Source organism: Daejeonella sp., assembly GCF_044348475.1.
Taxonomy (GTDB): domain Bacteria; phylum Bacteroidota; class Bacteroidia; order Sphingobacteriales; family Sphingobacteriaceae; genus Daejeonella.
Genome location: NZ_JBIKSU010000018.1, coordinates 1 through 41,772, shown reverse-complemented (window position 1 = coordinate 41,772; position 41,772 = coordinate 1). Strand labels below are relative to the sequence as shown.

Annotated in this window: 38 protein-coding genes and 1 tRNA gene; 7 read left to right on the top strand and 32 right to left on the bottom strand. The window is 37.6% G+C overall.

Annotation, left to right across the window (positions count from 1 at the left end; all coding sequences use genetic code 11):
* Window positions 1–157 precede the first annotated feature (157 nt).
* Window positions 158–1,213, bottom strand: a complete 1,056-nt coding sequence (aroB, locus tag ACIQZ6_RS06375) for a 3-dehydroquinate synthase (protein ID WP_395809305.1) — start codon at window positions 1,211–1,213, stop codon at window positions 158–160.
* Window positions 1,210–1,416, bottom strand: a complete 207-nt coding sequence (locus tag ACIQZ6_RS06370) for an RNA-binding S4 domain-containing protein (RefSeq protein WP_395809303.1) — start codon at window positions 1,414–1,416, stop codon at window positions 1,210–1,212. The genes aroB and ACIQZ6_RS06370 overlap by 4 nt, the downstream gene beginning before the upstream one ends.
* A gap of 61 nt (window positions 1,417–1,477) precedes the next feature.
* On the opposite strand from ACIQZ6_RS06370, the gene ACIQZ6_RS06365 reads away from it, so the two are divergent.
* Window positions 1,478–2,665, top strand: a complete 1,188-nt coding sequence (locus ACIQZ6_RS06365) for a proline dehydrogenase family protein (protein ID WP_395809301.1) — start codon at window positions 1,478–1,480, stop codon at window positions 2,663–2,665.
* Window positions 2,666–2,674: 9 nt separating this feature from the next.
* Here ACIQZ6_RS06365 and ACIQZ6_RS06360 read toward each other — a convergent pair whose 3' ends face one another.
* Together ACIQZ6_RS06360 and ACIQZ6_RS06355 are read right to left on the bottom strand one after the other, a co-directional pair.
* The gene (locus tag ACIQZ6_RS06360; protein ID WP_395809299.1) at window positions 2,675–2,857 is read right to left on the bottom strand and encodes an Mpo1-like protein; all 183 of its coding nucleotides are present in this window, start codon (window positions 2,855–2,857) and stop codon (window positions 2,675–2,677) included.
* A 162-nt stretch (window positions 2,858–3,019) separates the two neighbouring features.
* Entirely contained in the window at window positions 3,020–3,652 is a 633-nt protein-coding gene (locus ACIQZ6_RS06355; RefSeq protein ID WP_395809297.1) for an HAD family hydrolase, read from the bottom strand.
* Window positions 3,653–3,720: 68 nt separating this feature from the next.
* On the opposite strand from ACIQZ6_RS06355, the gene ACIQZ6_RS06350 reads away from it, so the two are divergent.
* Window positions 3,721–5,499, top strand: coding sequence for a histidine kinase N-terminal 7TM domain-containing protein (locus tag ACIQZ6_RS06350; protein ID WP_395809295.1), 1,779 nt, complete (start codon window positions 3,721–3,723; stop codon window positions 5,497–5,499).
* Between the two features lie 127 nt (window positions 5,500–5,626).
* A tRNA-Ile gene (locus tag ACIQZ6_RS06345) sits at window positions 5,627–5,700 on the top strand.
* 299 nt (window positions 5,701–5,999) lie between these two features.
* Here ACIQZ6_RS06345 and ACIQZ6_RS06340 read toward each other — a convergent pair.
* Both ACIQZ6_RS06340 and ACIQZ6_RS06335 read right to left on the bottom strand, forming a co-directional pair.
* Window positions 6,000–6,359, bottom strand: a complete 360-nt coding sequence (locus tag ACIQZ6_RS06340) for a JAB domain-containing protein (protein ID WP_395809307.1) — start codon at window positions 6,357–6,359, stop codon at window positions 6,000–6,002.
* Window positions 6,360–6,439: 80 nt separating this feature from the next.
* Window positions 6,440–7,243, bottom strand: a complete 804-nt coding sequence (locus ACIQZ6_RS06335; RefSeq protein ID WP_395809293.1) for a hypothetical protein — start codon at window positions 7,241–7,243, stop codon at window positions 6,440–6,442.
* 514 nt (window positions 7,244–7,757) lie between these two features.
* On the opposite strand from ACIQZ6_RS06335, the gene ACIQZ6_RS06330 reads away from it, so the two are divergent.
* Window positions 7,758–8,099 carry a DUF2493 domain-containing protein gene (locus tag ACIQZ6_RS06330; protein ID WP_395809291.1) on the top strand — a complete coding sequence of 114 codons (342 nt, stop codon included), beginning with the start codon at window positions 7,758–7,760 and terminating at the stop codon, window positions 8,097–8,099.
* A gap of 134 nt (window positions 8,100–8,233) precedes the next feature.
* Here ACIQZ6_RS06330 and ACIQZ6_RS06325 read toward each other — a convergent pair whose 3' ends face one another.
* The 9 genes from ACIQZ6_RS06325 to ACIQZ6_RS06285 all read right to left on the bottom strand — a co-directional run bounded on the left by ACIQZ6_RS06325 (window position 8,234) and on the right by ACIQZ6_RS06285 (window position 16,947).
* Window positions 8,234–8,584 carry a hypothetical protein gene (locus ACIQZ6_RS06325; RefSeq protein WP_395809289.1) on the bottom strand — a complete coding sequence of 117 codons (351 nt, stop codon included), beginning with the start codon at window positions 8,582–8,584 and terminating at the stop codon, window positions 8,234–8,236.
* A 95-nt stretch (window positions 8,585–8,679) separates the two neighbouring features.
* Complete coding sequence (locus ACIQZ6_RS06320; protein ID WP_395809287.1) at window positions 8,680–8,958, bottom strand: hypothetical protein; 279 nt, start codon at window positions 8,956–8,958, stop codon at window positions 8,680–8,682.
* Window positions 8,959–9,240: 282 nt separating this feature from the next.
* Window positions 9,241–10,527: an FG-GAP repeat domain-containing protein gene (locus ACIQZ6_RS06315; protein WP_395809285.1), complete on the bottom strand. Its 1,287-nt coding sequence runs from the start codon at window positions 10,525–10,527 to the stop codon at window positions 9,241–9,243.
* A 304-nt stretch (window positions 10,528–10,831) separates the two neighbouring features.
* Window positions 10,832–12,550 carry an FG-GAP repeat domain-containing protein gene (locus tag ACIQZ6_RS06310; protein ID WP_395809284.1) on the bottom strand — a complete coding sequence of 573 codons (1,719 nt, stop codon included), beginning with the start codon at window positions 12,548–12,550 and terminating at the stop codon, window positions 10,832–10,834.
* Window positions 12,551–12,770: 220 nt separating this feature from the next.
* Entirely contained in the window at window positions 12,771–12,932 is a 162-nt protein-coding gene (locus ACIQZ6_RS06305; protein WP_395809282.1) for a hypothetical protein, read from the bottom strand.
* A 281-nt stretch (window positions 12,933–13,213) separates the two neighbouring features.
* A complete protein-coding gene (locus ACIQZ6_RS06300) occupies window positions 13,214–14,347 on the bottom strand; it encodes a tyrosine-type recombinase/integrase (protein WP_395809281.1) in 1,134 nt (377 codons plus the stop codon).
* A 551-nt stretch (window positions 14,348–14,898) separates the two neighbouring features.
* Window positions 14,899–15,402, bottom strand: coding sequence for a hypothetical protein (locus ACIQZ6_RS06295; RefSeq protein WP_395809279.1), 504 nt, complete (start codon window positions 15,400–15,402; stop codon window positions 14,899–14,901).
* A gap of 153 nt (window positions 15,403–15,555) precedes the next feature.
* Entirely contained in the window at window positions 15,556–16,071 is a 516-nt protein-coding gene (locus ACIQZ6_RS06290) for a hypothetical protein (protein ID WP_395809277.1), read from the bottom strand.
* Window positions 16,072–16,467: 396 nt separating this feature from the next.
* Window positions 16,468–16,947, bottom strand: a complete 480-nt coding sequence (locus tag ACIQZ6_RS06285) for a transcriptional regulator (RefSeq protein WP_395809275.1) — start codon at window positions 16,945–16,947, stop codon at window positions 16,468–16,470.
* 516 nt (window positions 16,948–17,463) lie between these two features.
* Between ACIQZ6_RS06285 and ACIQZ6_RS06280 the strand changes: the two genes are divergently transcribed.
* Entirely contained in the window at window positions 17,464–18,372 is a 909-nt protein-coding gene (locus ACIQZ6_RS06280; RefSeq protein ID WP_395809273.1) for an EamA family transporter, read from the top strand.
* 152 nt (window positions 18,373–18,524) lie between these two features.
* Here ACIQZ6_RS06280 and ACIQZ6_RS06275 read toward each other — a convergent pair whose 3' ends face one another.
* The 4 genes from ACIQZ6_RS06275 to ACIQZ6_RS06260 form a co-directional block, all read right to left on the bottom strand.
* The gene (locus ACIQZ6_RS06275; protein WP_395809271.1) at window positions 18,525–19,772 is read right to left on the bottom strand and encodes a dipeptidase; all 1,248 of its coding nucleotides are present in this window, start codon (window positions 19,770–19,772) and stop codon (window positions 18,525–18,527) included.
* Between the two features lie 361 nt (window positions 19,773–20,133).
* Window positions 20,134–21,450: a hypothetical protein gene (locus ACIQZ6_RS06270; protein WP_395809269.1), complete on the bottom strand. Its 1,317-nt coding sequence runs from the start codon at window positions 21,448–21,450 to the stop codon at window positions 20,134–20,136.
* Between the two features lie 263 nt (window positions 21,451–21,713).
* A complete protein-coding gene (locus ACIQZ6_RS06265; protein WP_395809267.1) occupies window positions 21,714–23,081 on the bottom strand; it encodes a hypothetical protein in 1,368 nt (455 codons plus the stop codon).
* A gap of 216 nt (window positions 23,082–23,297) precedes the next feature.
* The gene (locus ACIQZ6_RS06260) at window positions 23,298–24,590 is read right to left on the bottom strand and encodes an MFS transporter (RefSeq protein ID WP_395809265.1); all 1,293 of its coding nucleotides are present in this window, start codon (window positions 24,588–24,590) and stop codon (window positions 23,298–23,300) included.
* A 1,608-nt stretch (window positions 24,591–26,198) separates the two neighbouring features.
* Here ACIQZ6_RS06260 and ACIQZ6_RS06255 point away from each other — a divergent pair.
* Window positions 26,199–28,040 (top strand): DNA topoisomerase, encoded by a 1,842-nt coding sequence (locus ACIQZ6_RS06255; protein WP_395809264.1) that lies wholly within the window; start codon window positions 26,199–26,201, stop codon window positions 28,038–28,040.
* Here the strand turns inward: ACIQZ6_RS06255 and ACIQZ6_RS06250 are convergent.
* From ACIQZ6_RS06250 to ACIQZ6_RS06200, 11 genes are all read right to left on the bottom strand, one after another.
* Window positions 28,015–28,281, bottom strand: a complete 267-nt coding sequence (locus tag ACIQZ6_RS06250) for a hypothetical protein (RefSeq protein WP_395809262.1) — start codon at window positions 28,279–28,281, stop codon at window positions 28,015–28,017. The two genes, ACIQZ6_RS06255 and ACIQZ6_RS06250, sit on opposite strands and share 26 nt — an antisense overlap.
* 222 nt (window positions 28,282–28,503) lie before the next feature.
* A complete protein-coding gene (locus ACIQZ6_RS06245) occupies window positions 28,504–28,836 on the bottom strand; it encodes a hypothetical protein (protein ID WP_395809261.1) in 333 nt (110 codons plus the stop codon).
* Between the two features lie 81 nt (window positions 28,837–28,917).
* Window positions 28,918–29,124, bottom strand: coding sequence for a hypothetical protein (locus ACIQZ6_RS06240; protein ID WP_395809259.1), 207 nt, complete (start codon window positions 29,122–29,124; stop codon window positions 28,918–28,920).
* 144 nt (window positions 29,125–29,268) lie between these two features.
* Complete coding sequence (locus ACIQZ6_RS06235; RefSeq protein ID WP_395809257.1) at window positions 29,269–31,620, bottom strand: DUF4838 domain-containing protein; 2,352 nt, start codon at window positions 31,618–31,620, stop codon at window positions 29,269–29,271.
* Between the two features lie 99 nt (window positions 31,621–31,719).
* On the bottom strand, window positions 31,720–31,977 hold the full coding sequence (locus ACIQZ6_RS06230; protein WP_395809255.1) for a hypothetical protein: 258 nt from the start codon (window positions 31,975–31,977) through the stop codon (window positions 31,720–31,722).
* A 133-nt stretch (window positions 31,978–32,110) separates the two neighbouring features.
* A complete protein-coding gene (locus ACIQZ6_RS06225; RefSeq protein ID WP_395809253.1) occupies window positions 32,111–32,647 on the bottom strand; it encodes a hypothetical protein in 537 nt (178 codons plus the stop codon).
* Between the two features lie 367 nt (window positions 32,648–33,014).
* Complete coding sequence (locus ACIQZ6_RS06220) at window positions 33,015–33,932, bottom strand: hydroxypyruvate isomerase family protein (protein WP_395809251.1); 918 nt, start codon at window positions 33,930–33,932, stop codon at window positions 33,015–33,017.
* Between the two features lie 34 nt (window positions 33,933–33,966).
* Window positions 33,967–35,292, bottom strand: coding sequence for a Gfo/Idh/MocA family oxidoreductase (locus ACIQZ6_RS06215; protein ID WP_395809249.1), 1,326 nt, complete (start codon window positions 35,290–35,292; stop codon window positions 33,967–33,969).
* Between the two features lie 17 nt (window positions 35,293–35,309).
* Complete coding sequence (locus tag ACIQZ6_RS06210) at window positions 35,310–36,296, bottom strand: formylglycine-generating enzyme family protein (protein ID WP_395809247.1); 987 nt, start codon at window positions 36,294–36,296, stop codon at window positions 35,310–35,312.
* A 201-nt stretch (window positions 36,297–36,497) separates the two neighbouring features.
* On the bottom strand, window positions 36,498–37,709 hold the full coding sequence (locus tag ACIQZ6_RS06205) for a PQQ-dependent sugar dehydrogenase (protein WP_395809246.1): 1,212 nt from the start codon (window positions 37,707–37,709) through the stop codon (window positions 36,498–36,500).
* A 66-nt stretch (window positions 37,710–37,775) separates the two neighbouring features.
* Entirely contained in the window at window positions 37,776–38,822 is a 1,047-nt protein-coding gene (locus ACIQZ6_RS06200) for an NAD(P)-dependent alcohol dehydrogenase (protein WP_395809244.1), read from the bottom strand.
* Between the two features lie 244 nt (window positions 38,823–39,066).
* Between ACIQZ6_RS06200 and ACIQZ6_RS06195 the strand changes: the two genes are divergently transcribed.
* Window positions 39,067–40,020, top strand: a complete 954-nt coding sequence (locus ACIQZ6_RS06195) for an amidohydrolase family protein (RefSeq protein ID WP_395809242.1) — start codon at window positions 39,067–39,069, stop codon at window positions 40,018–40,020.
* Window positions 40,021–40,023: 3 nt separating this feature from the next.
* Here ACIQZ6_RS06195 and ACIQZ6_RS06190 read toward each other — a convergent pair whose 3' ends face one another.
* On the bottom strand, window positions 40,024–40,737 hold the full coding sequence (locus ACIQZ6_RS06190) for an SGNH/GDSL hydrolase family protein (RefSeq protein ID WP_395809240.1): 714 nt from the start codon (window positions 40,735–40,737) through the stop codon (window positions 40,024–40,026).
* A 114-nt stretch (window positions 40,738–40,851) separates the two neighbouring features.
* Window positions 40,852–41,772 (bottom strand): hypothetical protein (locus tag ACIQZ6_RS06185; RefSeq protein ID WP_395809238.1); only part of this gene is annotated, 921 nt, incomplete at its 5' end.

Here is a 41,772-nt window from a genome sequence, read left to right as displayed (position 1 = left end):
ATTTCGTAAGTCGGTTTTTGACTTACGAATTTGCCTATCCGATAGGTTGGATAAATTCGTCAGTCGCTTTTCTGTTTAGCGACTGACGAAATCTTTTTTTCCGCTTGGTGAGGTGATTTCGTAAGTCGGCTTTGTTGATGCCACACTGTGAGGTGAATTAGTAAGTTGTATAAAAATCAAGACTTTCAATGATTTCCTCTTCGGTGCAGTAAATATCGAAGTTGCATTTGCCAATGGCACTCAGAAGTGAAAAACTAATCTTTCCGGCATTGTTCTTTTTATCATTCTTCATAATCTCGATAAGATCATTATAACTGTTTTTCTTTACTTTATAGGCAGGATAAACAGTTCTGATTGTTTCTAAGATTTCACGAAGTTCTGATTTTTGAAGACCGTTTTTCTTTGCTGAAAGGTATGCTTCACAAACAAATCCGATTGCAATGGCTTCTCCATGCAGCAGTGGTTTTTTATCATGGTGTAAAGAGTAACTTTCTACAGCATGTCCAATAGTATGCCCAAAGTTGAGGATCTTTCTGATTCCTTTTTCAAATGGATCAGAAATTACTACTTCATTTTTGATTTCAACAGAACGATAAATAATCTCAGGGCTTAGCTCGGCAGGTTTAATATTTTTCAGTTTTTCAAACAACGAAAAGTCATAGATCAGCCCGTGTTTTACCACTTCGGCATATCCCGAACGGAGCTCTCTTTGGTCAAGAGTACTTAAGAATCCGTTATTGATAAAAACAGCCTTTGGTTGGGTGAATGTGCCGATGATATTTTTTACATTCTCCATATCGATTCCGGTTTTACCTCCAATTGAAGCGTCAACCTGGGATAGTAAGGTAGTAGGAACCTGAACAAAATCAATTCCGCGCTTAAAGGTTGAGGCGGCAAACCCACCCATATCTGTTATAACACCGCCACCAAGATTGATTAAGATGCTATTTCTGTCGGCTCCAAAATCAAGTAACATTCTCCAGATACCAATACAGAAATCAATATTTTTATTCTCCTCGCCAGGGGTTACTTCGATCATGTCGAATTCAAGATCACCTAAGGCGTCTTGTAAAAGCGGCAGGCAATGAATTTCGGTATTACTGTCAACCAGTACAAAAATTTTGCTGTACTTGCTTTCAATTAGAAATTGACTTAACTCCTGCAGGCTGTTTTCAAAATAAACAGAATAACTGATGCTTTCTATGGGTTTCATTTAACTTTTATTACTTTACCTCTGCACTCTACAATATCACCTCGCCTTACTTTTAAACGTTTGCGGTAATCTACTTCACCGTTGTATTTTACTTCACCTTCTGAAACAATCATTTGAGCCTCGCCGCCACTTTGAACGATGTTGGCGGCCTTCAGTAATTGAATCAGGTGGATGAATTCTCCTTCTAATGTAAAATCAAGCATGTAGCAAACTTACAAATTTTCGCATTCGTATGTAAATGTCTCAATATTTCTACCTTTGCACATGCAACAAACCAAGTTGAAGCGCACTAGTCTTTCTTTTGATAATACAGAGATCGCTTTCCGTGGAAAAACGGATGCCGACCTTAAACGAGCCTATTGGCTGTTTAAGTTGATCAGTATAAATTTTCTGACAAAGATCGGCCCGCCGATCACCAATTTTGCACTTAACATAGGCTTGCCAATTACATCTTTAATTAAGAATACCATTTTTCAACATTTTTGCGGCGGAGAGAGTATTGATGAATGTGAACAAACCGTTAGTCAGCTTCATGCAGGAAAAGTGGGTTCTATTCTCGATTATTCTGTGGAGGGTGAAGACGATGAAATGGTGTTCGATGCTACCTGTGAAGAAATTAAGAACACCATTAGACATGCCAATGGGGATGAACGAATTCCTTTAACAGTATTTAAAGTTACCGGTCTTGGCAGATTTGGATTGCTTGAAAAACTAGATAAAAAGCAGCTCTTGAATGAAGATGAAACAGCAGAATTTGTCCGTTTTAAAAACCGATTAGATCAGATAGCTAGCTTATCACATGATCTGGATGTTAGGGTAATGGTAGATGCTGAAGAAACCTGGATACAAAATACGATTGATTCATTGGTATTGGACATGATGCGCAAGTATAATCAGACAAAGGCAATTGTTTTTAATACGTATCAACTTTATCGAAACGATAAGCTTGAGTCACTGAAAGCAGATGCAAAAACTGCTAGCATTGAACATTTTTTTCTGGGAGCCAAGTTAGTTCGTGGAGCCTATATGGAAAAGGAACGTAAACGTGCGGTAGAGTTTAATTACCCATCACCAATTCATAAGGATAAAGAATCTACAGATCAAGATTATGATCTAGCCCTTCAATATTGCATCAGTAAAATTGAAATCATCTCTTTTATTGCAGGAACACATAATGAACAAAGTTGCCGGATTTTGGCCGAGCTTCTAGATGAAAAAGACATCCCACATAATCATGAGCATGTTTATTTTTCTCAACTTTTAGGAATGAGCGATAATTTAAGCTTCAATCTTTCATCTGTTGGCTATAATGTAACTAAATATGTTCCTTATGGGCCTGTTAAAGCTGTCATGCCTTATCTTTTTCGAAGGGCAGAAGAGAATACCTCTGTTGCTGGCCAAATGGGCAGGGAACTTCGTTTAATTGAACTTGAAAAGAAGCGCAGGAGTTAAAATTGGTGGTTATTTATTAAAATTTTTTTCTTTTCTACGAAGCAGATCCCAGAATAAGATAAAATCTGAAGCAAGGCTATAGCCCGGATATTGAAAGGTAGCCGGTTTATTCTTTTCGAAAAAGAAATGACCAACCCATGCAAAACCATACCCAACAACTGGGATGAGTAATAATACCTTTGCTTGATTCATGATCAAAGCAGTTGGGATTAATAAAAGAACAAGCGAGGTGCCAATAATTGAAGAATTCTGCTAGTTGAATGACTATGTTCTTCTAGATAAAAGGGATAAAATTCTTTAAGCGTGCTAAATCGTTGCTTTTGTATGATCTAATTTAAACAATTTTCAATTAACTTATAACAAGCCTGATGAGTATAAATAGCTCTGCAGACTTTCGTCTGCTGTAAGAAGGTGAGTTTGCATTCCAAGCGATGCTGCGGTTTTCAGGTGCTGCGGACTATCATCTATAAAAAGAGTTTCGGCAGGATCTAGCTGATGTTCCTTTAATACATATTCGAAAATTTCAGGATTAGGTTTACGCATTTTCATCAAATGTGAATAATAATCTTTTTCAAAAAAGATAGCATTTGATTCTAATTGATGTTCTCTCTTCAAATAATTCATGATCCAGTTATAGTGGATCTCATTGTTATTACTCAACAGGAATGTCCTGTATTTTTTTTTCGCTAGCAGTAAAAGGTCATGATTAGGTTCTGGTACTCCAATCAATAAGGAGTTCCAGGCATGATCTATTTCGGTATCGGTTAGGCTTGAAATTCCTGAGAATTCTCTAATTCCCGCTCTAAATTCTGCCGCAGAAATAAATCCCTGCTCAAACCGATCAAAGATTGGATTATGGGCTTTATGTGAAAAAAACTGGGCCACATTTTTTATTCCTAATTCAGAAAAACTATGCTGTGCCCGGTTAAAGTCTATCGTAAAAATTACATTACCATAATCAAAAATTATATTTTTTAATTTATTCATAAAATTATTTCTTATTTTTAAAGACTAAATACAGCCTCGCCGTATTACTAGTATTTCAAATCTCATTCATGATTTTTATCCCGAATTCTTTTTCCATAATCCTCATTTTATGCGGGCTCATAACACTGTATTTATGCATTCGCATTTTTCGTAGGTATGAACTGGTTGTCCGCTGGTTTGGTTACTTGTTATTTAGTATTGGAACTTGGTCACTAAGTTATGGATTTGAACTTTCAAGTACCACTTTGGAGCAAATGTTATTTTGGCAAAATATTGAATACCTAGTTATAGTACTTATTCCTGCATTCTGGTTGCTGTTCATTATGAAATTTACTGGGCGAGATAGGTATATAAATACCAAGAACTTTATTTGGATCATTATTATTCCAATAATCACTCTCTTGTTAGTTTGGACCAATAATTTTCACCATCTGTATTTTAAAACCGTTTCTATAGATAGTTCAGGATCTTTTCCTTTATTAAAACTTGAATTTGGCGTATGGTATTTTGTGTATACAACTTATTTTTATATTCTGTTGGCATTGGGTGTAGTTATGCTAATCAATAAATACAGGAATTCAGAACCTGTATTTAAGCGTCATAATCTGATTATTTTATTAGCAGCATTTATTCCTTGGTTTGCTAACCTTGTCTATTTTCTTGGTTTCAGGCCTATGGGCCATATCGATATTACTCCATTTGCATTTGTTATAACAATGTTTATGCTTAGTGTTGGATTTATCAGGTTCAGGTTACTTGATATTATACCAATTGCCAGGGAGAAAGTTCTAGAAGCGATGAAAGAGGGTCTGATCGTTATGGATTACCTAGACAGGATCGTTGATCTTAATCGTGAAATAAAGTTGATACTTTCTATTTCAGGCGAAAGTCTGATTGGAAAGAATATTGATTCTATTTTTCCTAATCAGCCCGAATTATTGGAGTATATCATTGGTAGAAAAGATGGGAGGTTAAAAATTGAGCTTCAGCGAAATGGATATCCTATTTTCCTGGATGTGAGTATTACAGCATTCTTTGAAAAAAAGAATACGTATAATGGACTAATTATCCTGACCAGGGATATTACTGAACAGGTTGGGATCGAAAATCAATTTCGGATTCAATCTGAACAGCTTATTGCGACGAATAAATTAAAAGATCGCCTATTCTCGATTATTGCGCATGACCTCAGAGGCCCGCTTATCAATTTGAATGAAGTAATTAAAATGATGAATTCAGGAATAATTTCGAATGCTGAATTCAAATTATTTATCCCCAAATTATCTAATAATATTAGTTATACCACCGGATTATTAGAAAATTTATTATTCTGGTCAAGGAGTCAGCTTCAGGGTGAAATTATTAAGCCCCTTTATTTTAATTTTAAGGGTATTACTGACAATATTATCAGATTATTTGAAAATGTAATCAAAGAAAAGGAAATCACCACTGAAAATAATTTAGATCCATTTAGCATGGTTTATGCCGATATGGATATGATTCAGCTTATTGTGAGAAACCTGTTATCGAATGCGATTAAATTCTCTAAACGCGGAGGAAGTATTGAGATCACTTCCATAATCAAGGGGAAAGATTTTATTATGTGTATCTCTGATTCAGGTGTTGGAATCTCTTTACAAAATCAAAGCATGTTATTTGAACAGGAAACTTTTACTACAAGGGGTACGAACAACGAGGAAGGAACCGGGCTTGGTTTATTGCTTTGCAAAGATTTTATTGAGAAGAATAGTGGAAAAATCTGGGTAGAGAGTGAAATAGGTGTAGGGACTAAGTTTTTTGTACAGATTCCTAATTCGCCTGTAAATCAAGAACTTTTGGATCGTTAAATTGTTCAACCGCTAAGGTATTTAACTAAAATCAGGCCTGTTAAAGATTTACTAAATTCAATTTTAGAATTCCAATGGATTTGTGTAAAATTGCATCCTCAAATCATGCTGCCTATTGGTAGAATGAGCGCCCATAGCTCAGTTGGTTAGAGTAGAAGACTCATAATCTTTTGGTCCCTGGTTCGAGCCCAGGTGGGCGCACAAAAAAGCAACTCAACGAGTTGCTTTTTTTTTGCCTATTTGGGTGAGAAGTTTATCCCGACGATAGGAGGGAAGCCCAGGTGGGCGCACAAAATTTAAACCTCAGAGCAATCTGGGGTTTTTGTTTTTTATGGCTTTTTGAGTATTTGAACGCTTTTTTCCTTTACTATTTCCAGATTTTAAAGAACATTTTCCTCAATGAGTCGGGTTAACAGTTGGGTGGATTAGCTGCTAATTTAAGTGAAATTTGACTCTTGTACTGACTCACTTTGGGATAGAAAAGATTAAAATAGTACCCCTTAATCAGCAAAGCTATAATAACCTTCACTACGCATAATGATATGATCTATTAGTTCAATGTCCAGGAGTTTTGCAGCCTGTCTGATTTTGTTTGTAATCTGCTTATCAGCTTCAGAAGGCTTTAGGCTTCCAGATGGGTGATTATGAGCTAATATCAGCCCTGTAGCAAGCGTTTTTAAGGCTACAGATAATATCAATCTAACATCTGCAATAGTGCCTGTGATGCCTCCTTTAGATAGTTGATAAGATCCTATCACTCTGTTTGCTCTGTTTAAATAAAGCACTACGAATTGTTCCTGCAGTGATATGGTATCTGCTGAGAACAAGCTTTGTAGAACTTCATAAGTGTCAGCTGTAATTCTGGATTTGAGATTGATTGAATGGTTATAGCTGTTTTAGTTTTCAATCGATTTTGCTTCAAAAAGGCACTTCAGTAGTGCTACTTTGAACCTGATTGATTAAATACATTCTCTTGTTTGTATTTTTTCAACAATGATCCGATATTCCTGTAATAGTTGTTGTCAATACCTCTATAAGTTGGGTGGTAAATAACCGTAAAGCATGTCATATCAGAAAATGCAATCTTTGCACCAGGCTTTGCATTTATATCCAGATTTTCCACCTGGATACTCTCGAAATTTATTCCACTTATTTCAGACCACGACTTGATGTAATCATTGCTAAAACTATAAAATACAACAAGTTCAGGTTTGTGTGTTGAAATCAAAGTCTTCAATTGCTGGACTCGGATTTCTGCTAGCTGTTGTTTGTAGGTCTCACGCGACTTTAAATATTCTATATCCGTCCATTTTGAATAGTTAAATGCACCTACTCCAGGTGATGGTAATGGGAAAAGTTCAATTAAACAATTTTCAGAGTCATGTCTCCCGAGTTCATCAGACTGATAGCATTTTATATCTTTCAAATTCAACTCATTTTCGCCCTTATAGCATAGTAATAACTTGATTAGACCGCCCCAAGTCCTCTGATATGTGCTTTTGTCTCCTTTAAAGAATCTATCAAATGTTGAGTCACCAGCTCCTCTAATTAACGAGTGGAATTGATAATTATCCAAGAGTGTAGGTTTCCCAGCGTTTTTCCAAATTTCTAACCGTGAAATTATTTCTTCAATGCTATTTCCACCACCCTCTTCCATGCCGATGAACCAATATTTGCCCTTTAAATTACCGTAACCATAGAAGGTATTCATGTATTCCTCTAACAAAGCCCTGTCAATTTTCATATCTAATTTATCTATACAATTTGGTGAAGTGTATTAAAGATACATCCTCTCGTTTATTAAGCAAAAAAAACGATGGTAAGTGATGTTCAATGAGACACATGCGGTACTGTGAGAATTAAAGCAACTCCAGATTACTAATCTTATCTAAAGATTACCCTCAACAAGTTTAAAAAGCTGTAAAAGTGAACAAAATTGATCCTCAAGATATGAAAAATAGTTATATTAGCTTATAATTGGTGGGTAATACATCATTCAACAAAACCAAAATGGGTTATTTTCTCACCAAGTACAACGTAATGGATCTCCAGTACTTCTGGTACAAATTCAACCATCCTGAAACAAATCCCAAAGGCAATTCAATTTTACCCGATGTTAAGGATAACAATCTGAATTGAAACACAAATTCAGAAGAGAACCAGATGCGTACAACAAACTAGGCATCAAGGTTAATGTTTCAGAGCTTTGGGAAGAACTGAATAAAATTGAGCATTTGATAACTTTACACCAATAAACAATGAAACTAGCCGTAATTGGAAGTAGAACATTAACAAACAGAGAATTAGTACATAAAAAGCTTGAAGAGCTGAAGGATGAAATAGAATTAATGGTATCTGGAGGTGCTAAGGGGGCTGATCTACTGGCACAAAAATGGGCTGAAGAAAATAACGTAGCCACAAAAATATTTAAACCTGAATGGGAAAAGTATGGTAAGTCGGCTGGTATTTTGAGGAACAGGAAGATCATCGAATCATGTGACTACTGTATAGCATTTTGGGATGGTATTTCAAAAGGAACCAAAAGTTCGATTGATTTTTGTGTAAAAATGAATAAACCCTATCTTATAGTTAATCAATAAATTATATGTCAAAATGTATCTATTGTGGATATGGCCAGAATGCAGGATCATACTGTTCTAAAAGTCCCAATTCGCAATGTGTAGTTATTAATGAGGGCAAATGTAGTTATTGTGGATATGGCCAAAATGCAGGATCATTCTGTGCCAAGAGTCCAATATCTAAATGCGTAGTCCCTAAAGCTGGAAAATGCAGTTATTGTGGTCAGTCTGGTATAGGATCCCATTGTGTCAAGAGCCCAAGTGGAAAGTGTATTGCTACCCCGTATTAGGGTGCTAAAATTAGTTAGATTTGAACTCTTGTTGATTTTGCGTGTGAGCATGTAATCTGGTGCACCACAAGCTACTCTTGCTGGCTCATTTGTCACCAGAATGTCAGGAAGGATAGTCATTAAAAGGGTTTGCAGATCCCCTCTATAGGTATGTTCCCTGCTAATGCCTGTTTTATAACGAAGATTTAAGGTATCGAGATACGATTGGATGGTCATATATCAATATTACTAAAATTTGAGTTGCTATTGAAAACTCAATCTCTTTTTATTGGAAATTAAATAACGTTTTTATTGTATCAGCCTACTAAAAGTTAATAAATTTCCAAGGTCTGATCTTCATTGTCCATGATATATACATATTCCAATTCCTTAAGAATTTGAGGATATGTTAAATGAAACTTTTCTTTTAATGTTCCTTTAACAAGACTACTCCTTCCTATTGGTGGTAAATCCTTAGGCCAATTTAGCGTTTGCTTGTAAAGTTCGAAATATTTAATTAACCAAGTTTTATCTGAAAAATGGTCAGAATTGATTTCTGCTAAGGCTTTGAGACATAAATCTTCTTGAAAGCACTCATCTTCGTATCTCATCACTTAAAATTAATAATCGTCGTTTAGAAATTAAATGAATTTTGGTAGAAAGAGTTATTTTAGAGAACAAAACAGTCTGTGGAACACTGAACTTCCAATTTCCCCAATTTCCTTATGTATCACCAAATTTATTTGAACTACTTGCGTATATTAATGATGATGATATGTATGTTGAAAATAATTCAGTTGTTGTTATTTTTTCAGCTACACTAAGATCTCCTTTAAAAATACCACTACCAGCTACAATTTAAAAATCTTTAATAGTAACTCCACTAGCTATTTCTAAATCTTTGTTTGGTGAAATTTTCCTACATCATTTCTCCAATAAATCCTTTTGCCTTTACTTCCATTTAAGTCACCAAACAGCCCATCAGCGACAACATCAATATCGCCATCTAGATCGTAATCAAATAATCGAATCCATTTAATCCAGGCATTCTTACCTTCTCCATCTGTTACATCAAAATATGATTTAGTGTCTTCGACAAATCCATTTACAGTATTAAGGTATAATCTTAATCCGTAACCATTGTAACCTTTTTTATTACTAATGGTTAGTACATCTTTTTTTCCATCAAAATTAAAATCTAAAAAAGCAAGATCCATTAATTCTAATGTTGAATCTACTGATAAATCAATTGCTTTTGACCTATCGAAATCTCCATTTATGTTGGGAATAACTCTTAAAGTTTTTGAGGACCCTAAAAACAAGTCTAATTTTCCATCATTATTTATATCAAAAAGTTCTACAGTATAATAATTGTCCATTCCAGTAAAGTTTTTAAAAACCTTGTTGTTCAACTCAAATGTTTGCCCACCTTTATTGATATAGCAAGTAGGATGCTTTGGAATTGTTGCACTTGCTCCTGAATAGGCAATAATATCTATAAGTCCATCATTATTTATATCACCAGTTGCGCCGCCATGGAAGTAACCTATGTCTTTGCTTAAGAATTGATATTTAGCATTCTTAGGATAAAAAATTGCCAAAGAATCTCCAGGGAATGGCATGCCATCATAACCTGAAGAAAATAGCATAATATCGGGTGACTTATCATTATCCATATCAGAGACCACGCATTTTCTAACTTGAGTTAACCCAATTTGTAAATCGTATATATTTGGATTTTTTTCGTATTCTGAATACAGATGAAGGCCTAATGCATTTGTAGGCCAAGGGTGTTTATAATAATATGCCCAAAGGTCTTTCTTGCCATCACCGTTAAAGTCTGTATATAAATAAGTACCTAAATCATTCCAATAATAACTTTTAGATGCACTCCACGTATTCGTTGTGTAAGTGTTGTAAGGTAATAGCGTTCCATCTGCTAAAAACTCAAAGCCCCAATACTTGCATAAGAAGACGTCAAATAGTTCAGTCATTGCTCTTGTAGTAGTATACCAAGAGGTAGTTTTATTAATAACTGAAAATGAGTCTAAAGTATTATTAGTATAAATTTTTAAACTTGGATTCGTTATGACGGGATTTATCGAACTAGTATCAACTTCAGTTTTTGCACAGGATTCTAATAATACAATTCCTAAGATCAGGATTATAAATAATTTCATCGTTTAAGTTTTAATCTATCCTTTGAGGGGTAATTTAAATATATTAATAATTTATAATTAAACATCATTCACATCAACATCTGAATCAAACTCAAAGTTATGCAAGTAGTGAAGGGTAGTGGTTCGAGGGTATGAATGGTTCATGTTTTCACTAATTTTTCAATTTAAAGTTGGTAAATGGTATTTACAGCTTCCAATTTTAATGACGATCTCCTTTCCAAGTACCATCATATCTATAATTTAGAATTGTACAGAATCCTTCTGAAAGCCCTTTTTTGCAATTCAGATATTCAGTGTATTAGAATTATTTTATAATGTTTGTTAAAATAGATTTAGCATAAGGATCAAATTGATAAAAGTCTGTTTCGATAAATTTATTTCCCGATCTAATAAAAACTGTTTTCTTTTTCATATCATTATTAGGATCAAGCGTTGGCATAAAACCTGAATCAATTGTACCAATATCTTTCTTCCCGTCTTTATTATAATCAGCGTATACCAGTTTCCATTTAGAATTAGGTCTACTATTTAAATTAATTGTGTACTGTATTAAATTCTTATCAATTATAAAGCTGCCATTTTGTAGCTGAATATATGGCACAAGCTCCCATGACTGAGCTCCATTGTCTGAATAAATACAGTCTAAACCTATTAAATCATTAAGACCGTCTCCATTAAAATCATCAGTGATGTAATCAATTCTTTCTGCATTTTTTATATTTCGGACAGGTAAATTTATAATTGAAGTTTGATTAAATTTTCCTGACCCCAAATTTGTCAAATAACGATTTGGTGTTAAAGTGGTTTCAGTTGTTCCTAGTAGCAAGTCATTTTTACCGTCATTATTGATATCCGAAGCCCATGCCCTATATACATTTCCTGAGCCCTCTGGAACAACTTCTCCAAAGCCGTTGTTAGATTTAAAATTTGTGGTATCCGAAGCGAAATGTGCAAAATTTTCATTTGTAAAATATGGGAAATTTGGAGTTCCCCAAAAAATATAAGTATGTGTATTTGCAGCTAGAATTAAATCAGGAAAATTGTCATTGTTCACCTTACCTACACTACCAGTTGCATAACCAAACATATCATGTAAAAAAGAGGGCTCCAAAATTAGTTCACTTAGTTTATACTTTCCATTACCATCACTAAGTAAAATTTTACTCCTTTCTGGAAAATTTCCCGCTTCACATTCATCTTCATGTCCGATTATCACAACATCTAAATAATTATCTGCATTTAAATAAAGTGGGATTGCACCCGTTGGGCCACCTATATAATTAGTGTTATCGTTAATTAGGTTTTTTTCTTCAAATTTTTTTGTTGTTGGGTTCCAAATTAAAAATGATAGGAAGGCCGCTTTGCCCCTACAAGCACCACCTGCATTAAAAATATCTATCCAACCATCATTATTAAAATCACCCAAGGTTATTGCAAACAGTGTACTAGAATATTCATATTTTCCATTTCCAAATGGCCCTGTGAGTATTTTAACTCCTTTTTGAAATGCTCCTACAAAAAGGTCTGCTGGAATTGGTAAGTTTTCCCAATATGATTTTCCAAAATCTTTTTGTCTTGACAAGGCTAAAGCATTTAAATCTACTTTATACCCCATAAATCTCCCTAATGGGTTATTTACAATGGGTATAATTTTATTGATTGTATTGCTAGAGGTAGATTTAGAAGTAACACTTATAGATAAAGCGTAACTACCTGATTTTTGGTGACCTGGAATCTTTACACTAAGACTTCCTTGATTCAGTGTTGTGTCTAGCTTATATATCTGTTTTGTACTATCAGTCCATGTAGATGTAATAGCATATAAAACGCCTAAAGTTGGGATTTTAGAACTTACTGTTATAACAAGTGGCAATGTATCTGCCACATTATATGTTCCAGTATCCAAATTGGTGGTGAATTTAATAGCTTCTTCTTGAACTGATAATGTTGGGGTAATGGGAGCTTCCATTTTCCTACAGGAGATTGCAACTAGTATACAAAGTGCAAAAATTACTTTTTTCATAGTATGAATTTTAATCTATTCTTTGACTATTGCAAAATATAGATTTTCTAATAACAACTGACCAATATTCATATTTAGAATTGGAATACTGTAGACTTCCCCAAAGTTCAGCCAATTAAATGTAGAATTTTTAATCTCATAGTTTATGATTCCAAAATTTATAAGATTTTCATTCTTCATTAATACTTCCGTTATTTGAAGAATTTAAATAATATACAAATCAAACAACTTTAATCATATCTAGGTGGAAGTTCTCCAGGTTCTTTTTACCCCATGTTACAGCTTCCTCATAAGCCTGTATTCCTTTGAATTCTACAGAATCCTTCTGGAAGTCTTTTTTACAATTCAGGTACTCAATAATGTATTGTTCTTTCGTGTTCATTTGGTTTTTGGTAAGTGATTAGTAGGAATGCGGGACAAAGAAATAGTAGAATTCATCTGCCATAAAACACTGTTTTGAAACCAGTAATTATGCATCTTAAATCTCCTTTAAATACTAACCAAACAGCTTATTTTTTTATAATTAATTTGGTTATTATAAAGTGTCATATTATTGTAAATCAGCTGTTTAGTATTTTCAAAAGCTCGTTTAATCTAACCATTCAACTAGTCCTTAGGTAAAGGAGCTATTACAAGCAAATTCACTTCATCAACAGCATAAGTTTAAAATTCCAATCTAGGAGCAGCATCTTTAAAAATCTCCTCGTTGTATTCACCTAAACCACGTAGATACTTAAGTGTGACCAGTATGCTGGAATGACCTAATAGGCTTTTTAACAAGTTCACATCTTTACTTCGATTGTAAACATTCACAGCAGCAGTGTGTCTGAAAGAATAAACAGTATGATTCTTCTGAACTATTCCAAGTTTGAACATTTTCTTCCAGCATCTAGTCCAGGCAGTATTAAAATATGCCTCATTGTAAGCATTAACATTCTTTGAAAAAATATTATCAGTAGCTTTTAAAGAGGGTAGAAGAAGTGCTAATTCATTCCTGACATAATCAGGAATATAAACAACTCTAACCTTCTTTCCTTTATTTTCACTTCCAGATAGATGAATTTCAGTGATGTTTTTCTTGAAGTGACCAGATGTAAGATTTCTCACTTCCTTATGAGGCCTAAGGAAGCATCCGTAAGTAATTAAACAGCATAAGTATAGATGTTGGTGATGTGCCTTTAAATAAGCTAAAACTGCCTTTAATTGCTCTGTTTCGTAAATCTTATGGAGTTTACTTTTCGTTTTCCTAGTGCTGGTATTTTTAACTAAGGGTAGAGGCTGTTGAAGAAGCTTGCTGACTGCTGAAAACATTACGCTCAAATCCCTACGTTTATTCATGTAGTAAGTGCCTGAAGAATTATATTTGCTTAAAAACGCCTCAATTCTAGATACTTTTAATTGATGAACTTCTGCTTGCTTTTCAGCAGGTGTTAAAAAGTTCATTAAATCACTATGAATATACTTTAGGTTTCGTTTATACTCTAAACTGATATCAGTGTCCAGTTTATTATTCAGTGCAATGGTAAAGATCTCTTCAGTCATGTAGCTTCTCTCGACATGCTGAGGTATATCTAGTTCTAGTTTGAATGTGTTATTCCTTAAAGCAGTTTTTAATTCAAATAATAACTCATTAAGTGATTTACTTCGATCATTTAGGTTAATAGCCCTATTAGGGTGAATATCCTTGTCCAATAAATTACCATTGTAAATACGTATTCTTTTACCATTTAAATAAAATAGAATATAGGTTCTCTTTTTTAAATCTTCAGAACTAAAGATTTTGGGTTCAGTATACATCGAATTGACTCATTTACTGACTCACTTCGAGGGGATTGGGTTAAAATCTGGGTTTAATCATAGCTCAGTTGGTTAGAGTAGAAGACTCATAATCTTTTGGTCCCTGGTTCGAGCCCAGGTGGGCGCACAAAAAAGCAACTCAACGAGTTTTTTGCCTATTTGGGTGAGAAGTTTATCCCGACGATAGGAGGGAAGCCCAGGTGGGCGCACAAAATTTAAACCTCAGAGCAATCTGGGGTTTTTGTTTTTTATGGCTTTTTGAGTATTTGAACTCTGTTTGCTCTGCTCAACTACAATAGCGCAAAATATTTTTCAAATTCATAGTCTTTTTTGGGAATGCTATTTCTAAAATGTATAATGCCTCATTTGAATCCTTAATTATTTTGCAGCTGATTAATGCTCGTTTATGGCTCACGTGTATTTTTGATAATATTTTTGTTGCCCTAGTGTTTAAATAAAAAACCCAGTGCTTTTGGGCACTGGGTTTAGATTCATATTTTTTAAAAAATTCAAGAAATTAAATTGAGTCCACTTTATGTTGACGATTTACATTACTTAAGATTCACAACATCTTTGGTATCATAAATAGGCCACTCGAAAGAAATTTTTCCGTCTTTATTAATACCATAAGAATCAAAAAGTACAGTTTTACTTACTTCTCCTTTTTTGTTTTTCCAAGTAAAATCAACCCAAACATGGCCATACTTGCTTCCATCAGGCATTGTGACTACTTCATAAATAGTGCCCCCCATAGTTAATTTACCATCCATTAATTCTCTTTGTTTTTTGAAGACTTCAATAAGTGCTGGAATTTTTACACCCACTGTTGAATCAGTATTAGATGGCCAAATATTATGATACGATTTTGCAGTATCGGCATAAGTGGAAGCGTAAGTAGCCCAGTCGCCATTGGCAAATGCTGTAATACTTTTTTTAATTAAATCTACATCTGGGCCCGAAGTAGTTACAGTGCCTGTTTTTTCAGTTTTTGTTTCTTTGGATGTACAAGCAATCAATGATGCTGATACAAGAATACATAACAATAATTTTTTCATAATTTTTTGGTTAAATTATATTTATAATAAACATCCCGTTTTTTAATTGGGGTCTGAGCTCCATATATTGACAAGATCTTATTGAGAAAAGGAATCAGAAAAAAGAGATACCAATTTCCAGAGGTCTCTTCTCTATTTGATAAAACTTTATACTTATTTACTAGGTGCAGCGGCTACGACCTGATACCAACCTGAAACATCAAAATATTCATCATGGTCATAAATTTTATGATCTTTATCTAGCTTTAGAGAAAAATAAGATTTCAAATCGCTTGCAGGTGCATTATTTACATAATCTGCTGACCATATAACATATGCTCTTACAGAACCATCTGGTTTTAAAGTAACTTCATCAACCCCGGGTAAAAGAGTAACTTTTACATTTATATTGTTTATTAATTTAAAGATATTAGCACTTCTATCTAAAAATTCAGCTTTATTCATATCTTTTCCACCAAATTGAGCACTATGAATCTTAATTGAATCAGCTTGGTAAGTTGCAAATTCTTTTAGGTCTTTCTTACTATATGCTTTAAATGCAGCATCTACAACCTTAGCATTTTCTCTATACAAATCCATATTAGGATCTTCTCCCTCCGTTTTGGTTTCTTTTGATGTACAAGCAATCAATGATGCTGATACAAGAATACATAACAATAATTTTTTCATAATTTTTTGGTTAAATTATATTTATAATAAAGATCCCGTTTTTTAAAGTGGGGTCTGGACTCCACTTTTTTTATTCAACATCAAATTTATTCTTATCCGCAAGCTTACTGTAACCTTGTTGGATGTACAGAGATATTAATGCTTGAAGCGCAATGAATTTCTATTATACTTTCTTTAACAGATTAACTTAGGGTAAACGATTTAATTAAAATACTTTCTTTTTATTTTAATTAATTTCTTAGGCGCTCTGCACATGTCATCCCTGACTACCGTCAGGCAGGCTGAACAAATTGAAGAAACTTTATTTCATGAAGGGGAATTTGGTTTTACAGCCCAAAGCTGCTCTAACCAACTAGATGTGAATTAATCTTATATCGCTATTGTATTACCCATCACCTAGATTTTGTTCTTCGTAATCCGGGTGCTGCCAGTAATTTCTTTTATTTTCTCTTTACCATAGAACCTGAGAATTTCTTTTTTCTCATCGTCATTTCCACGCTCAAATACACGCTGAATAACAGTTTTGTATTGCTCATGCCATTCAATCTTATGGATGTCGGTATCCCAGAAAAGAATTTTTCGAAAAATAGAGAGGTTGGGGTAGTCTCCTGATTCACTTTTTTGCTTTTCCTTTTTAATTTCATAATAAGCCTGAAGAATGAGCATGGTTCCTTCCTCGAAGCCCAATGCGCTATCAATTTTTAGGGATAGGGCAGGAGTTAACCCACGTCTGCCCTTGGTTATATCATTAATAATCTGGGGGTATTCTTGTAATGAAAGAGCGAATGGACCTTTTTTTAGGTTTCTTTTTTTTAGCTCACGTTCTAATATAATGCCCGGATGAATTCCTTTGTACATTTCAATTGACAGTTCCATAATCAAAAGTAAACAATAATGTTTATAAATAAAAAATAAACATTATTGTTTATTAAAAATATAGCATTACCCTAATTCATGTATTGGATTTAAAATGTTGTTGCCAATTATTGACATAATTTATAAGTATATACCTTAACAGAAATGAATAATCTAGCATTAAACGCTTGTCTTTCAAGGCCTACACGTCTTAATCATGCAAATATCGTTTATAGCAAAGTGCCACTTAAGTCAATCTTCTTTATTAAACTTATTAAACAAGGGTTCACTCAAAAAAAGCGTATTTATCTTAATTCGGGTTTATTAGGCACTTTTCAGCATAACTGGCTACTTTAAACCAGCCGGATTTAAACCAGCCCATTTATGCGATTTGTAATAGTAGCCACCTCACATCTCCTAGATAGGAGGGAACCCCGGTTGGTAGATAATAAGATATCAAGTGTCAAATGAATTATTAATTTAACCAATGAAAATATTTAGGTTTGCCGAAATCCTGATTAAGGTTGAGTTAAAATAATGGGAAATAAAATAAATTTAACACCAAAGCATCTTTTATTGGTTCTAACCATCGTATTAATTTGGGGCGTTAATTTCGTTGCAGTTTACATTGGGCTACAGAGTTTCTCGCCTTTTCTGTTAAGTGCTCTTCGATTTGGTTTTTCGGCTTTGCCATGGGTATTTTTCATGCCCAGGCCAAAAGCTCCACTGAGGCTGATTTTCTATTATGGGCTCTTAAATTTTGCCTTGCAGTTTGGTCTTATCTTTACCGGAATTAAACTTGGCATATCTCCTGGGCTTGCCTCACTTATTCTACAGATTCAGGTTTTCTTTTCAATGGGACTTGCTTTTTTATTCTATCATGACCGTCCAAGTAATTTCAAAATTGCTTGCTCACTGGTTTCTTTCATCGGAATTGGTATTGTGGGCTATCATTTAAATGCTGGGAGTACCTTATTGGGTCTGATTTTGATGTTACTTGCTGCTTTTTCATGGTCAGCAGGTAATATATTTACAAAGAAAATTCATTCAGAATCGCCCCTGGCACTGGTAGTTTGGGGAAATTTGGTAGCCTTCCCGGTGATGGCTCTTGTCTCTTTCTTTTTTGATGGGCCTGTCGTTATCTTGAGTTCGCTTCAACAGGTGTCATGGCCTGCCATCGCTGCTGTATTTTACATTGTGTACTTCTCAACGCATATCGGTTATGGTGCCTGGGCATTTTTAATGAAGTCTTATTCTACATCAGCTGTTGTTCCTTTTACGCTATTGGTGCCGGTTGTAGGTTTCATCAGTTCTGCCTTATATTTAGGTGAAGAAATCCAATCTTGGAAATTTTTAGCTTCTTTATTTATTTTGGGTGGGCTAATTATCGGCTTGCTTGAGAAGGAGGTTAGGGCACTAATAACCGGTTTACGGGCTCGATTGTAAACTAAAAATTAATGTAAAAACATGAATAAAAGGGTGGGCTTGTTAAAATATGAAATACCTATACACTCAAATCGGATTTATTCGCGACTGACGAAATCTTCTTTCCGGTCTCCTAGGTGATTTCGTAAGTTTTTACCACAGCCCGATTGCTATCAAGACCCCGTTACCTCTTTGATCACCCTTAGCCAGTTTAAACCCAGAATTTTTTTAATCCTCAAGTCGCTGTAGCCTAACCTTTGCAAGGCCATGGTAATCTGTGGATAATCGCTAATATCTTTTATTTCACGAGGCAATTCAGGACCGCCATCTAAATCAGAACCCAAGGCTATGTGATCTTCGCCAACTAGTTGTACGCCATAGTCAATCACTTTAGCTAGCTGATCAACATGCATCCAATATTCTTCAGGAATAGTTCCTTTGAAACTTAATGGAACATCTTTCAATACTTCCTTATCTACGTCTTCAATGGTTTTTAGAGGTGCAGCGTGAACTGTTCCCGGCTTCGTCTCGTTTGATTTTTTTTGACTTTGCTGCCATTTCCAGTAAATAGGATTGTTAAAGAGACTACCAAAGTGGATACCAATTACACCACCTTTTGCTGCGAGTGCTGTTGCAGCTTCATCTGTTATGCACCGCGGATGAGGTACAATGCCGTAAAATCCTCCATGACTGTATATTAAGGGATGTTTACTTGCCTCCACACTTTGCAATATGGCATCATTAGAGGCATGAGCAATGTTAATTACCATTCCAAGACTATTCATTTCGGATATGATTTTTTTACCCAGATCATTGATTCCACCCCAGCGGCTTACGTCATTACAGGTATCTATGAAAGCATTGGTGGTATTATGTGCAGGAAGTTGTATCGATCTAAGACCTAAGCGATAAAGTGAGTGGAGTAAGTTGATATCTCCATCCATATCCCAAGGGCCTTCCAGATCAAGAAAAGCCGCCATTTTGCCTTTCTTATTAATGCGCTGAATATCAGAGGCATTTAGTGCTAGTTCGATCTGCGAATGATTCTTTTTTATTTGATCTAATGCAAGGTTCACCACACGAAATGTATTTTTCACCTCGAACCTTCCGGGATAATAGTGTTCTGGAGTATACACTGAAAAGAACATCGCGTCTATGCCACCTTCTTTAGCCCTGGGCAGATCCACGTTCCCATCAGTATAACGCTGGCCGATATCGGTTCCCATTAGCAGTTCCCGGGTCATCACATGCGTATGTCCATCCATCACAAAAGCAGTTCGATGCAAATCGGGCATTGGTTTATGCTGCAAATTATAGGGTGCATGCTTAGCACCTTCTGGAGCAGCAAAAATTGAATCGAATGGAAAACTTCCTGCTAGCGGAAGGAGAGTTAAAGTCTTGATTAGGTCTCGGCGTTTCATGTGTTGAGTTGTCTGTTGTCTGTTATCTGTTATCAGTTGTCTGTTATCAGTTGTCAGTTATCTGTTATCTGTTGTCAGTTGGTTAGATGGTTAGTTGGTTAGATGGTATTAATATTTACTAAACAAAATTTTGCTTTTTACTTTTAGCTTTCTGCTTTCAGCTTTTCGCTTTCAGCTTTCAGCTTTTAGCTTTCAGCTTTTGCCTTTTATCAGTTGTCAGTTATCAGTTATCAGTTGTTAGTTAGGCAGTATTAGTATTTACTAAACAAAATTTCGCTTTTTACTTTCAGCTTTTAGCTTTTTACTTTCAGCTTTTAGCTTTATACTTATAACCTATAACTTATTACCTATAACCTATCACCTACTCATCAAACCCCCGAATATAAGGCCTTGCTGGTGGCCTTTCACCCGTGTTAAATTGAGCTCCACGTGTTGTATGATAAGTCATATTCAGGAATGGAGTTTCGATGCGGCGTCCAACTGCAGAGTACTTGCTGCCTTCCCAGTTTGATTCCATGTAATGGTTTGTGATTCCGGTTGTAAGAAGTAGCCGCTCAGCATTGAATGGTTCTTTTTTGGTTACCATCATCTCTGTGATCCAGTGCGGTTGAGCGTTAGATGCATGATATTGGTCAAACGGACCCGGGAAGCCAAGTAAAGAAACAATTGTTGGCTCAGTATGCCCTTCAATCTCGCCGGCGTAAGTCCATCCGGATAAGGGAACACCAATGATAGCTGCCTTCGTTCCATCATTGTATTCAATTACACAAATATTGGTTCTTGGATTTGCCTGATAGTTCTCTGGCTTTAATTCCAGTCTTTTGGCTACTGCTTCCAGTAGATTAGCTGCCCAGCTGTTGCGTTCAATCCATTTCCATGATTCTGGCCCGCGGATAGATTGTATTGATTTAACACCCGTCTCACCGCCCTTACGACGCTCAACGAATGCATGCAGCAATTCAATGCAATGAAAAATAGCTCCCTCATCTGGAGCAGCTCCAACTACGATTGAGTGTTTGATGGGCGCATCATTTTCTAGCTCTATTTCGGGTTTGCGGTAGTATACCGGAAGTAGCGATCCTCCGGTCAAAGGAAAGCCTAACTCACGCGATTTATCAAACATCCACTTGGCATCATCCCAATTGTATGAAAAATGCTTATCGTTAAAGACCGGTACCGAGCGCTTACTTTGCTCAAACACGCGAATTACCTGATTGTATAACCACCAGCGTGGAAGCATCCAACGCCCCTTCAAATCGGTTGTATAATTGCCATGCTCTCCAACAATGACCACTCCATCCACAGCAAGTTCCTTACCGCCAAGTGTCAATGCTTCAGCAACTGTTTTAACTACTGGAAAACCCTTTGCTTTAGCTACTTTCTGTCCGAGTAAGCTAGTATCATGCTGGTGCAGATAAAGAGATACAACCTCAACACGAGATGGATGGTAGGCGCCCTGCCACCAATATCCGTCAATCAACTTGTTCACTAACCAGTCGGCATGTGATCTTGTTGCCCCCCAGAATGTTGCCAGTACAGCAATACGAGGCTTTCGATCCTGAATTTGCCCGATACTATCAGTTGAGATGCCTGTTAAAGCAGTTAAACCGGCAATACTACCAATGCCCAGCATTTCACGACGGGTAAAACTTGGATTTGCCTCTATAATTTTATTCATTGGAAGTGATTTTGGTTCCATTTTTTTATCTGTTATCTGTTATCTGTTATCAGTTGTCAGTTGTCAGTTGTCAGTTGTCAGTTGGTTAGGTGGTTAGGTGGTTAGACGGTATTAATATTTACTAAACAAAATTTCGCTTTTTACTTTCAGCTTTTAACTTTTAACTTTCTACTTTCAGCTTTTAACTTTTAGCTTTCAGCTTTATACTTATAACTTATAACCTATTACTTATAACTTATAACCTATTACCTATAACTTACCTCCTACTCATTAAACCCCCTAATATATGGTCTTGCTGGTGGTCGCTCTCCTTTACTGAATTGTGCACCTCGGGTAGAGCGGTACTTGATGTTCAATTCTGGTGTTTCGAGGTTTCGTCCAACTGCAGAGTACTTGCTGCCTTCCCAGTTAGATTCCATATAGTGATTGGTAATACCTGTTGAAAGAAGTAATCTCTCTGCATTGAATGGTTCCTTTTTAGTCACCATCATTTCGGTAATCCAGTGAGGTTGAGCGTTAGATGCATGGTACTGATCGTATGGACCAGCCCATCCAAGCATTGATATGATGGTGGGCTCATTTTTTCCCTGGATTTCACCAGCGTAAGTCCAGCCCACACTGCGGCCACCAATTACGGCTGCTTTTGTACCATCATTATAGTTGATGACACATATATTTGTTTGTGGAGTTTCTTGGAAATATCCGGGCTTAAAGTCAAATTGTATGGCAACAGCATCGAGTAATTTGCCGGCCCATGGATTGCGTTCTACCCATTTCCAGGCTTCAGTCCCACGAATAGATTGTATCGACTTGACACCAGTTTCGCCGCCTTTACGTCGTTCTACGAAGCCTTGGAGCACATCAATAGCATGGAAAATACCACCCTCGTCTCCGGCTCCTCCAATTACAATCGAATTTTTTATAGGAGTATCAATATCAATTTCTATCTCAGGCTTGCGATAATAGGCTGGAATGGATGATCCTCCTGTTAACGGAAAGTTTAACTCACGCGATTTATTAAACATCCATTTTGCTTCATCCCAATTGTAGGAGAGGTGCTTGTCATTAAATACTGGTACTGAGCGCTTACTCTTCTCAAAAACCTGAATAACTTGCTGGAAAATCCACCAGCGTGGTAATAACCAGTGGCCCTTTAAATCGGTTGCATATTCACCATGTTCAGCTACTATGACCACGCCATCTACTGCAAGGTCTTTGCCACCAAGTGTAACAGCTTCTCCTACTGTTTTGAAGATTGGAATATTTTTTGCCTTGCAAACTTTCTGTCCCAAACCGCTTTCTTCAAGCTGATGAATAAAAACGGAAACAACTTCCACTCGTGAATCAGTATGGGCACCATCCCACCAATAACCGTCAATCAATTTGTTTACAATCCAATCGGCATGTGATCTTGTAAAAGCCCAATAGCTAACCAGAACTGCAATACGAGGTTTTCGTTGCTGAGTTTGGGCAATAGTTTCGGTAGATAGGCCTGTTAAAGCCGTTAAACCTGCTATACCGCCTATCCCCAGCATTTGACGCCGTGAAAATGTTGGATTCGACTCCATGATTTCAGTAATTGGTAATAAATCTTTAGTGCTGCTAATGATTTCGGTTGGTTTCTTTGCCATGTAATTAATTTTTTGAACTGGATTTAATTTACCTCGTTATCCTGATATATAAATCTAAAAAATTAATTAAAGCTTTTCTGTTATTCAGTATATTTTCATAATTATTTATACTTATTCATCGCAAATCAGGCACAGCTCTTCACAAAATTGCATCTAAGCTTTTTATTGACTGATTATGACGATTAGTCTGAATAGATTATTTAGCAATTTTTATAACTAGGCCTCTTCATGCATCATTTTCCGCGACCCGAGTAAAGCAAATAGCGTTAGTCCGGCAGCTAAGGTTAAGTAATAGCCCACATAAGCAAGACCGTAATTTTGGGCTAGGGTGGTTGCTAAATATGGGGTTAGGGATGCACCTAAGATTCCGGCTAGCGTAAAGGCCAGAGAAGCGCCCGTATAACGTACAGGTGCCGGAAATATCCCTGCCAAGGCCGTGCCTATTGGTCCGTAGCTTAGGCCCATCAGGAACATGCCAACCGACAGAAATAAACCTGTTAGGAATGAGTTGCCGGCTATAAATAGGAATGGGAAGAAAATTCCAAATAACATGATCGCACTAGTGGCTGAAACAAGCATTTTATTGCGTCCGTATGTATCAGCCAACCAAGCAGATAATGGGATACCTAATCCGAAGAATAGCATGGAGATCATTTGCAAAATCAGGAAATCGCTTTTGGTGTATTTTAGTTCCGTTGTACCCCAGCTTAATGTAAATACAGTCATTAAATAAAACAGCAGGAAAGTGGTTACTGTAGCCAAGGTACCTAGGGTTATGGCTTTGGTATGTTTTACAAAAACATCTTTAACAGGCATTTTTGAGCGTTGCTTGTTGTCTACTATCTTTATAAAATCGGGTGTTTCAGTGATTTTTAAGCGCACATACAGGCCAACAAAAACCAGAAGTGCACTCGCTATGAAAGGTATACGCCATCCGTAGTTTATAAAGTCGCTTTCATTCATAGTTTTGCTCAATATAAAAAATGAGCCGGTAGATAAAAGGAAACCTATGGGAGCACCTAATTGTGGAAACATACCGTACCACGCTTTTTTGTGTGCTGGTGCATTTTCTGTTGCTAGTAATACCGCACCTCCCCATTCGCCGCCAAGGCCTAATCCCTGGCCAAAACGAAATACGGCCAACAATATTGGTGCGGCAATTCCAATTGAAGCATAGCCCGGCAAGAGTCCGATAGCCACAGTTGATGGTCCCATTGTCATTAATGCAGCTACTAGTGTTGCCTTTCGTCCATTACGGTCGCCAAAATGCCCAAATAATGCTGCACCCAATGGGCGTGCAAAAAAGGCAAGGGCAAAAGTAGCTAACGACTCGAGTGTGGCTATGGCTGGATCTGAGGCCGAGAAAAATAATTTTGGGAATACCAGCACTGCGGCAGTGGCATAAATGTAAAAATCGAAAAACTCAATAGTGGTGCCAATGAGGCTGGCTGCAAGTATGCGGCGTACCGGATTAGATTGGATAGGTGGCTGGGTCATATACTCAAACATAGGGAATTTGAATTTATTTTTAAGACTAATCCAGTTCCCGATGGGAATCTAGGTGGAAGAGAGGTTGTTGAAGGTTTGTGTAAGGGGGGAGGTGAAAAAAAATTGGATTTTCCTTGTGCTTGGTGGTACCCACGAAGCATGTATAATTTCACTCCGCTCATAGCCGCGGGGGCTTAGTTCTTTTTCTGTAGCAAAAAAGAACCAAAACGCTACCGCTGCGCCTGCTGCTATGAAAGGTTCTGCGAGGGCTAGGGTTGTAATTGCCGCACCAGTCAATGCGGAAGAAAGGTGAACGGAGGTGCAGTGAATGGACGATTTGTTTGAGATTGATATGAGTTTTCCTGTTCCTAGACTTAGCTGTCTACCATTCATCATTTCATTCCGCTCATAGCCGCGGGGGCTTTACCTTTTTCTGTAGCAAAAAAGGACCAAGCCGAGGCAGTACGACGAGACCATGAGGGCCTTTAAAAAACAATAAACTACACCGAATAAATGCCACCGCTGCGCCTGCTGCTATGAAAGGTTCTGCGAGGGCTGGGGTTGTCATTGCCGCACCAGTCAATGCGGAAGAAAGGTGAACGGAGGTGCAGTGAATGGACGATTTGTTTGAGATTGATATGAGTTTTCCTGTACTTGGAGTTAGCTAGCTTTCATTCATAATTTCATTCCGCTCATAGCCGCGGGGGCTTTACCTTTTTCTGTAGCAAAAAAGGACCAAGCCGAGGCGGCACGACGAGACCATGAGGGCCTTTAAAAAACAATAAACTACACCGAATAAACGCTACCGCTGCGCCTGCTGCTATGAAAGGTTCTGCGAGGGCTAGGACAGTAATTGCCGCACCAGTCAATGCGGAAGAACGGGTATTAAAGGTCTGTGCAAGCGTGGCGGATAAAAATAATTATGCTTCACCATCATAACCGTATTGTGCGGCATTACCTGCCTATGCCTGCCGGTAGGTAGGACACCTGTATAGCGATTTTTAAAAATAAATTTCAATCAAAAATCCAATGTCATCCCGAAACCTGCCCTTCAGCAGGTGAGGGACCTTCATGAAATTCACACGAATTTATTTATAACCTATTTAAATAGTAAAGCAATGCTACTCAAGAACCAATATTTCTTTCTTTTGAAAGCCAAATAAAACAAAAATCTATCTTTTCCATCAAGATACTACCAAAGAAACCTAAACAACAAGGCACAACAAAACCCTTATAAATGCTCATTTTAATGTCTATGAAAAATTATTTAGCTTATTTTTTGTTAAAATTTATCAAGACTTTCACACCCAAATTTAACTTAGAACTTATTACTTAGAACTGATTGGAGATATGAGATATGAGATTGGAGATATGAGATGGGAGATTTGAGATTGCACAATTTTCTTTTAGCTTTCTGCTTTCACCTTTCTGCTTTCACCTTTCACCTTTCACCTTTCACCTTTCACCTTTCACCTTTCACCTTTCACCTTTCACCTTTCTGCTTTCACCTTTCTTCTTTTAACTTATAACCTATAACTTACAACCTAAAACCTACAACTTACAACCTAAAACTTACAACTTACCACTTAAAACTTATTACCTACTTTAGCCAAGTTCAAAATTTAACCTATGAAAGTAATCATTGCCGAAAAGCCGTCTGTTGCTAGGGAAATAGCCAAAGTATTTGGGGCTACAACCAAAAAAGACGGTTATATGGAAGGTAAAGGCTTTACTTTTACCTGGGCTTTTGGACATTTATTGCAGTTGGCACCACCCCAGGAGTATGGCTTTCGAGGATGGAATGTGCATAATCTGCCCATGTTGCCTGCAAAGTTTAAACTTTCCATACGTAAGGTAATGACAAAGGATGGTCTGGTTGAAGACCCAGGTGTCAGGAAACAACTCAATATTATTCAGACCTTATTTGATGAAGCAACTGATATCATCGTTGCTACAGATGCTGGAAGAGAAGGTGAATTGATATTCCGTTATATATACTATTACCTGAAATGTAAAAAACCTTTTAAACGACTTTGGATTTCATCCCAAACGGATGAAGCCATTAAAGAAGGTTTCCGTAATCTCAAACCTGGATCTGATTACGATACTTTATTTAATTCTGCTCATTGCCGCTCTCAATCCGACTGGTTGGTGGGTATGAATGCCACACAAGCACTGAGTATTTCATCGGGAACACGATCAGTTCTTTCGCTGGGAAGGGTACAAACTCCCACATTGGCAATGATTTGCTCACGATATCTTGAGAATAAGAATTTTGCACCTCAGCTTTATTATCAGGTGTGCATTCAAGTAGATAAAGAGGGACAGGCTTTTAGGGCTATATCGATCGAAAATTTTAAAAGCAAGGAGGAGGCGCAGGTTTTACTTGAGCAGGTAGAAGATGTGGCTGCGGGCTTCCCAACTGGCGGACATATTCTTACTGTAGAGGCAAAGCCGAGGAAAGAACCACCACCGCTCTTGCATGATTTGAGTAGTTTGCAGCAGGAAGCAAATAAAAAAAATGGATTTACTGCTGATCAAACTCTGAACCTTCTTCAAAATCTGTATGAAAGTAAGTTAGTTACCTATCCTCGTACGGGTAGCAGGTATATTGGAGATGATGTATTTGCCGGAATTCCAGCCTTGATTGAAAAATTCAAGGATCATGAAATTTTTGGTAGGCAGGCATCTTATCTTATGGGAGTTAAGTTGAATAAGCGCAGTGTGAATTTCAAAAAAGTGACCGATCACCACGCTGTTTTGCCAACGGGAGAAAAACCGTATAATCTTTCGGCCGATAAGCAAGCCGTTTTTGACCTGGTTTTGGGCCGCACACTGGAGGCATTTCATCAAGAATGTATCAAGGAAATCACTAAAATTACGGTTCAATCAGGTGCCAAGTATATCGCCAGTGGAACTGTGATTAGTACTGCCGGTTGGCGAGCCGTATTCAACGAGCCTGATGAGGAAAAAAAGGATGAAGATAATGCTTCTCTGCCAAAAGTGAAGGAAGGAGAGAATTTGCCGATAGTTGATAAAGCCTTACTTGAAAAACAAACTAAACCTAAGCCACTGTATAATGAGGCAAGCTTATTAAAAGCCCTTGAAACTGCAGGAAAGGAGATAGATGATGAAGAGTTACGTTATGCAATGAAGGATAGTGGTTTAGGTACTCCTGCTACTAGGGCAGCGATCATTGAAACCCTATTGAAACGGGATTATATTTTGCGTGAAAAGAAAAACCTGGTACCAACCCCAACTGGTCTTGCAGTGTATGAGGTAGTTAAAGATCATAAGATCGCTCAGGCAGAACTTACCGGAAACTGGGAGAAGCGACTCGAAGAGATACGTTCAGGGGCTTCAGTTATAGATTTTCAGGAAGAGATCAAAACTTATACACGCAGCATTACTCAAGAATTGCTTAAAGCAGGAGCTGGTTTAAAGCTTAAGCCTGTTGAGTTGACGAAATAAATTTCTTTATCTTTTTCCATGTGCTTGGTGGTACCCACGAAGCATTCATGATTTCTTTCCGCTCATAGCCGCGGGGGCTTAGTTCTTTTTCTGTAGCAAAAAAGAACCAAGCCGAGGCGGTACGACGAGACCATGAGCACCTTTTAAAAACAATAAAAAAACACCGAATAAACGCTACCGCTGCGCCTGCTGCTATGAAAGGTTCTGCGAGGGCTAAGACTGTAATTGCCGCACCAGTCAATGCGGAAGAGAGGTTATTAAAGGTCTGTGCGAGCGTGTCGGAGAATAAAAATTGGATTAACCGTTTTGCGCGGCATTGGACAGGGCGTTAATTCTAATTCATCCTTAATACAAAAATCAAAGCCCTGTACGCAGCCGTTTGTTGATGAACGTTCATAACCCCACTAACGTTAACCTTAGTACTCTGTCAGATTTTGAATAATGAAAATAAATATCAAATGAATTACAATTCACGCGCGGTGGGATGAAAGAACGGCGGGCCAGGTGTTTTGCCCTGTGCGGTGGAAGCATCGTTCTTTCTTGAACTTTTGGTGCCTTTTGTTTCAAGACAAAAGACACAAATAATTTTTGCCAAAGGCAAAAACCTAATTTTCATCAAATAACTAATTTCCCTTATCCTTGGTGGTACCCACCAAGCATACCTAATTTCATTCCGCTCATAGCCGCGGGGGCCTAGTTCTTTTTCTGTAGCAAAAAAGAACCAAAACGCTACCGCTGCGCCTGATGCTATGAAAGTCAGTGGGTTGGCTATTGGACTGCGTGCCGCACCAGTCAATGCGGAAGAGAGGTGAACGGAGGTTCAGTGAATGGACGATTTGTTTGAGATTGATATAAATTTTCCTGTAATTGGAGTTAGCTAGCTTTCATTCATAATTTCAATCCGCTCATAGCCGCGGGGGCTTAGTTCTTTTTCTGTAGCAAAAAAGAACCAAGCCGAGGCGGTACGACGAGACCATGAGCACCTTTTAAAAACAATAAAAAAACAGCGAATAAACGCTACCGCTGCGCCTGCTGCTATGAAAGGTTCTGCGAGGGCTAGGGTTGTAATTGCCGCACCAGTCAATGCGGAAGAGAGGTGAACGTAGGTTCAGTGAATGGACGATTTGTTTAAGTTTGACATAAATTATCCTGTACTTGGAGTTAGCTAAGTAAACTATATAAAACTACTCCCGCTCATAGCCGCGGGGGCCTAGTCTTTTTAAATCAACTATTTCACTACAATCTCATCACAATAAATAGAAATATCTTGCCCTGATCGGATATGCCATGAAGGAGTTTTTAATAAGCTTTCTGCATGAACTTTGATGTATCGAGCCTTTGTCCCAGTCTTCATAATTGCTTGAAAAGGCAGGATAGAAATTTTGATGATCTCTGGGTTTTCAAGCGGATTTGGATTGTTATCATTGATGATCATTACCGGTTCAGAGTAATTGTTTCCATCAGCAGATAGTGAATAACTTACATGTTTAGGAAGCGCAAACAAATGCCAGTCGGGTTGTGCCTGCGGGTTAAGGAAATCCATATTGACTGATGTTATAGCCATCACTGACCCTAAATCTAGAATAAAATCCATATGCTGTCCGGTATAATAAACCCAGTTCTGATCAGCTTCTTGCCACGATTCATACGAAGCAAAAACTCCGTCGGTAAGGCTTTCAAGACCTTTTGATTTTGGGTTTGGACTGGTGATTGGAGTAATTTTTTTTCTGAATGATTTTACCTTCATCATTCCCTCCATATTGCTGAAGATGCGGTTATAGGATGCACGATAATGCTCCGGTGTTCCTGCCCGCTCACGTACCAGTTTTACTTTATTCAGTTTGCATATATCAGCAAAGCGGTTAACCAATAACTTCATTTCAGGTTTTGCGAGTATATAGCCATTAATCCCCTTGCGGAACATGCTTCTAGCTGTATCGATTTCGGTGCGTCCGATCTGAATTTCTGCATACATGATTGGCAATCGTGCGGTTCTTACACGCTGTACTAATTTTGGATCAGCTATCACAGCCTTTTCTGCATTATCAAAGAGCAGCTTATACTGCTGCATCATTTCTGCAGACAAATAGGAGTTCTTTGCATGGATAGGATCTCCGAAAATACTCAATACCATTCCGCTTTTTACCAGAGATTCTTGCATGCTTTCAATGTACTGACTTATAAATGGAGCCGCAGCACCGAAATAGCCGGTTAGGAATTCATTGATAATGGCTTTGTCATCTGCATCCGGATTCCACATGAGTTTGCTGATCAGATAGGATCGAAGCAAGGCCATTTCAGCTGCCGCTTCATCATTTGCCTGCATGAACAAACCTTTGACCTGATTATCGGTATAGAATTTAATATTCGGCTTTAAGGTATACAGATTTGGGAAAGGTGAAATGTAATTGGTGAACTGAATATTATAATCCCAGATCAGGATATCTTTTGAAAGTGCGCCCCAGTCTCTCAGATCATTTGAAAATGCAGGGTCAGTAATAAATACAGGTGCTTGCCTTCTACTTTCAATATTACAAAGCATAATATTTACATTCGACTCAATTTCAATGTTTTTGGGAGCCTTCCTGGTATACCAATAGGCCAGGGTAGAAATGATTTTATCTGGGAATTCTTTGGCAACCTGATTTACAAAGTGAATGATAGATCCACTTGGAACTTTTCCGTATTTTTCATTTAATGCTTTACAAGCATCGCATTGGCAATATCTGTCGTTATCATCTTGGCTTACAGACCAATAGGTAGAAGCCGGTTTTTCCTGTATCTTATTTTTTAGGCTTTCAACTAGTACTTTTAATACTTCCGGATTTGAAAGACAAAGCTGGGTGCCTGGTTGTCGCTTGCCAGCAATCAGTGAATAATATTCAGGATGAGTTTTACCATATATTTGTTGCGGTACAAGCGTGTTAAATGTATGTACAAATAATCCCCAGTCATCTCTTGAAGAGAGTTTATGCCAGTCTGAATACTCCTGATCTGCCATTTGGCTATAGGAAGTTGTTCTGTATTTTATTAGCGGCTCATATGTTTTTGTTCCCTGTTCTAGTTCGAATGATTTAATCTTCGGGCTGGTAGCATCTTCATTGGCATATTTTCTAAATCCTAAACCTTCTAGTAGGTCGTAAACTCCAAAAAGCAATCCCTTTTTTGAGCCACCAACAATAATAAAATTGTTGCCGGTAGTTTTAGTAATAAAACCTGCTTCAGGTAGCTGATTGAAATTGATTTCATTTGCCTTGGCAAATTCTGTTTCGCCAATATAAATGCCATAGGTAACTACTGTTTTACCCTCTTCTGCAATTGGAATTGGCTTTATAGATATTTTAGATAGATATTTTTGAAGTTGTTGTGCTGCTTGATTTTCAATGGAACTTACCAGAGATGGAATTATAATCTGGTAATCAATGATATTGCCGGCAGCTAAGCCAGAACTCAATAAGCTATCTCTAAGCTTTGAGCTAACCAAACCAGGCAGAAAGGTTAATCCTGCTGCTACAATACCGGTGTTTTTTAAAAAGCTGAGTCTTGAGATAGTTGTAGTTTTTTCCTTATTATTTTTCATTCTGAAAATGTATCATGTTGTTTAAATCAAAACAAGGTAAAAAAATATAGAATCAAAAATGAAAAAATTAGAACCGAAATATTCTACCAGACCAGCTAGTTAGTGTAATAGTCCGCTGGCCCTTAGTATACCTATAATTCCTACCAAAATCCAGAACAGATTCAATACGGTATATGCTTTATCCTTTTTAAGGATGGCACACCAGGAAAGTAGGATTGCATCAAGCGTATTGAAAATCCAGACAAATAGAAACGGACTTTCAGGGCCAAGCCAGCTTACGAGTGTAAAACTTATTATCCTCATGATCACGCCGATCATTTCGAAAGTTTTGATGTGTTTTAAGATAACTTCATTCATGATGCAATATTGGCAAGGATTTGCGGGAATTGGATTCTAAATTTTAAAATTTTTTTAGGTTCTATTTTGAAGAATGGAATTTAGTTTTTGTGTAGCCATCTATTTATTAAAAATTAAATAGCTTACCCAAAAATTATAATTTTTCTATTTTCAAAAGTTTTGTTTTGAATTCAGGATTGTCAAATACATTTTTGGAAAACTTATAATCGCTGTAATTGTCTATATCGATGAATCCTTTCTTTTCAATGAAAATGCCACTGATTTTTACTTCGTCTCCAGCTTTTAGGCCTTGTATTAGTGCTTTCCCAGAGTAGTCAACTATAGAGCTTAAAACAATCGATTTTTGCGCTGATTTATTTGTTGGGTCTACGAGTATACCCACATTTATTTCTGTGCTTGCCTGCTTGTCAATAATATCCAGAACTGTAGCTTGCCAGGAATTAAATTTCATTTGTAGGCTGTCTTTAACATAGATTTTAGAAGAGGATATGCCCTTTTCTAATAGAAAATTTCGAAGAGGCTTGTTTTGTTCAGATACGTTTACTGTATCTCTAAGAACTTTAATATAGTTTACAAATTGAATCTGCTCGTTTGGCCCTGTGTTTTCACTTGCATTTTGTTTGCAGGAAAATAGAATGAATACTAGAGAGATGACAAGGATTGATTTCATATTCTATAATTTAATTGTGTTTTTAGAATTAAATCAAAGTTACGTATTTTCTATTTTTAAGGCTATTTGATCAGGCATGCTTTCTTTAAAGTAATAAAATTAACCTAACGTAATTTGACTGTATTAATGATCCTCAGCAGATTGGTTTAGGAAGATGGCAGAAATAATGATCTTGCTTGTGCCTGGCCGTTACAATTGGATAAAAACAGAGTGCCTGTTATTTCATTATTAGATGGAATCAAATCCATTGAAGATGCCATTTTAGCTATCAAATGATAGATAATTTAGAGCATTGCAGAAAAGGTAAATTATTTCAATTATACCAGGAGGTATTTTAAACTAACTCCTGGTATAATTAAATTCTGATTTATTTAAAATTATCTACCTCTCTATAGGCTTTTATTAGGGCAAGCTCTCCATTTTTTCCAGGAAGCGAATTACCATGCTCCATTCCAAGAATTCCTTTGTAGCCTTTGCCATCTATGTATTTAAATAAATTACGGTAATTGATTTCTCCGGTTGTGGGTTCTTTTCTTCCCGGATTATCTCCAATCTGAATATAGGCTATCTCATCCCAACATTTTTCCATCATAGGGATCAGATTCCCTTCGTTTTTCTGCATATGATAAATGTCATAGAGAATTTTACACGAAGGACTATTTACACCCTTACAGATCAAATGAGTTTGATCAGTATTGCGTAAAAATAGGTTAGGGGTATCGCTCAATGGTTCAAGAACCATGATTAGTCCGTGGGGTTCAAAAATTTCTGCTCCACGTCTTAATGCTTCAATCACATTTCCGGTTTGAATTCCAATCGGAAGAGTCCGTTCAAAATCGCCAGGAACTACGGTAATCCATTTTGCATTGACACGTTTTGCTGCTTCAACTGCCTGGCGGCAGCCATTTAAGAAAATATCAATGTATTCTTGTTTGCCAGCAGCTAACGTATTAGCGCCATTGCCTCCCTTATCTACTACGAATACACCCATGCTCATGCCCAGTTTTGCCAGGGTTTTGCCAATTTCTTCTTGTAATGCAAGAGGGCGTTTTACAAGTCCATTGTCTTCAATACTTCTAAATCCCTGATCATGCATGAACATGATTTGATCAATGAAATTATCTCCGGCATGAGCTGCGAACATTCCTGCATGTGGGGCATAATTTAAATTAAAAGTTTTTTCTGCCTTTGCTGGCTTGCTTAAACTTGATCCAAATGCAGCGCTCGCCCCAGCAAGAGAGAGACCAAATAAGGTGGAGCTTTTTATGAATTCACTTCTTTTCATATCGTTTTTATTTTGAATGATCAGCTTTTTAGTATTAAATTACTTTAGTGACTCCTGGAATTGCAAATGGATAGTTTCCGTTTGCATCAGGTAATACCTTTGGCATCGCATCCCATGCTAAGCGTTCCGGGAACAGGCTGATTGGAGAGTTTAATGCATCATCCCATTTAATAATATCGCCTGAGTAGGTAGCATAACGACCCATAATTGCAGTCATCGTACTTTTTGCAGCATTTTCAGCATCCGCGAATTTGTATTCATTAGCAGTAATTGCCGCAAATAGTTCATCATGCTCGGTTTGATACGGGTTTGCATCATTTTTACCGTCATAATTTACCAAAACTTTGCCTTTGTGATCCCAGATTTTTCCTTTATTATTAGAGTCAAAATATACTTTTCCTTTTGTTCCCTGGAAAGATTCATCTACTCTGTTTGCTCCACCTGTAAAATGGCGACACTGGCTTGATATAATGGTTCCATCGTCATAAACAAATTCAACTGAATGGTTATCATAAATCTCACCATGCTCTTTTCCATTACGTAAGAATCGTCCACCCGCTCCATAAGCAGATACAGGGTATTTATTTTTTACCCAATTGGCTACGTCAATATTATGCACATGCTGTTCAACAATATGATCGCCACAAAGCCAGTTGAAATAGTACCAGTTTCTCATCTGGTGTTCCATTTCAGTTTGATTAGCTTGGCGAGGATTTACCCAAACACCGCCACTATTCCAGTAAACTTGACCAGAAATTACCTCGCCTATATCGCCTTGATGCACACGATCCATTAATTCAATGTAGTTTTTTTGATAATGACGTTGCAAACCAACTACTACGTTTAATTTCTTACGTTTGGCTTCTTCTGCAGTTGCCAGCACACTGCGGATACCAGGTGAATCAGTTGCAACTGGTTTTTCCATGAAAATTTGCTTATTCTGTTTTACGGCTTCAGCAAAATGCGAAGGTCTGAACCCAGGAGGAGTTGCCAGTAAAACTACATCAGCCTCAGCTATTGCTTGCTTATATCCGTCGAAACCTACAAATTTCTTATCATCAGGAACGCTTACTTTTTCAGCGCCATATTTTGCAAGTAAGGCTTTATAGCATTTGTCGAGTTTATCGGGAAATGCATCAGCCATTGCAACCAATTTTAAATTATACTTGGTGCTCAGCGCCTGAAATGCAGCGCCGGTTCCACGACCACCACAACCTATCAGTGCAATTTTTATGGTATCTGATCCAGATGCATATGCGCCTGCAAGAGGAATACTACCAAGTAAGGCGCCTCCTGTGAGGATGGCTGAGGTTTTTAAAAAATCCCTCCTGTCGTTAGTTTCAGAAATTTTGTTCTTCATGTTATGAATAATTTGATTTAATAATCAGCTATAGGTTCTCGATTGTAATATGCTTGAATTTCTTCTTGGGTAGGGGGTACAAGAGGCCGTACAAGACGGATACCTACAAATGTACCTCCGGTTAGCCACCAGTTACTTTTTGGTATTTGTGGGTCAATTTTTTTCCACTCCGGATCTGAACCCCTGCGGCTTGCAGACCTAAGATCATTGGCAGAATCTTCATAAGATCCACCACGCACAGCATGCGGGTATAATGTTTCTGCCTGGACTAACGGGTTTAGAGCTGTGGTATTTTTATATGCGCTGTAAGTATCTGCTTTGTATTGATCAATGGTCCACTCGGTTACATTTCCATGCATATCATAAAGTCCCCATGCATTTGGCTTTTTGCTTCCTACAGGATGTGTTTTTTTATCACTATTATCACTATACCATGCATATTCATCAAGTTTTGAATCTGCGGGGAAGGAGAAGGGGCCTTTGCTTTGAGCGCGGCAGGCATACTCCCATTCTGCTTCGGTAGGCAGCCTGTAAAATATGCCTGTTCTGGCGTATAGCCATTTGCAGAATTGAACAGCAGAGTAGTGGGTCATTCCAATTGCTGGAAAACCTTCCTTACCCATTCCCCATGTCATATCAACATAGGGCCTTGTTGGCCGTGTTAATGCATCAACCTCTTGTGTTAATGGAAGGCTACTTCGACGGATTTCCTGATTTTTATAGACGAATGGCTCAAAAAGATCCCATGTAACTTCATGTTTACCAATCCAAAAAGCACTTATTTTTACTGGATGTTGAGGGCCTTCATCTGGGCGCCTGCCAGCTTCATTTTCAGGGCTGCCCATCATAAACTCACCTGCCTGAATAGCCACCATGTCAAATTTTAGATCTGTTCCGCTCAGATCCTGAGTGTACGTACTGAATTTATTTTCCTGTGAAAATAGTACAAGCGGAAAAATAAGTAAAGTAAATAAGCTTGATAATTTAGGAAGGGTTGATCTCATTCTGGTAGCCTGAATTAGCATTTAGCTTTTTCGTAATTTGTTTATTAAACTAATATCTAATTAAAGAATTAAATATCATCAATTTTGCCAATAATTTTGAATGCTAAACCTTGTTTTAGGGCATAAAAAAACAGGGATTGGCATAAAACCAATCCCTGTTAGTGAATATGATTGTTTTAACTAATAAAAATTTTTGCTTTTTTATTTTCCTAGCCTGTATAATCTTCCTTCATCTGTGATGGCATACAATGCACCATCTTTACCTTCAATAACCGATCTGAAACGCTGTTTTTGATCGGCAAGTAGTCGTTCTTCACCAATAACTTTATTATTCTTGATGACTAGTCTAAGTACATGCATTCCACTCAAACTTCCAATGAACAGGTTATTTTTCCATTCAGGAATCGTGTTACTGCTGTAGAACGACATTCCGCTTGGCGAAATTACCGGATCCCAGTAATATACAGGCTGTACCATTCCTTCTTTCTGCTGAATGGCATCACCTATTTTAGCACCGCTATATTCAATACCGTAGGTAATGATTGGCCAGCCGTAGTTGTTGCCTGGTTTGATCAGATTTAATTCATCGCCACCTCTAGGTCCAAATTCAGCGGTCCAAATATCGCCTGTGGCCGGATGAAAGGCTAGGTTTTGAACGTTTCGGTGACCATATGAATAAATCTCAGGTTTAGCTTCAGGATTATTCAGAAAGGGATTGCCCGGAGCAGGCTTTCCATCTTTAGTGATGCGGATTACTTTTCCATTAGCCGAGGTCAGAAACTGAGCCTGAGGTCTGGTTTCTAATGAAGAGCGTTCGCCGGTTGTGATCAATAAATTGCCAGTTTTATCAACCAGAATTCTTCCACCATAATGCCCAGTACTTGGATGTGCCGGATTTGCACGATAAATCACAGTGACGTTTTCTATTCTTTTTTCATCTGATGACAGTGTTCCTTTGGCAATTGCAGTTAGGTTTCCTGAAGCTGATTTTTCAGAAAATGACCAGTAAACCATTCTGTTTTTTGTAAAATCAGGATCAATGGTGAGGCCCAGTAAACCTCCTTGTCCGGCAGAGTTTACTTCAGGCAAACCGGTAATCGGTTCACTTACTGTTCCTGAAGTTGTGACAATTTTCATAACTCCAGCTTTTTCAGTGATCAAAAGCCTTCCATCGGGCAATACCGTCATTCCCCATGGCCTTTTAAGTCCGTTTACAAGTATTTTTGATTGTATTGCTGCCTTGGTTTTTACACCGGCAATTCTTGTCTGTCCCGGGAAAGCAGATGGGTAAGTACTATTGGGAGCAAGTTTTTCTACAGGATCTGTGCTGCTATCCTGCGAATAGGCCCCATTGCTATAAGCGGTGAGGATAACCGCAAGGGCACTTATTAAAAATGGCATTTTTTTAATCATGATCAATTTTTTGAATGTTAATTTCTAATCTAATTATAGGTAATTTGTGTTTAAATTTAATCAAGCTCAATTTAGTGATTTCATATCGATTACAAAACGATAATGTACATCACCGGCAAGTGTTCTTTCATATGCTTCATTGATCTGATTCATATTTATAAGTTCAATATCTGAGCTAATGTTATGATCTGCACAGTAATTGAGCATTTCCTGGGTTTCTTTGATGCCACCTACCAATGAGCCAACTAAACTTCTGCGACCACCAATAAGCTGAAATGCTGAAACCTCTGAAGGAGTTGGAGGAGCACCTAAAAGTACCATTACTCCGTTCGTTCTCAATAGGGCAAGGTATTGATTGTAATCATGTGCTGCTGAAACGGTATCGATGATAAAGTCAAAACTTCCGGCTAAGTTTTTCATGTTCTCAGGATCAGAAGTGATCTTGAAATGTTTTGCACCTAATCGTTCAGCGTCTTTTTCTTTACCTTTTGACCGGCTCAATACCGTTACTTCTGCTCCCATTGATGAGGCTATCTTAACGGCCATGTGCCCAAGCCCGCCTAAGCCCAATACCGCCAATTTATCTCCCTTTTTAACATTCCAGTGTTTCAAAGGAGAGTAGGTAGTGATACCTGCACATAGTAAAGGGGCTACATTTGCTAATGGTAATTTATCAGAAACATTCAATACAAAATGTTGAGTAACAACAATATGGCTGGAGTATCCGCCATGCGTTATAGTTTTACGGTCTTGTGAATAAGAATTATACGTTTGTGTATGCCCATTTTCACAATATTGTTCCTGATCATCTTTGCAATTAGTGCACTGTCTGCAAGAATCAACGAAGCAGCCAACACCTACATAATCGCCAATTTTAAAACGGCTGACAGCATCACCCACACGGGTTACTTTGCCAACAATTTCATGCCCGGGAACAACCGGATAAACCGTTCCATGCCATTCATTCCTTGCGGTATGTATATCAGAATGGCATACACCGCTAAACAGAATTTCGATTTCTACATCGTCTGAGCCAGGTTCACGACGGTCAATTTGATAGGGTTCTAGGGGTTTTTCAGCGCTTAGTGCGGCATATGCTTTAACTGCTTTCATGGTTTTAGTTTAGAGCTTAAAGTTAATTAAGATTTGATTAGTTTAGACTGATTATCTGTAAAATAGCGGTGACTGTTTCAGACCCGATAGCTATCGGGTTTCGAATTTACCTAGACGTTATGGAAGACAAATTCGTCTTCGCCTTCTTAAATGTGACTGACGAAATCACTTTGCGCTCGGTGAGGTGATTTCGTAAGTCGCCATGTTGTTTTAAATTATGTAAATTGGGTACTTAAATGTTATTATGGAAATAAAAAACACGCTTAACCGACGTCATTTTATTACAGGAACAGGTTTACTGCTTGCGGGTTATACTTTAAAACTTAATGGAACAGAGCTTCAGAGTTCTGAACCGATAATTGATATTCATCAGCATACTGATTATGCGGGTAGGAGTCAGGAAAAAATGCTTGCACATCAGCGGATGATGGGTGTGACAACCACTATACTTCTTCCTGCTGGTAGGCCCTTGAACTATGGTTCAACCCATTATGGAGTGAGTAATGGTTTGCAAGTTAAAGCTGGAGGTAATGAAACCTGTTATCAATATGCCCGTGAACATGCATCAGAAATGCTTTTTGGTGCGTGTGAAGTTCCTGATTTTCTTGGGGCTATTCCAGAGATTGAAAAGTATCTGAAGCTAGGTGCTAAGGTGATTGGTGAATTGAAATTCAATGTAGACTGCGATTCGCCAGAGATGCAGAAAATCTATCAACTAGCTCAACAATACGACGTGCCTGTACTCATGCATTGGCAGTATAATATGTATAACCGTGGTTTTGAGCGCTTTCATAAAATGCTTGAAAAATATCCCAAGGTTAATTTTTTAGGGCATTCACAAACATTCTGGGCTAATATTGACAAGAACCATCCGGATCAAAACATTCTGTATCCTAGAGGGAAGGTTAGCCCGGGAGGGTTAACAGATCGCTTGATGAGTGATTATCCGAATATGTATGGAGATATTTCAGGAGGTTCCGGATTAAGTTCCCTGACTAGAGATGAAGATCATGCCCGTGCCTTTTTAAGTAAGCATCAGGATAAATTACTTTATGGAAGTGATTGCGATGATTATGCCGGTCATGGACCGGCTTGTCAGGGTGCCGGAACTATTGCTGCCATTAAAAAGCTATCTGCAAGCAAAGAAATTGAGCGTAAAATCTTATACTTTAATGCAAAGAAGATGTTCCGGCTTTAAAATTCAGCGATTTTTCTTCTTAATTATTTTTATAATCTTTTCGGCAATCAGTTGATGACCGGTGTCCATTGGATGTGTACCGTCGGGCAGTAAACCTTCCATTCCTGTTGCATTCTTTTTTGCATAGCGATGAAATAGTTTCCATGAATTGATCAGTTCCACATTTTCAGATTTTGCGAGTTTGATTACAGCATTTTTGTAAATTTTAAGACGATCATGCCGAAACTGCTCAAGTTTTGAGCTCAGTGGATTGGGGGTTAGAAGAATAATTTTACCATCAATTTTTTTGATCTCTGTAATGAAATAGGTCAGGTTTTCGGTATATTTTTCAATGGGAATGCGTGAGCTAGTTCCTTCTCCTTTATCCTGATAAGCATCATTTAATCCAAAGTTTAGTGTAACCCAATCTGGACGATGGCTTAATACAGCTTTTTCAAAACGATCCATTCCATGTTCAACCTTTCCTTTGTCATTATCTTTGATTGAGCCGGTATGGCTGCCGCCGATGCCCGAGTTGATCACTTTATTTGGAATACCATTTTCGATTAGCCCTTCATGGATACGCACAGCATAAACCTTTTCAATTCCTTTACGCAGTGCTGTAGTTGAGTTTCCGAAAGTAACGATGGTTAGCTCCTTCTTGTCTTGTGCCAAAGAGAATGTACTCAATAAGGTAATAAGTAGTACTGCTAGGAAGTGTAGGTATTTTGTTCTCATTTTTATGTTTTTGAAAAAATCAATTTAGAAAAAATTTGATGTTTTGACGAAAGCCGGAATAAAAAAGCTCTTCCAGATGTTGAAAGAGCTTTCATTTTAAAATGTGATATCAGATCAGGCAACTTCGCCGTCGGCATAAAGATTATTGGTGGTATATGTTTTTTCTTCAGCTCTTACAGCTGAGCTTGCATTCTTATGAGTAGGCATCCAGTTATGGTGTACATCACATTTATCTTGAGGTACTCCTCGGATTACGACAGCCCTTTGAGGGCCAAGAAAGGTATTGTTGTACATTTCCATGGTAGTTCCTGCAATGGTTGTATTGTCTTTGCGGTCGCGACCTCCATGCATGTCAAAGTTATGGCTCAGCGAAATTCCAAGTTCCACATTATTGCGTGCAATATATCCGCAGCCGGGACTGCCGGTTCCTGCCAATGAATGTCTGTTTTCATTGAACTGATTAAATTCTATGGTTGAACTTGCCTTATCATGGCTCACTCCGTAACCAAGTCCGTTATACTGGCAACGGTGAATGAGGTTATGATGTATATGATGTCTGGTACCGGCCTGCAAATTTATTCCAGCATGTGAGAACGCAGTAATGATACAATTATCAACCTCAAGATCAGGAAATTTACAGAGTATTCCATTTGAAGTTGGGAATTTATAATAATAAGGATGACCAGGCCCTCCCGGGCCGAATGCACGTTTATGATGGTCTAAATAGCGTTTTGGATTTGGACCTTCTAAACGAATACCACTTATTCTGACATTAGCGCCATTGACCAGAATCATGCCGGGAGTATCTAAACCATCACTTGTGATCTGGGCACCTTCTGATCCATTGTGCCCTCTATCGCTTGCCAATGTAACTCCCTCAGGAATCTTAAGTATGATCTTATCGATATAAATAAAGGTGGTCATGTCTATAATCTTATCTCCGGGGATGAACACTACCTGCCCGGCTTTAGCTTTTGCCAATGCCTCAATCAGTGATTCAAGGCTATCTACTGTGTAATCGCCTGAGGTAATTAT

Excerpts from the sequence above, each read along its gene's own strand:
- aroB (WP_395809305.1), bottom strand. The coding sequence starts at position 1,213 with ATGAAACCCATAGAAAGCATCAGTTATTCTGTTTATTTTGAAAACAGC.
- ACIQZ6_RS06370 (WP_395809303.1), bottom strand. The coding sequence starts at position 1,416 with ATGCTTGATTTTACATTAGAAGGAGAATTCATCCACCTGATTCAATTA.
- ACIQZ6_RS06365 (WP_395809301.1), top strand. The coding sequence starts at position 1,478 with ATGCAACAAACCAAGTTGAAGCGCACTAGTCTTTCTTTTGATAATACA.
- ACIQZ6_RS06360 (WP_395809299.1), bottom strand. The coding sequence starts at position 2,857 with ATGAATCAAGCAAAGGTATTATTACTCATCCCAGTTGTTGGGTATGGT.
- ACIQZ6_RS06355 (WP_395809297.1), bottom strand. The coding sequence starts at position 3,652 with ATGAATAAATTAAAAAATATAATTTTTGATTATGGTAATGTAATTTTT.
- ACIQZ6_RS06350 (WP_395809295.1), top strand. The coding sequence starts at position 3,721 with ATGATTTTTATCCCGAATTCTTTTTCCATAATCCTCATTTTATGCGGG.
- ACIQZ6_RS06335 (WP_395809293.1), bottom strand. The coding sequence starts at position 7,243 with ATGAAAATTGACAGGGCTTTGTTAGAGGAATACATGAATACCTTCTAT.
- ACIQZ6_RS06330 (WP_395809291.1), top strand. The coding sequence starts at position 7,758 with ATGAAACTAGCCGTAATTGGAAGTAGAACATTAACAAACAGAGAATTA.
- ACIQZ6_RS06325 (WP_395809289.1), bottom strand. The coding sequence starts at position 8,584 with ATGACCATCCAATCGTATCTCGATACCTTAAATCTTCGTTATAAAACA.
- ACIQZ6_RS06320 (WP_395809287.1), bottom strand. The coding sequence starts at position 8,958 with ATGAGATACGAAGATGAGTGCTTTCAAGAAGATTTATGTCTCAAAGCC.
- ACIQZ6_RS06315 (WP_395809285.1), bottom strand. The coding sequence starts at position 10,527 with ATGAAATTATTTATAATCCTGATCTTAGGAATTGTATTATTAGAATCC.
- ACIQZ6_RS06310 (WP_395809284.1), bottom strand. The coding sequence starts at position 12,550 with ATGAAAAAAGTAATTTTTGCACTTTGTATACTAGTTGCAATCTCCTGT.
- ACIQZ6_RS06305 (WP_395809282.1), bottom strand. The coding sequence starts at position 12,932 with ATGAACACGAAAGAACAATACATTATTGAGTACCTGAATTGTAAAAAA.
- ACIQZ6_RS06300 (WP_395809281.1), bottom strand. The coding sequence starts at position 14,347 with ATGTATACTGAACCCAAAATCTTTAGTTCTGAAGATTTAAAAAAGAGA.
- ACIQZ6_RS06295 (WP_395809279.1), bottom strand. The coding sequence starts at position 15,402 with ATGAAAAAATTATTGTTATGTATTCTTGTATCAGCATCATTGATTGCT.
- ACIQZ6_RS06290 (WP_395809277.1), bottom strand. The coding sequence starts at position 16,071 with ATGAAAAAATTATTGTTATGTATTCTTGTATCAGCATCATTGATTGCT.
- ACIQZ6_RS06285 (WP_395809275.1), bottom strand. The coding sequence starts at position 16,947 with ATGGAACTGTCAATTGAAATGTACAAAGGAATTCATCCGGGCATTATA.
- ACIQZ6_RS06280 (WP_395809273.1), top strand. The coding sequence starts at position 17,464 with ATGGGAAATAAAATAAATTTAACACCAAAGCATCTTTTATTGGTTCTA.
- ACIQZ6_RS06275 (WP_395809271.1), bottom strand. The coding sequence starts at position 19,772 with ATGAAACGCCGAGACCTAATCAAGACTTTAACTCTCCTTCCGCTAGCA.
- ACIQZ6_RS06270 (WP_395809269.1), bottom strand. The coding sequence starts at position 21,450 with ATGAATAAAATTATAGAGGCAAATCCAAGTTTTACCCGTCGTGAAATG.
- ACIQZ6_RS06265 (WP_395809267.1), bottom strand. The coding sequence starts at position 23,081 with ATGGCAAAGAAACCAACCGAAATCATTAGCAGCACTAAAGATTTATTA.
- ACIQZ6_RS06260 (WP_395809265.1), bottom strand. The coding sequence starts at position 24,590 with ATGTTTGAGTATATGACCCAGCCACCTATCCAATCTAATCCGGTACGC.
- ACIQZ6_RS06255 (WP_395809264.1), top strand. The coding sequence starts at position 26,199 with ATGAAAGTAATCATTGCCGAAAAGCCGTCTGTTGCTAGGGAAATAGCC.
- ACIQZ6_RS06235 (WP_395809257.1), bottom strand. The coding sequence starts at position 31,620 with ATGAAAAATAATAAGGAAAAAACTACAACTATCTCAAGACTCAGCTTT.
- ACIQZ6_RS06230 (WP_395809255.1), bottom strand. The coding sequence starts at position 31,977 with ATGAATGAAGTTATCTTAAAACACATCAAAACTTTCGAAATGATCGGC.
- ACIQZ6_RS06225 (WP_395809253.1), bottom strand. The coding sequence starts at position 32,647 with ATGAAATCAATCCTTGTCATCTCTCTAGTATTCATTCTATTTTCCTGC.
- ACIQZ6_RS06220 (WP_395809251.1), bottom strand. The coding sequence starts at position 33,932 with ATGAAAAGAAGTGAATTCATAAAAAGCTCCACCTTATTTGGTCTCTCT.
- ACIQZ6_RS06215 (WP_395809249.1), bottom strand. The coding sequence starts at position 35,292 with ATGAAGAACAAAATTTCTGAAACTAACGACAGGAGGGATTTTTTAAAA.
- ACIQZ6_RS06210 (WP_395809247.1), bottom strand. The coding sequence starts at position 36,296 with ATGAGATCAACCCTTCCTAAATTATCAAGCTTATTTACTTTACTTATT.
- ACIQZ6_RS06205 (WP_395809246.1), bottom strand. The coding sequence starts at position 37,709 with ATGATTAAAAAAATGCCATTTTTAATAAGTGCCCTTGCGGTTATCCTC.
- ACIQZ6_RS06200 (WP_395809244.1), bottom strand. The coding sequence starts at position 38,822 with ATGAAAGCAGTTAAAGCATATGCCGCACTAAGCGCTGAAAAACCCCTA.
- ACIQZ6_RS06195 (WP_395809242.1), top strand. The coding sequence starts at position 39,067 with ATGGAAATAAAAAACACGCTTAACCGACGTCATTTTATTACAGGAACA.
- ACIQZ6_RS06190 (WP_395809240.1), bottom strand. The coding sequence starts at position 40,737 with ATGAGAACAAAATACCTACACTTCCTAGCAGTACTACTTATTACCTTA.